At 74.3% G+C, this 46959-nt stretch carries 48 protein-coding genes (1 of these 48 running past the window's edge); 30 read left to right on the forward strand and 18 right to left on the reverse strand.

The annotated features are described in order from the left end of the window. From AB2L27_RS01465 to AB2L27_RS01475, 3 genes are all read left to right on the forward strand, one after another. On the forward strand, positions 1 to 433 hold the 3' end of the coding sequence (locus AB2L27_RS01465) for an EAL and HDOD domain-containing protein (RefSeq protein ID WP_370439675.1). 884 nt of this gene lie to the left of the window's left edge; 433 of the gene's 1317 nt are visible here — the last part of the coding sequence; its start codon lies off the left edge, out of view; the stop codon is at positions 431 to 433. Next, entirely contained in the window at positions 430 to 1908 is a 1479-nt protein-coding gene (locus AB2L27_RS01470) for a GGDEF domain-containing protein (protein WP_370439676.1), read from the forward strand. Before AB2L27_RS01465 ends, AB2L27_RS01470 begins: the two co-directional genes overlap by 4 nt. Positions 1909 to 1970: 62 nt before the next feature. Beyond that, positions 1971 to 2861 carry an HAD family hydrolase gene (locus tag AB2L27_RS01475; protein ID WP_370439677.1) on the forward strand — a complete coding sequence of 297 codons (891 nt, stop codon included), beginning with the start codon at positions 1971 to 1973 and terminating at the stop codon, positions 2859 to 2861. Here AB2L27_RS01475 and AB2L27_RS01480 read toward each other — a convergent pair. From AB2L27_RS01480 to AB2L27_RS01490, 3 genes are all read right to left on the reverse strand, one after another. After that, positions 2842 to 3063: a hypothetical protein gene (locus AB2L27_RS01480; RefSeq protein ID WP_370439678.1), complete on the reverse strand. Its 222-nt coding sequence runs from the start codon at positions 3061 to 3063 to the stop codon at positions 2842 to 2844. The genes AB2L27_RS01475 and AB2L27_RS01480 overlap by 20 nt on opposite strands. Before the next feature lie 56 nt (positions 3064 to 3119). Next, positions 3120 to 4112, reverse strand: a complete 993-nt coding sequence (locus AB2L27_RS01485; RefSeq protein WP_370439679.1) for a chymotrypsin family serine protease — start codon at positions 4110 to 4112, stop codon at positions 3120 to 3122. Between the two features lie 119 nt (positions 4113 to 4231). Continuing rightward, positions 4232 to 5341 carry a S1C family serine protease gene (locus AB2L27_RS01490; protein ID WP_370439680.1) on the reverse strand — a complete coding sequence of 370 codons (1110 nt, stop codon included), beginning with the start codon at positions 5339 to 5341 and terminating at the stop codon, positions 4232 to 4234. 175 nt (positions 5342 to 5516) lie between these two features. On the opposite strand from AB2L27_RS01490, the gene AB2L27_RS01495 reads away from it, so the two are divergent. From AB2L27_RS01495 to AB2L27_RS01510, 4 genes are all read left to right on the forward strand, one after another. After that, entirely contained in the window at positions 5517 to 5975 is a 459-nt protein-coding gene (locus AB2L27_RS01495) for a MarR family transcriptional regulator (protein ID WP_370439681.1), read from the forward strand. Positions 5976 to 6202: 227 nt separating this feature from the next. After that, positions 6203 to 7114 (forward strand): LysR family transcriptional regulator, encoded by a 912-nt coding sequence (locus AB2L27_RS01500; RefSeq protein WP_370439682.1) that lies wholly within the window; start codon positions 6203 to 6205, stop codon positions 7112 to 7114. Between the two features lie 94 nt (positions 7115 to 7208). Continuing rightward, positions 7209 to 8147: an alpha/beta hydrolase fold domain-containing protein gene (locus AB2L27_RS01505; RefSeq protein ID WP_370439683.1), complete on the forward strand. Its 939-nt coding sequence runs from the start codon at positions 7209 to 7211 to the stop codon at positions 8145 to 8147. A 93-nt stretch (positions 8148 to 8240) separates the two neighbouring features. Beyond that, positions 8241 to 9383 carry a quercetin 2,3-dioxygenase gene (locus AB2L27_RS01510; protein ID WP_370439684.1) on the forward strand — a complete coding sequence of 381 codons (1143 nt, stop codon included), beginning with the start codon at positions 8241 to 8243 and terminating at the stop codon, positions 9381 to 9383. A gap of 118 nt (positions 9384 to 9501) precedes the next feature. Here the strand turns inward: AB2L27_RS01510 and AB2L27_RS01515 are convergent, their stop codons facing one another. Further along, entirely contained in the window at positions 9502 to 10287 is a 786-nt protein-coding gene (locus AB2L27_RS01515) for an IclR family transcriptional regulator (protein ID WP_370439685.1), read from the reverse strand. A 267-nt stretch (positions 10288 to 10554) separates the two neighbouring features. Between AB2L27_RS01515 and AB2L27_RS01520 the strand changes: the two genes are divergently transcribed. From AB2L27_RS01520 to AB2L27_RS01555, 8 genes are all read left to right on the forward strand, one after another. Beyond that, positions 10555 to 11916 (forward strand): MFS transporter, encoded by a 1362-nt coding sequence (locus tag AB2L27_RS01520; protein WP_370439686.1) that lies wholly within the window; start codon positions 10555 to 10557, stop codon positions 11914 to 11916. A gap of 64 nt (positions 11917 to 11980) precedes the next feature. Next, positions 11981 to 12844 carry a DODA-type extradiol aromatic ring-opening family dioxygenase gene (locus tag AB2L27_RS01525; protein ID WP_370439687.1) on the forward strand — a complete coding sequence of 288 codons (864 nt, stop codon included), beginning with the start codon at positions 11981 to 11983 and terminating at the stop codon, positions 12842 to 12844. Continuing rightward, positions 12841 to 13215 (forward strand): hypothetical protein, encoded by a 375-nt coding sequence (locus AB2L27_RS01530; RefSeq protein ID WP_370439688.1) that lies wholly within the window; start codon positions 12841 to 12843, stop codon positions 13213 to 13215. Before AB2L27_RS01525 ends, AB2L27_RS01530 begins: the two co-directional genes overlap by 4 nt. 80 nt (positions 13216 to 13295) lie before the next feature. After that, positions 13296 to 14708: a vanillate/3-O-methylgallate O-demethylase gene (gene ligM, locus AB2L27_RS01535; RefSeq protein WP_370439689.1), complete on the forward strand. Its 1413-nt coding sequence runs from the start codon at positions 13296 to 13298 to the stop codon at positions 14706 to 14708. 13 nt (positions 14709 to 14721) lie between these two features. Beyond that, positions 14722 to 15585, forward strand: coding sequence for a methylenetetrahydrofolate reductase (locus tag AB2L27_RS01540; protein ID WP_370439690.1), 864 nt, complete (start codon positions 14722 to 14724; stop codon positions 15583 to 15585). Positions 15586 to 15630: 45 nt separating this feature from the next. After that, on the forward strand, positions 15631 to 16578 hold the full coding sequence (purU, locus tag AB2L27_RS01545) for a formyltetrahydrofolate deformylase (protein WP_370439691.1): 948 nt from the start codon (positions 15631 to 15633) through the stop codon (positions 16576 to 16578). Between the two features lie 153 nt (positions 16579 to 16731). After that, a complete protein-coding gene (locus AB2L27_RS01550; RefSeq protein WP_370439692.1) occupies positions 16732 to 17922 on the forward strand; it encodes a CaiB/BaiF CoA transferase family protein in 1191 nt (396 codons plus the stop codon). After that, a complete protein-coding gene (locus AB2L27_RS01555; RefSeq protein WP_370439693.1) occupies positions 17915 to 18766 on the forward strand; it encodes a citryl-CoA lyase in 852 nt (283 codons plus the stop codon). The genes AB2L27_RS01550 and AB2L27_RS01555 overlap by 8 nt, the downstream gene beginning before the upstream one ends. Before the next feature lie 521 nt (positions 18767 to 19287). Here the strand turns inward: AB2L27_RS01555 and AB2L27_RS01560 are convergent. The 5 genes from AB2L27_RS01560 to AB2L27_RS01580 form a co-directional block, all read right to left on the reverse strand. Next, positions 19288 to 19677 (reverse strand): hypothetical protein, encoded by a 390-nt coding sequence (locus AB2L27_RS01560; RefSeq protein WP_370439694.1) that lies wholly within the window; start codon positions 19675 to 19677, stop codon positions 19288 to 19290. 44 nt (positions 19678 to 19721) lie between these two features. Next, the gene (locus tag AB2L27_RS01565; protein WP_370439695.1) at positions 19722 to 20330 is read right to left on the reverse strand and encodes a bacterial proteasome activator family protein; all 609 of its coding nucleotides are present in this window, start codon (positions 20328 to 20330) and stop codon (positions 19722 to 19724) included. 15 nt (positions 20331 to 20345) lie between these two features. Then, positions 20346 to 21188, reverse strand: a complete 843-nt coding sequence (locus tag AB2L27_RS01570) for a phosphatase PAP2 family protein (protein ID WP_370439696.1) — start codon at positions 21186 to 21188, stop codon at positions 20346 to 20348. A gap of 86 nt (positions 21189 to 21274) precedes the next feature. Then, the gene (locus AB2L27_RS01575; protein WP_370439697.1) at positions 21275 to 22207 is read right to left on the reverse strand and encodes an aldo/keto reductase; all 933 of its coding nucleotides are present in this window, start codon (positions 22205 to 22207) and stop codon (positions 21275 to 21277) included. A gap of 51 nt (positions 22208 to 22258) precedes the next feature. Then, positions 22259 to 23083, reverse strand: coding sequence for an oxidoreductase (locus AB2L27_RS01580; protein ID WP_370439698.1), 825 nt, complete (start codon positions 23081 to 23083; stop codon positions 22259 to 22261). Positions 23084 to 23154: 71 nt separating this feature from the next. Here AB2L27_RS01580 and AB2L27_RS01585 point away from each other — a divergent pair, with 71 nt between their 5' ends. Both AB2L27_RS01585 and AB2L27_RS01590 read left to right on the forward strand, forming a co-directional pair. Beyond that, on the forward strand, positions 23155 to 24393 hold the full coding sequence (locus AB2L27_RS01585) for a VWA domain-containing protein (RefSeq protein ID WP_370439699.1): 1239 nt from the start codon (positions 23155 to 23157) through the stop codon (positions 24391 to 24393). 1 nt (position 24394) lies between these two features. Further along, positions 24395 to 24898, forward strand: a complete 504-nt coding sequence (locus AB2L27_RS01590; protein WP_370439700.1) for a GNAT family N-acetyltransferase — start codon at positions 24395 to 24397, stop codon at positions 24896 to 24898. 6 nt (positions 24899 to 24904) lie between these two features. Here the strand turns inward: AB2L27_RS01590 and AB2L27_RS01595 are convergent, their stop codons facing one another. Next, on the reverse strand, positions 24905 to 25999 hold the full coding sequence (locus AB2L27_RS01595) for a Gfo/Idh/MocA family protein (RefSeq protein ID WP_370439701.1): 1095 nt from the start codon (positions 25997 to 25999) through the stop codon (positions 24905 to 24907). A gap of 64 nt (positions 26000 to 26063) precedes the next feature. Here AB2L27_RS01595 and AB2L27_RS01600 point away from each other — a divergent pair, with 64 nt between their 5' ends. Beyond that, a complete protein-coding gene (locus AB2L27_RS01600) occupies positions 26064 to 26978 on the forward strand; it encodes an NAD-dependent epimerase/dehydratase family protein (protein WP_370439702.1) in 915 nt (304 codons plus the stop codon). Positions 26979 to 27002: 24 nt separating this feature from the next. Here the strand turns inward: AB2L27_RS01600 and AB2L27_RS01605 are convergent, their stop codons facing one another. Then, complete coding sequence (locus tag AB2L27_RS01605; RefSeq protein ID WP_370439703.1) at positions 27003 to 27623, reverse strand: TetR family transcriptional regulator; 621 nt, start codon at positions 27621 to 27623, stop codon at positions 27003 to 27005. 95 nt (positions 27624 to 27718) lie between these two features. Here AB2L27_RS01605 and AB2L27_RS01610 point away from each other — a divergent pair, with 95 nt between their 5' ends. The 3 genes from AB2L27_RS01610 to AB2L27_RS01620 all read left to right on the forward strand — a co-directional run bounded on the left by AB2L27_RS01610 (position 27719) and on the right by AB2L27_RS01620 (position 30445). Next, entirely contained in the window at positions 27719 to 29227 is a 1509-nt protein-coding gene (locus tag AB2L27_RS01610) for an MDR family MFS transporter (RefSeq protein ID WP_370439704.1), read from the forward strand. Between the two features lie 94 nt (positions 29228 to 29321). Then, entirely contained in the window at positions 29322 to 29639 is a 318-nt protein-coding gene (locus AB2L27_RS01615) for a hypothetical protein (protein ID WP_370439705.1), read from the forward strand. 143 nt (positions 29640 to 29782) lie between these two features. Continuing rightward, a complete protein-coding gene (locus tag AB2L27_RS01620) occupies positions 29783 to 30445 on the forward strand; it encodes a DUF998 domain-containing protein (RefSeq protein WP_370439706.1) in 663 nt (220 codons plus the stop codon). Positions 30446 to 30454: 9 nt separating this feature from the next. On the opposite strand, the gene AB2L27_RS01625 is transcribed toward AB2L27_RS01620, so the two are convergent. Then, entirely contained in the window at positions 30455 to 31708 is a 1254-nt protein-coding gene (locus AB2L27_RS01625; RefSeq protein WP_370439707.1) for an MFS transporter, read from the reverse strand. A gap of 271 nt (positions 31709 to 31979) precedes the next feature. Here AB2L27_RS01625 and AB2L27_RS01630 point away from each other — a divergent pair, with 271 nt between their 5' ends. The 3 genes from AB2L27_RS01630 (at position 31980) to AB2L27_RS01640 (ending at position 35721) form a co-directional block, all read left to right on the forward strand. Beyond that, on the forward strand, positions 31980 to 33437 hold the full coding sequence (locus AB2L27_RS01630) for a DUF2079 domain-containing protein (RefSeq protein ID WP_370439708.1): 1458 nt from the start codon (positions 31980 to 31982) through the stop codon (positions 33435 to 33437). A gap of 65 nt (positions 33438 to 33502) precedes the next feature. Then, positions 33503 to 34102 carry a TetR/AcrR family transcriptional regulator gene (locus AB2L27_RS01635; protein ID WP_370439709.1) on the forward strand — a complete coding sequence of 200 codons (600 nt, stop codon included), beginning with the start codon at positions 33503 to 33505 and terminating at the stop codon, positions 34100 to 34102. Further along, a complete protein-coding gene (locus AB2L27_RS01640) occupies positions 34099 to 35721 on the forward strand; it encodes an MDR family MFS transporter (RefSeq protein WP_370439710.1) in 1623 nt (540 codons plus the stop codon). The genes AB2L27_RS01635 and AB2L27_RS01640 overlap by 4 nt, the downstream gene beginning before the upstream one ends. Here AB2L27_RS01640 and AB2L27_RS01645 read toward each other — a convergent pair. The 4 genes from AB2L27_RS01645 to AB2L27_RS01660 are packed head-to-tail and all read right to left on the reverse strand — an operon-like array spanning position 35714 to position 38555. Further along, positions 35714 to 36205 carry a Gfo/Idh/MocA family protein gene (locus AB2L27_RS01645; protein WP_370439711.1) on the reverse strand — a complete coding sequence of 164 codons (492 nt, stop codon included), beginning with the start codon at positions 36203 to 36205 and terminating at the stop codon, positions 35714 to 35716. The two genes, AB2L27_RS01640 and AB2L27_RS01645, sit on opposite strands and share 8 nt — an antisense overlap. Then, positions 36202 to 36558, reverse strand: a complete 357-nt coding sequence (locus AB2L27_RS01650) for a Gfo/Idh/MocA family oxidoreductase (protein WP_370439712.1) — start codon at positions 36556 to 36558, stop codon at positions 36202 to 36204. Before AB2L27_RS01650 ends, AB2L27_RS01645 begins: the two co-directional genes overlap by 4 nt. Positions 36559 to 36598: 40 nt before the next feature. Then, positions 36599 to 37285 (reverse strand): LuxR C-terminal-related transcriptional regulator, encoded by a 687-nt coding sequence (locus AB2L27_RS01655; RefSeq protein WP_370439713.1) that lies wholly within the window; start codon positions 37283 to 37285, stop codon positions 36599 to 36601. A 22-nt stretch (positions 37286 to 37307) separates the two neighbouring features. Beyond that, positions 37308 to 38555: an ATP-binding protein gene (locus AB2L27_RS01660; RefSeq protein ID WP_370439714.1), complete on the reverse strand. Its 1248-nt coding sequence runs from the start codon at positions 38553 to 38555 to the stop codon at positions 37308 to 37310. A 114-nt stretch (positions 38556 to 38669) separates the two neighbouring features. On the opposite strand from AB2L27_RS01660, the gene AB2L27_RS01665 reads away from it, so the two are divergent. The 6 genes from AB2L27_RS01665 (at position 38670) to AB2L27_RS01690 (ending at position 44606) form a co-directional block, all read left to right on the forward strand. Next, positions 38670 to 39110: a PspC domain-containing protein gene (locus AB2L27_RS01665; RefSeq protein ID WP_370439715.1), complete on the forward strand. Its 441-nt coding sequence runs from the start codon at positions 38670 to 38672 to the stop codon at positions 39108 to 39110. A 27-nt stretch (positions 39111 to 39137) separates the two neighbouring features. Next, on the forward strand, positions 39138 to 40688 hold the full coding sequence (locus tag AB2L27_RS01670; RefSeq protein ID WP_370439716.1) for a PspC domain-containing protein: 1551 nt from the start codon (positions 39138 to 39140) through the stop codon (positions 40686 to 40688). Further along, positions 40685 to 40927: a hypothetical protein gene (locus AB2L27_RS01675; RefSeq protein WP_370439717.1), complete on the forward strand. Its 243-nt coding sequence runs from the start codon at positions 40685 to 40687 to the stop codon at positions 40925 to 40927. The genes AB2L27_RS01670 and AB2L27_RS01675 overlap by 4 nt, the downstream gene beginning before the upstream one ends. 10 nt (positions 40928 to 40937) lie before the next feature. Beyond that, positions 40938 to 42020 carry an aldose epimerase family protein gene (locus AB2L27_RS01680; RefSeq protein WP_370439718.1) on the forward strand — a complete coding sequence of 361 codons (1083 nt, stop codon included), beginning with the start codon at positions 40938 to 40940 and terminating at the stop codon, positions 42018 to 42020. A 68-nt stretch (positions 42021 to 42088) separates the two neighbouring features. After that, entirely contained in the window at positions 42089 to 42367 is a 279-nt protein-coding gene (locus AB2L27_RS01685; protein WP_370439719.1) for a DUF1490 family protein, read from the forward strand. Between the two features lie 4 nt (positions 42368 to 42371). Continuing rightward, positions 42372 to 44606 (forward strand): heavy metal translocating P-type ATPase, encoded by a 2235-nt coding sequence (locus tag AB2L27_RS01690; protein WP_370439720.1) that lies wholly within the window; start codon positions 42372 to 42374, stop codon positions 44604 to 44606. Here the strand turns inward: AB2L27_RS01690 and AB2L27_RS01695 are convergent. Next, positions 44524 to 45795, reverse strand: a complete 1272-nt coding sequence (locus AB2L27_RS01695) for a YibE/F family protein (protein ID WP_370439721.1) — start codon at positions 45793 to 45795, stop codon at positions 44524 to 44526. The genes AB2L27_RS01690 and AB2L27_RS01695 overlap by 83 nt on opposite strands. A 36-nt stretch (positions 45796 to 45831) precedes the next feature. Further along, the gene (locus AB2L27_RS01700) at positions 45832 to 46821 is read right to left on the reverse strand and encodes a glycoside hydrolase family 43 protein (RefSeq protein ID WP_370439722.1); all 990 of its coding nucleotides are present in this window, start codon (positions 46819 to 46821) and stop codon (positions 45832 to 45834) included. Between the last annotated feature and the right edge of the window lie 138 nt (positions 46822 to 46959).

The raw sequence follows: 46959 nt of genomic DNA on the forward strand, positions 1-46959 counted from the left end.
GGAGGACACCCTGGCGTGGATCTTCACCCGGGCCGAGGCGTGCCGGTCGCTGCGGCCGGCGGCGGCCGAGGCGGCCCACACCGTCGGCCTGCTGTCCGCGGCGGCCGAGGCGCTGGCCTTCGACCCCGCCGAGCTGACCCGCGGGTGCGCCCTGGGCGCCCCGGTGCGCGACGCGCTGGTGGCCGGTGCGGGACCGCTGGGCGACGTGCTCACGGCCGTCCGCCGCCACGAGGCGCTCGTGCTGGGCGGGACCGGCGGCCCCGGGGAGCCCGGGGACCTCGGGGAGCCCGGGGACCCCGGGGACCCCGGGGACCCCGGGGACCCCGGGGACCCCGGGGACCCCGGGGACGTGGCCGGGGTCTACCTGCGGGCCCAGCTCGCGGCGCAGACCCGGGTGGCGGGCTTCCGCGCCCCGCGCGGGCCGGGCCGGTGACGCGCCCGGCCGCCGCGGCCGGGACCTCCTCGCGCGCCGCGGTCCCGCTCGGGCTGCTCGGCGGTCTCCTCGTGGCGGTCCTCGTGCTGGTGCAGCCGCGGGCCGGGGCCGCCGTGGTCCTCACCCTGCCCGCGCTGGGGCTGCTGCTCGCGCTGCGGCGGGGCCGCCCCGAACGCGACCGCGAGTGGCGGTGGATCGCGGTGGGGGTGTCCCTGCTGCTCGTCGGCGCCCCCGGGACGTGGGACCTGCTCCTGGCCCCACCGGGACCGGTGCCGGCGGCCCCCGCCCTGCCGCTGCTGCTGACGGGGCTGGGCGGTCTGGGCGCGTACGCCGTCCTGTTCGCGGCCAACCTGCGGCTGCTTCTGTACCAGCGCAGCGCGGTGCTGCCCCACGTCAACGCCTGGTTCGACGGGGTCGCCAGCCTGGCCGCGCTGGCCGCGGTCCTCACCGCGACGGCCGTGCCCGCCCTGGCCGCCCGCGGCATCGGCACCACGGCCGCGCTGGCCTGGCCGGCCCGGCCCCTGCTGCTCCTGGTGCTCACGGCCTTCGCGGCCGCGAACTGCGGGCTGGTGAGCGGTGGGCAGCGGCAGCGGCCCGTGCGGGTCCTGGTGCTCTTCCTCGTCCTGCTGACCGCGGAGGTCGCCGACCTGGTGCACCTGGTCGGGATCGGGGACGGGGGACCGGTGGCGTCGCTGACGCCCGCAGTGGCCGCCGGTCTGCGGGTCCTGGCGGCGTCCCTGCTGCTGCGGGCGGTCCGGGCGCGCTCGCCCCACCCCCGGGTGGTGGCCGACCTCGGCTGGCCGACGGTGGCCGCCCCCGTCAGCGTGTTCTGCCTGACGGGGGTGGCGGCGGTGTGGCGCACCGGTCACCCCGGGACCTCGGTGCTGGCGCTCGCGTTCGAGGTGGTGGCCCTGGCGACGGTGGCGGCCAAGCTCGTCCTGCTGACGCGGCTGCTGGTCTCGCTGCTGGGCAGCCACCGGCTGTCCCTGCTGGACGAGCTGACGGGGCTGGCCAACCGGCGCGCGTTCTTCGCCGAGGTCGAGCACGTCCCCGCCGGGGTCCCGCTCGCGGTGCTGCTCATCGACCTCGACGGGTTCAAGGCGGTCAACGACACCCACGGGCACCACACGGGGGACCTGCTGCTGCGGGACACCGCCGCCCGGCTCCAGGACGCCGTCGGCCCGGACGGCCTGGTGGCCCGGCTCGGCGGGGACGAGTTCGTCGTGCTGCTCACCGGCCCGCAGGCCGCGCGCGCCGAGGAGGTCGCCGCCGCGCTGGTGGGGCGGCTGGGGCCGCGGGAGGTCGACGGCCACCACCTGCGGGTCTCGGCCAGCGTCGGGGTGGCCGGGCCGCGGGCCTGCGCGGACGGGGCCGCGGCCACCGGCCGCGATCGCGGCACGGCGCTGCTGCGCGCGGCCGACGCCGCGATGTACCGGGCCAAGGCGGGCGGCGGCGCCGGGCACCGGGCGGCCTGAGCCCGCTCACCCCGGGGTCCGGTCCGCCGCGGTGCCGCCGGGCCGGGTGCGAGGATGGGCCGGTGACTCCCGAGGTGCCCGCGCTGGACGACGTCGACCGCGGACGGGAGGTGCCCTCCCCGGAGGCCGAGCGCGCCTTCGCGCAGGGCTGGGCGCTGGTCGCGACCGACCTGGACGGCACCGTCATCCCCCGGGACCGGCCCGTCAGCGCCCGCACGCTGGCCGCCTTCGCGGCGTGCGCCGCGGCGGGGGTCCCCGTCGTGCCCGTCACGGGCCGCCCGCCGCGCTGGGTGACGCCGCTGGCGGAGGAGGCGGGTCTGGGTGGGCAGGTGGTCTGCGCGAACGGAGCGGTCGTCTACGACCTGGACGCCGGCCGGGTGGTCCTGGAGCACCCCATCGCCCCGGACGTGCTGCGCGAGGTGGTGGCCCGGCTGCGGCCGGTGCTGCCCGGCATCGGCTTCGCCCTGGAGGCCGTCGCCGGTTTCCGCCGCGAGCCGCAGTACGCGACCCGCTTCGACGGCGGTCTGGAGCAGCGCGTCGCCGCCTTCGACGAGCTCGTCGTGGACGCCCCGCCCGTGGTGAAGATCCTCGCCAAGTGCCCCGGGGTGCTCAGCGACGAGATGGTGGCCCTCGCCCGCGGCGAGCTGGACGGGCTGGTCAACGTCACGCACTCCAACGCCGCCGACTCCCTCATCGAGATCATGGCCGCCGGGGTCAGCAAGGCGACGACGCTGGCCGAGGTGGCCGCCGGGCGCGGGGTGGGGGCCGGGCAGGTCGCGGCCTTCGGGGACATGCCCAACGACCTGGAGATGCTGCGCTGGGCCGGCCGGTCCTACGGCATGGCCGACGGCCACCCGGAAGCGCGGGCCGCGGCCGACGACGTCGCGCCCGCGTGCGGGGAGGACGGGGTGGCCCAGGTGCTGGAGCGCCTGCTCAGCTGGCGTGGGCGCTGATCCCGCCGACACCCCGCACGACGACCCGCACCCCCTGGACGCGCTCGGGCAGGTCCGGGTGGTCGCGGTCGTCGAGGACGTTGACCTTCACGGCCCAGTCCGCGCCCACGTGCGTGAGCCCGACGCCGTTGACGCGCGGGTCGGTGCCGATGAGGTCCTGCACGTGCGACTTGGCGGCTCGCGCAGCGTCTCGGTCGCTCACTCCGGGCTCCCTGGTCCGTCCGCCGCGGCCACCGGGGCGTCGGGGACCGCGCGTGCTCAGACCACCAGTGTCGCACCGAGCGCGGTGAGCACAAGGCCGATCGGGTTGCAGAAGGTGAGGCCGGCACCGCCCGGACCCCCGCGCTCGCTGCCGGCGAACAGCAGCCCGACGGCCTGACGGGTGTCGGGCCGGAAGACGAGCGAGCCGGAGTCCCCGCCGGCGGAGAACGCGCCGCGCTCGCCCGTGACCTCGACCTGGCCGTCGAAGCCGACGACCCCGACGGGGTACTGCACCGCGACGTCGTCGAGCTCGATGGCGCTGATCCGTCCCCTCGTCCAGCCGGTGGTGCGCCCGACCTTCTCCACGACGACCTCGTCGTCCGGTTCGGCCCAGCCCCGCAGCCGCCCCCCGGGGTAGGTGAGGTCGACGTCGGCCGGCGAGGCCGCCACGTCGCCGTCCAGGAGGGCGAGCGCCGCGTCGACCGCGTTGCCGCCGCCGGCCTCCAGCGGGACGGCCCGGGCCAGGCGACCCACGCGGTCCCCGGCCCGGCCACCGTCGTGCGGGCCGGGCTGCAGGACCGGGTCGTCCAGGGCCGCCTGGTCGGAGTCGGCCAGGACGTGGTTGTTGGACAGCACGTACAGCCCGTCGGACCCCTCGACGGTGACGAACCCGCCGAGGGTGCCCGCGGTGACGTCCCGCTGGGCGGTGGACAGACCGGGGTGCAGGGGACGCACCTTGCGCTGCAACGCCTCCGGGGCCCAGGTCCCGGGTTCGGTGGGCGCGCTGAGGGCGGTGACGAGGCCGATCTCGCGGATGTCCACCTCGTCCCCGGCCGTGTCCGCGGCGAGCCGGCGGGCGCCCTCGGCCAGGAGTTCCCCGCGCCGGCCGGAGTAGCGCACCGCGAGCCCGTACCGGGGTCCGTCCCCGCTGCCGCGGGGCAGGACGCTGATGCCGACGCTCGCCACGCCCGCCGGCGCCGGGAGCGAGGAGGCCCGCACGGCACCGGAGGTCAGCCGGGCCTTGAGTTCTCGAGCGTTGTCGATGTGCACGGGTCGCTCCCCCTGGTCGTGTCGTCCGCTGCCCTCACCCGGTGGTCCACCGGGATGAGCACACCGTGACACCGAGCTCCGACACGAGACCCCGCGCACCCGCCCCGCCGGCCGCGGGATCAGCCCCCGGTGGTCAGCTCGCCCAGCGCGACCTGCACCGTCTGCTCGCGCCCGCCGCGGGAGTACCCGACCTCGACCGTGTCGCCCACGGACTGCCCGGCGAGGACCGTGGACAACTGCGCGACCGAGACCACGTCCTGGCCGGCCACGGACGTGATGACGTCACCGGGGCGCAGGCCGGCGGTGGCCGCCGGGCCCCCCGCCGCGACGTCGACCACCCCGACGCCCGCGGGCCGCCCGGAGGCGTCGGCGACCGTCGTGACGGTCACCCCGAGCGCGGCGCGGTTGGAGTCGACGACCTGCCCGTCGTTCTCGATGAGCTGGCGGGCGATGTCCGTGGCGTCGTCGGACGGGATCGCGAAGCCGATGCCCGGGGCGGCGCCGCCGAGCTGCTGGTCGGTCGCGGCGAGGGTGGGGATGCCGATGACCTGCCCCTGCAGGTTGACCAGCGCGCCGCCGCTGTTGCCGGGGTTGATGGCCGCCGAGGTCTGGATGGTGCCCGGCAGGGTGGCGGCCGGGACCCCCGGTTGGGCGGGTTCGGTGACGGTGCGCCCGACGGCCGAGACGATGCCGTCGGTGACGCTGCTCGACAGGCCCAGGGGGTTGCCCATGGCCAGGACGATGGTGCCCACCTCCACGGCCCCGGAGTCCCCGAACACCGCCGGGCGCAGGTCCGGCGCCCCGTCGACGTGGATGACCGCGAGGTCGTTGGGCTGGTAGGTGCCCACGAGCGTCGCCGGGTAGGCCGTCGGGGAGTTGGCGAACTGCACCTGGAACTGCGTCGCGTCCCCCACGACGTGGGCGTTGGTGACGATGTGCCCCTCGGCGTCGAGGACGACACCGCTGCCGAGGCCCCCCTCGGTCCGGATCTCCACGACCGAGGGCAGCACCGAGGTGATGACCTGCTGGTAGGCGCCCTCGAGCTGGACGGCCGGCCCCCCGGGGCTGGGCGCGCCGCTACCCCGCGTGGGGGCCGCGCCGCTGGTGCTGCCGGCCCCCTCGGCGGGGGAGTCCTGGCCGGTGCACGAGGTCAGCAGGACCGGGGTGAGCAGCAGGGACGCCAGGAGAGCCCGGGAGGTCTGGCGGCGGCGGGTCGGGGTGGTGGTCATGGGGTCCTCCTGGGGACGGGTGGTCCTGTCGTGCCCGTTCTCGTGTCCGGTCCCGCGCCCGGAGCCGCCGGGAACGGTTGTCGGCCTGCGCACTCTGAACATCGTGCAAGGATCCTCCCAGGTCTTCCACAGGAGGGGACGGTCGGGGGACGGGGACGGGGACGTGGGTGTGGGCGTGAGCGGTGGCGCGCGGTCGACCGTCGAGGCGTCGCAGGCCCTCGTCGGGGTCGCCGTCCGCTCCCTGGCCGAGGCGCTGGAGCAGGTGACGCTGACCCAGTACCGCGCGCTGCTGCTCGTGGTCACCCGCGGTCCCCAGCGCAGCGGCCTGCTGGCCGAGCACCTGGGCGTGCACGCGTCCAGCTTCACCCGGGTCGCCGACCGGCTGGTGCAGGGCGGCTGGGCGGTCCGCCGGGAGAACTCCGAGAACCGCCGGGAGGTCCTCGTCGTCCCCACGGCGGCCGGGCGGGGGCTCGTCGAGGGGGTGGTGCGCCGCCGCGAGGAGGAGATCACCGGGATCCTGGCGGTGCTGCCGCCCGGGCGCCGGCGGACCGTCGAGCGCGGGATGCGGGAGTTCGCGGCCGCGGCCGACGAGTTCTGGGGGTTCGACGCCCCGGCCGCCGGCCCGGCCCTCTGACCCGCCCCGCACGGGGGCCCGCACGGGGGCCGGCGCGTCAGGGCCGGGCGGGCCCCGCCGCCTCGTGCGGAGCCGTGGCCGACGTCCGCGCCCGGCTCCCTGGGTACCCTGCCCGTGGACGCCTGGCCGGTCCCGACGGAGTGGATCGGCGTGGGTACCGCCGTTGTACCGGCCACGTGCGCGGGACGACGTGCGCGGGACGACGTGAGCGGGAGGGCGGTGGATCCGTGGACCTGACGGTCCAGCACCTGCGCAGCTTCCTGGCGGTGGCCGAGGAGCTGCACTTCACCCGTGCGGCAGCACGTCTGCACGTGGCGCCTCCTTCCCTGAGTCAGCAGGTGGCCCTGCTGGAGAAGCGTCTGGGAACCGCGCTCTTCTGGCGCACCTCCCGTCACGTCGAACTCACCGAGGCCGGCCGTGAGCTGCTGCCGCTGGCGCGCCGGGCGGTGGGTGCCCTCGACGAGGTGCAGAGCTGGGCGGTGCGCCGCGCGTCCGGCGACCGGGTGGTCGTGGGGCTCGTCGTCGGTGGTCCCCTGTGCTCGGCCGTCGTGGCGTGCAGCGCCGGGCGCAGCGCCGGCGTGACCTGGGACGTGCGCAGCCTCGGCTTCGCCGAGGGCGAGGCCGCCGTCCGCTCCGGGCGCGTCGACGTCGCCCTGGTCCCGGCGGCGCACGACCCGGCCGTTGCGGGGCTGCGCGCCGTGCCCCTGTGGCGCGAGGACCGCGTGCTCGTCGTGGCCGCGACGCACCGGCTGGCCGGCCGCGACGGCGTCAGCGTCGCGGAGACCTCCGACGAGCGGTTCGTCGGTGTCGCGGGTCGGCCCGTCGCCCTCGACGCCTGGTTCGTCAGCCCGCGCCCGGACGGGCGGCGGCCCACGGTCGACCCGGTGGCCGGCACCCTGGAGGAGGTCCTCAACCTCTGCGCGGCGGGACTGGCCGTCAACATCGCTGGCGCCAGCGTGGCGCGGACGCACCCTCGTCCGGACCTGCGCTTCGTCCCCCTCGTGGACGTCCCGCCCGTCACCGTCCACCTCGTGAGTCGCGACGGCCGCCGCAGCCCGGCGCAGGCCCTGCTGGAGCAGGTGGCCCACGAGCTGGTGGCCGCGCGGGCGCAGGAGTTCGGGGTCCTGCCGGTGCTCTGACCGGGAGGGCCGGTACCGGACCGTGAGGCCTGCCCTCACGGCGGTTGCACGATCCGTCCTGGTGTTCGACCGGTGACCCGGCGAGGCTTCCCCGGTGATCGAGGCCTTCCGACACGACGTCGTGTTCTCCGAGCCGACCACCGGTCCGCTCTCCCTGGACCTGGTCCGGCCCTCCTCCGCCGGCCCTGTCCCCGTGGTCGTGTGGGTGCACGGGGGTGGCTGGTTCACCGGTGACCGGTCCCTGGCGCCGGACCTCACGCGGTGCTTCGCCGCCCGCGGGTTCGCCATGGCGAGCGTGGACTACCGGCTCAGCGGGCAGGCACCGTTCCCGGCCCAGCTGCACGACGTCCGCGCCGCCGTTCGGTTCCTGCGCTCGCACGCGCAGGAGTTCGGGCTCGCCGCGGACCGGATCGGCCTGTGGGGCTCCTCCGCCGGTGGGCACCTGGCCGCCCTGGGCGGCGTCACCGGTCACCTCGACGTCCTGCCCGGTGAGGACGTCGTCCTCGGCGCCCCGTCGGCCGCCGTGCAGGCCGTGTCGCAGGGGTACGGGCCCGTGGACCTCGTCCGCGTCGTCGCCGACGCGTCGCCGGCGACCCCGCCGGCCCTGGCGGGAGCGAACGCGCCGGAGGCCCGGTTGCTCGGGGGGCCCCCCGCCGAACGCCTCGACCTCGCGCGGGCCGCCTCACCCCTGACCCACGTCAGCGCTCTCGCCCCGCCGTTCCAGATCGCCCACGGCACGGCCGACGTCCTCGTGCGACCGGACCAGAGCGTGCTCCTGCACGAAGCCCTCGCGGCGGCCGGCGTCGAGAGCACGCTGTACCTGCTCGACGGTTACCGGCACGGTTTCCTCAACCCCGCCGGCAGCGTGGAGGTGCCCGGTCCGCCCGTCTTCGACGACGGTCGCCTGGAGCGGGAGGGGACGGTCACCGCGTCGCGGCGACAGCACCTCCCCGGCCACGACGAGAGCAGCGGTCCCGCCGAGTTCTCCTTCGACGTCGTGGGCGACTTCTTCGTCCGGACCCTGGACCGCTGAGCGTCGTCGGTCCCTGGAACCACCAGGGATCATCGGACCCATCGAAACCATCGAAACCCATCGAAAACCCGCGACTCCGAGAGGGAGAACGACGTGAGCATCGAGACGAACCGCACGGTGCAGGACAGCTCACTGACTGTCCACCGGTCCCTGGACGTGGAGACCGTGCACGGCCTGCGACCCGTCCGCAACCAGCTGCCGGGCGAGCCCGTGCCCTACGCGATGGCCTCCGGTGAGGGTGCGCGGTACGAGCTGGACGGTCAGCTGTGGACGGTCTTCGCCCGGGCCGCCGACACCGGCGGACTCTTCGACGCGGCCTGGATCAACGGTCCCCGGCACGCCCGCACCCCGCACCACGTGCACCACCACCACCAGCGCTCCTTCACGGTGGTCAAGGGCAGCGCGCAGGTCTGGCTGGGGACCAGCAGTCGGGTCCTGGTCCCCGGCGACTCGTTCAACGTCCCCGCGGGGACGGCGGTGGCGTGGCGCTTCCTCGCGCACGGCACCCGGCTGCTGACGTGGACCGCTCCCGGCGGGGGGTTGGCCTGGGTCGAACGGCTGGGGACCCCGGTCGACGTCCACACCCACCGCGACCGGCCCGCCGCCGACGCCTCCCCGCGGGAGCGTGCGGACATCGGTGCCCAGCTGGGGGTGAGCTTCCCCGCGGGGGAGGAGGTGCTCGCCGCGGAGCAGTGGGACGACCGGTTGCCCGAGGGGGCCGAGCCCTACTTCCTGCGCGCCGGTGAGGGTGACCGGTTGCGCACCCCGGACGCGCTCTACACCTACCTCTCCCGCGGTCGGAACACCGATCACCGCTACTTCGCGATCCACACCGTGGGCGCGCCGAGCCAGTACTTCGGGCGCCACTTCCACCGCCAGCACACGGAGAACTTCGTGTGCCTGTCGGGTCGGGTCTGGTTGTGGGTCAACGGGGTCGAGGTGCTGCTGACCGCGGGCGACTTCGTGCACGCCCCGGCCGGCACGATCCACACCTTCGCCTTCGACGCCCACCAGACGGAACTGCTCGGGATCCTCACCCCCGACGTCTTCGAACCCTTCTTCTCGGTGCTGGGGTCCCCGACGTCGGACCGCTCCTACCCCGAACCGGGGACGGTGAGCGGTGAGAGCACCGACCTCGTGGGACCGTCGTTCGAGGCTCTGCAGAAGCTGCAGGACGAACTCGACCTCGTGATCGTGGGGCCGCCGCCGGAACGTGGCGCCGGACTCGACCTCTGACCTCGCCGCGGGAACGGACCGGAGCGTGAGGGGGTCGTCGCCTCCGGCGTTCCCGCGACCCGGTGCGGTGTCAGGACCCGTCCGCGGCCGGTGTCCCCGCCCCTCTCCCCGGCCCGGTTCACCCGTGGTCGTCGAGCACGCGGGAGATGCCTCTCGCGGCGGTCGTCACGGCCCCGCCGAGGCGGCGGGTGTCGACCGTCGGCTCGGGGACCACGACGGACAGGGCGGCGACGACGTCACCTCCGCGTTCCACCACGGGAGCCGCGACGGTGACCAGGGGAACGGGGTGGGTTCGTCGCAGCACCGCGACGCGCTCCCTGCGGATGGCGGCCAGGGTGCGGCGCAACGCCGTCGCGGACAGCGGGATCCGTTCCGGTTCCTGCAGCAGGTCCCCCGCCAGCACCGCGCGCTGGAACTGCTCCGGCGCGTGGGCCAGCAGGACCAGGCCGGCTCCGGTGGAGTGCAGCGGTAGCCGATCACCGGGGTTGTACAGGGGGGCGAGGGCCCGGTGGGAGGAGATGCGGTCGATCAGCAGGCCGACGTCGCCGTCACGGACCACGAGCAGGACGTGTTGGTGGATGGCGGCGGCGAGGTCGCTCATGAAGGGGAGAGCCAGCTCCCGCAGGCCTTGACCCCGAGGTGCGAGAGCGGCGACTTCCAGCAGGCGCAGGCCGATGCTGTACCGGCCGCGCTCGTCGCGTTCGAGGGCCCCCCAGTGGTGCAGACGATCAGCCAGCCGTGCCGCCGAGCTCTTCGGCAAACCTGCGCGGCGGCTGAGATCGAGCAACCCGAGCTGTCGATGGTCCCGGTCGAAGGCCGCCAGCAGGGCGAGCGCACGGTCGACGACGGGTTCCCCCTTCGGCGGTCGCTTCCCGCGGGTCACCGGTGCGCCGGGCTCTGCCACCTCGTCCTCCCCGTCCCCGCCGACGCGCCGGCGCCCGATCAGCGAGGACCTGATCGGCGGCCCGTTCAATGGGATTCTACCTGACGGGGGTCGGCGTGCCCGAAGCATGCTGCGGGCACCGGCAGCGGAGCCGGACCGACGAGGGAGGCCGACGATGATTTCCCCCCCGCACCACAGGAACGGATGCCCCTCCGGTGAGGAGGGCTCGACAGGTCGACGCGGGTTCACGTCGAGCGCGACCCCTCCCGTCGGGCAGACGGTGGCGTCGTGACCCGGACATCGCACCCGCAGGCCACCGCGCCCGCGGTCGGCCGTTCCGGGTCGACCCTGGTGGCCGCCCTCTGCGGCACGCTCATCCTGTTCGACGGGTACGACCTCGTCGTCTACGGCAACGTCGTCCCCGCTCTGCTCGCCGAACCCGGGTGGGGCCTGACCCCTGCCAGAGCCGGTCAGATCGCCTCGCTGACCTTGATCGGCATGGCGGTCGGCGCTCTGCTCGCCGGGACCGTCGCGGACCGGGTCGGACGTCGCTCACTGGTCCTCGTCAGCCTGGCCTGGTTCTCGGTGAGCATGGCGGTCTGCGCGGTGGCGCCGAACGTCCTCGTCTTCGAGGTCTCCCGGGCGGTCGGAGGGCTCGGGCTCGGGGCGATGTTCCCGCTCGCCACCGCACTGGTCATCGAGTTCACCGCCCCCCGACGGCGGGCGAGGGTGTACGTGCTGACGACCTTCGGCTACCTCGTGGGCGGGGTGGTGGCCGCCGGTCTCGGGCTGCTGCTCATCCAGTCCGTCGGCTGGCGCGTCATGTTCTGGATCGGTGCCGCCCCGATCCTGCTGTTGCCCCTGTTGTTCAAGATGCTGCCCGAGAGCACGGCCTGGCTGGTGGCTCGAGGACGGCACGGGGATGCCGTGGCCCAGGCCGAGCTGCACGGCGTGGAGGCTCCGCCGGCCGTCGTGGCCGAGGAGACGCGTGGCCGACGGCGGCGCGGCACGGCCGTCCTGTTCGGCGACGGCTACGCAGTGGCCACGGTGATGCTCTGGGGCGTGCAGTTCTGCAGCCTCCTGCTGGTCTTCGGCATGGTCACGTGGTTGCCGACCATCATGACCCGCCTCGACTACACGCTCGGCTTCGCCCTGGCGTTCGTCCTGGTGCTGAACGTGGGAGCCGCGATCGGTGCCTTCGCCGCGGCTCGGTTCGCCGATCGCATCGGCCCCAGACCGGCTGTCGTCACGTTGTTCGTCCTCGGCGCCGTCGCCGTGGCGGCGCTGGCCCTCCGGCCGGGCACCACCCTGGTCTTCCTCCTCATCGGGGTGGCCGGCGCGGGAACGCTGGGAACCCAGATCCTGGTGAACGTGTTCGCCTCCTCGCTGTACCCGACCGCTGCGCGGACGACGGGACTCGGTTGGGCTCTGGGCGTGGGGCGCCTGGGCGGCATCGTGGGTCCCAGCGTCGGGGGTGCGCTACTGGCTGCCGGACTGGGGGCGCAGTGGAACTTCTACGTCTTCGCCATCGTCGCCGCTGCCGGTGGCCTGTTGGCCCTGCTCCTGCCCTTGACCCCCGTCGCGCGCGTGACGCAGTCGGCCGATCCCGCGGAACCGGCCACCGGCGACGGTCGGGCGCTGCCCGCCTGATCCCCGGCGTGTCGCGGGAGCGACACCCCGCACCCTGAACCCGACCCGTGAGGAGGAGAGACGGATGGCGAACGTCTGCGCCGTTCTGGCCACCACGCACCACCCGTTCTACTACCGTGAGACCGAACTGACGCCGCCTGAATCGCGGCGGCCCTCGTCCGTCGTCTGGAAGCAGAAGGTCGAGTCCTACCGGGAAACACTGACCGCGGCGCGTCCCGACGTCCTGGTCATGGTGGGAGCAGACCACTTCCACCAGTTGTTCTACGACAACTACCCCACCTTCCTGATCGGCAAGGCCCCGAAGTACGACACGACGTTCTACAACGAGGAACGGCACTTCGGGATGCCCAGGTTCGTGTTGGAGGGGGACGAGTCCCTCTCCGGCCACCTGCACCGTGGTCTCATCGAGCGCGACTTCGACTTCGCGGTCAGTCACGAACTGAAGATCGATCACTCCATCACGTGCGCCATCGTGACGTCCCGGCCGGAGGCCGACCTGCCCGTCGTCCCCATCTACACGAACATCTTCGCGCCCCCGCTGGCCCGTCCCGCGCGGTTCCACGCGCTCGGTCGGGCCATCCGCGAGATCGTGGAGGAGTACCCCGGCGATCAGCGCGTCGCCATCATCGGGACGGGCCACCTGTCGCTGGAGGTGGGCGGTCCGCGTCAGTTCCAGGAGACGGCCCCCGATCTCGACTTCGACCGCAGAGCGGTGCAGTGGCTGGCCGACGGTGACATCGAGTCGATCCTGCGCGAGGTCACCCCGGAGACGTTGAGGGCCGCGGGCAACGCCACCGACGGCTTCCTGGACCTCATCCTCATGCTGGGAGTGGCCGGGCCCAACAAGGCCGACTACGCCGATCACCTCGAGCTCTTCCAGACCACTGAGGCGTTCTTCACGTGGTACCCGCAGGGGGATCCCCGATGAGCAGGTACTACGTCAACAAGTTCTTGTTCCAGGTCGACCGTTCCCCCGAACTGCTCGCCGCCTACAAGGCCGCGCCGGCCGCCACCCTGGAAGACTGGGAATGCACGCAGGGTGACCGGTTGGACCAGAACGGTGGGCACGAGCGGACCACCTGGCTCCACTTCACCCCCGAGGAACGACAGGCCCTCCAGAGCCAGGACCACGTCAAGCTCTTCGAGTTGGGTGCCCACTGGTTCCCCACCCTGCAGGTCTTCGTCGGGATGTTCGAGAAGGACCGGGAGGCCGTAGGAGGGCCGCTGGCCTACCAGAAGGAGTTCGCCGCCGACCTGTCCCACTGGCTGGGGCGTTCCCACCCCTCGGTCGAGCTCTGAGCCGAGACCGACCCCCGCACCCCACCCGCCCGCCGATCCGCGGCATCACCGGATCGGATCCACGTGAACCGGAGGAAGACATGACCGCCAGAACCCTGCAGGACAAGATCGACCAGCACCGCGATGTCCCGACCATGCTGCGCAACTCCACGGCACTGCCGTACGTTTCGCACCCGGTGGTCCAGCCCGAGTTCCACAACTGGCGTGACGAGAGCCTCGCATGGCGCCAGAGCGTCGTCCTGTTCGACCAGACGCACCACATGGACGCCCTCTACCTCCGCGGCAGGGATGCGCACCGGTTGATCAGCGAGACCTCGGTCACCACGCCGACCTTCCCCGTCGACTCCGCCAAGCAGTACGTGGCGGTCAACCATCAGGGGTTCCTCATCGGGGATGGCATCATCCACCGTGAAGGTGAGGACGAGTTCATGTACGTGGGTCGCTCACCCGCGGCCAACTGGCTCCTGTACAACTCCGAGAAGGGCGGCTACGACGTCGACGTGGAGGTCGACCGTCGGTCCTTCGAGTACCCGCTCGGGCGGGGGATCGAGCGGAAGTTCTGGCGCATGCAGATCCAGGGGCCTCGTGCGTGGGAGGTCATCGAGAAGATCAACGGTGGGCCCGTCGAGCAGATCAAGTTCTTCCGCGAGGCGTGGATCGACATCGCAGGTGTGCGTGCGCGGTCGCTGCGGCACGGCATGGCGGGTGCGCCGGGTCTGGAGATCTGGGGCCCGTACGCCAGCTACCTGCAGGTGCGCGAGGCCATCCTCGAGGCGGGTCGGGAGTTCGGCATCGTGCCCGTGGGGGCCCGGGCCTACCCCGTGTCGGCGGTCGAATCCGGGTGGATCCCTTCGCCTCTCCCCGCGGTCTACAGCAGCGAGGAACTGCGTGGGTACCGTGAGTGGCTACCGGCTGACGGTTACGAGGGCCGTCTTCCGCTGGCCGGTTCCTTCGACCCCGGCTCCATCGAGGACTACTACCTCACTCCGTGGGACCTGCGCTACGGCTCGTTCGTGAAGTTCGACCACGACTTCGTGGGACGGGACGCACTGGCCGCCCACGACCCGGAATCGTTCCGTCGCAAGGTGACCTTCGAGTGGAACGCTCAGGACGTGACCCGCATCCTCGGCTCCGTCGTCGACGTCGGGGGGCCGCAGTACAAGTACCTGGAACTTCCGTTGGGCGGGTACGGGCAATCGCAGTACGACGCCGTCCTCGACGGAGCAGGCGACCTCGTGGGGTTGTCGATGCTGAATGTCGCCTTGTCGTACAACGAGCGCAAGGTCCTCTCGACCGGGGTCGTCGGACGAGACGTCCCCGAGGGGGCCGAACTGTCCCTCGTGTGGGGTGAGCCCAACGGGGGGACGGCCAAGCTCAACGTCGAGCACCACGAGCAGACCCGCGTCCGGGTGATCGTCAGTCCGTCCCCGTACTCGGCGGTGGTGCGCAGCGACTACCAGGGCGGCTGGCGCAGTTCCAGCGCCGTCATCTGAGGAGGTCGACGGAGTGAACCAGCCGATGAAGGCACGACGGGGCGGTCCTCGCGTCGATCTGTCCCGCGCGGTGCGTGACGTCGGGTACGAGGTCATCCCGTTCAAGAAGACGGCGGACGCCGTGCGGGCCCACGTCCCCAGGGACGTCTCCCTCACGGTGACGGCCTCGCCCGCGAAGGGGCAGGACGCCACGATCGACCTCGCCGAGCGGCTCGCCGCCGATGGTTACACCGTGACCCCGCACCTGTCGGCCCAGCTGGTCCGGGACAGGGTCCACCTGCAGGACGTCGTCGCTCGGTGCCGGGCGGCCGGCGTCCGGTCGGTGTTCGTCGTCGGTGGTGATCGCACCGAGACACCCGGACCGTTCCCCGACGCGCTGGCCCTGCTGCGCGAGGTGCACGACGTGGGGCACGGGTTCACCCGGATCGGCGTCGGGGGGCACCCTGAGGGGCACCCGTCGGTGGGCCCGGACGTCCTCCTGCAGGCGTTGCGGGCCAAGGCTGCCCTGGCCACGCACATCACGACGCAGATCGTCTTCGACCATGAGGTCATCCTGCGGTGGGCTCGGGACGTGAAGCGTCAGGGCATCGACCTCCCGGTGCACGTCGGGGTGCCGGGGGCGGTGACGAGGCAGAAGCTCCTCCGCGTCTGCGGGGGCCTCGGCATCGGGGAATCGGCGAAGTTCTTGGCCAAGCAGCAGAAGATGTTCTGGCGCTTCTTCGTCCCCGGCGGCTACCACCCCGGGCGCATCATCAAGGGCCTGGTGCCCCACCTGGGCAGGGACGACAACAACCTCGCAGGATTCCACGTCTTCACGTTCAACGACCTCGAACCCACCGAGCAGTGGCGGCAGCGCGTCGGATCTCTCGGCGGCTGACCAGACCGACCACGGTGGACGCACACCCGTGTCCTTGGAGGAACCATGGCCATCGTCACCACCCAGACCCCGACTCCGGCCGGCGGCCCGCTGCCGGGTGAGCACGTCCGCCCGGCCGCCGGCAGGACCCGTGCGGGTTCCGCCGACCTCGGGCGGCTGCTGTTCACGTGCGAGGACCAACCGGGCATCGTCGCGGCGACGAGCGCCTTCCTGAGCGACCACGGAGCGAACATCGTCAGTCTGGACCAGTTCTCCACCGCCCCCGAAGGTGGCTCCTTCTTCCAGCGGACGGTCTTCCACCTCCCGGGTCTGCGCGCGGCACGGGACGAGCTCGAACAGGCGTTCTCCGCGCAGGTCGCCTCCAGGTTCGGCATGGACTTCACTCTCACCCAGGTCGCCGAGACCAAGCGGGTGGCCATCCTGGTGTCGAAGACCGATCACTGCGTCCTGGACCTGCTGTGGCGCAATCGACGGGGGGAGCTCGACATGACGGTGGTGATGGTCGTCAGCAACCACCCCGATCTGGCCGACCGGGTCCGCCCCTTCGGTGTCCCGTTCTTCCACGTGCCGGCCAACCGGGACAACCGCGAGGAGGCTGAGGATCGGATGCTCGAGCTGCTGCGCGGCAACGTCGACCTCGTCGTCCTGGCCCGGTACATGCAGATCGTCACTCCGCGGTTCCTCGAGTCGGTGGGGGCGCCTCTGATCAACATCCACCACTCGTTCCTGCCGGCCTTCGTCGGTGCAGGTCCCTACGCCAAGGCCAAGGAGCGCGGAGTGAAGCTGATCGGTGCGACGGCTCACTACGTCACCGCCGATCTGGACGAAGGTCCCATCATCGAACAGGACGTGGTGCGGGTGGACCACCGGCAGGACACCGCCGACCTCGTGCGGCTGGGGGCCGACGTGGAACGCGGCGTGCTGTCCCGAGCCGTGGAGTGGCACCTGCAGGACCGGGTCCTGCGCAACGGCACCACGACCGTCGTCTTCTGAGGCGACGGGGAACAGGGGAGTGATCATGCTGCGATCCGCTGTCGAGGAGACGGGGACGGCGGGGCCCGGCGACAGGAGGACCCGCGCTCGTCCACCAGGTACCCGAGCCGGGCGATCCCGGTGCTCCGCAGACGCGACCGGAAAGGGCCTCTCGTGACCACCTCGAACACCACCTCGGCCCCGGGGAACCCCGGGCCGTTGGACGGCATCGTCGTCGCCGACTTCTCCCGCGTCCTGGCCGGGCCCTACGCCACGATGCTGCTGGCGGACCTGGGCGCCGAGGTCATCAAGGTCGAGGGTCCCGGCGGGGACGACACCCGGGCCTGGGTCCCGCCCGAACGCGACGGTGTCGGCACGTACTACCTGTCGGTGAACCGGAACAAGCGGTCCGTCACCCTGGACCTGCGCCAGGAGTCCGACCGCGCCCTCGCCCACGAGCTGTCCCGCCGCGCCGACGTCTTCATCCACAACTTCAAGCCGGGGGGCCTGGCTCGCTTCGGACTGGAGTACGAGGACGTGCGGGCCCGCAACGACACCGTCGTCTACTGCTCGATCAGTGGTTTCGGCACGGCCGGCGGCGCTTCGCTGCCGGGGTACGACCTGCTGGTGCAGGCGATGTCCGGGCTGATGAGCCTCACCGGGGACCCGGACGGGCGCCCTTTCCGCGCCGGGATCTCGGTGTTCGACGTCATGACGGGCCTGCACTCGGCGATCGGCGTCCTGGCTGCGCTGCACCACCGGGACAGGACGGGCCAGGGCCAGCACGTCGAGACGAACCTCCTGTCGACCGCGCTGTCGGCCCTGGTGAACCAGACGTCCGCCTACGTGGCCGGAGGCGTCGTGCCCACCCGCATGGGCAACGCGCACCTGAGCCTGTTCCCCTACGAACCCCTCGCGACCGGTGACGGAGAGCTCATCGTGGTCGCGGGAAACGACGCGCAGTTCCGCCGGCTCGTGCGCGCCCTGGGGCGGCCCGAACTCGCAGATGACGAGCGGTTCGACAGCGTCGCCAAGCGCAATGTGAACCGGGAGGAGCTCAGACCCCACCTCGTGCACGCGCTGGCGGCGAAGAGCGCCCAGGACTGGTTCGCGGTCCTGACGGCCGAAGGTCTGCCGTGCGGTCCCATCAACACCGTCGCCGGGGGCGTGGGTCTGGCCGAGGACCTCGGTCTGGAGCCCGTGGTGACGGTGGGGGAGGGGACTGCGGCTGTTCCCTCGGTCCGCAACCCGATCCGGTTCTCCGCGACCCCGGCGAGCTACCGGACACCACCACCGGCGCTCGGCCAGCACGACGCCGAGGTGCGGGCGTGGTTGACCACTGCGTGGGAGGGCGACCGTGGGTGAACCACGCCCGGTCCCCGTGCCCGAGTCCGCGTCGGTCTACGAGACCGCCCTCGGGGCCTCCACCCGGGAGACGATCACCCTGCTCGGGCGCGACCTGGCCGGTGAGGTCATGGGCGAGGTGGGTTTCGGCGAACTCGCGTTCTGGCTGGCCACCCAGCGCCGTCCGACGCCGGGTGAGACGCGGTTGTTCGAGGCGGTCCTGGCGGCTCTGGCCGACCACGGGTTCACCCCGACGGCGATCGCGGCGAGGTTGACCTGGCTGTCCGCGCCGGACTCGGTCCAAGGTGCACTCGCCGCCGGCCTGCTGGGAGGTGGCAGCCGCTTCCTGGGGGTGACCGAGGATTGCGGGCGTTTCCTGCACGAGGCGCTGTCGGCACCCGGTCGTGACATCCCCACCACCGACGAGGGGTGGGACGCGCTGGCGGTGGACACGGTCCAGCGGGCGAAGGCCGCTGGACGACGCGTCCCTGGGCTCGGGCACCACGTGCACAAGGAGCGTGACCCGCGTACCCCCCGGTTGTTCCAGATCGCGGCCGAGGAGGGGGTGCGGGGACCGCACCTGGACCTGCTGGCCGCAGTGGGCAGGGTGCACACGGAGGTCCTGGGACGCAGATTGCCCCTGAACGGGGCAGGTGTGTGCGGCGCGGCGCTCGCCGACCTGGGGTTGCCGCTGGAACTCCTGCGGGGCTTCGCGCTGCTGGCCCGGACGGCGGGACTGATCGGCCAGCTCGCGGAGGAGCTGCGCACTCCGGTGGCGAACGAGATCTTCCTGTCGGTGGACCTGCACAACCGACCGGTGCCGCCGGTGCCGAGTGCGACGAGGTGGACCTCGGGCGGGCGCTGATCCGCAGCGTCCACCCCGTGCCTGGAGGTGCCCGGAGGTGTCTGGCGGGCCCGGGCCTCGACCTCCCGGCCCGGAACCCCGTCTCGGGCGTGCTCACCCCCCGTTCGCCTCCCGAGCCTGGAACGGCGGGGCGCGCGGGGCTGGTCGTCGCGGGCCGCAGGTCTTCGACGTCGCCTCGATCGCCCGCCGGGCGCAGGAGGCGGGCCGCGTGGTGGGGGCTGCTCGCCACTCGCACGTCGAGCAGCTGGGACACGCCGCCCTGCACGAGCGCCGACGGACCGGCTGAGCCGCCGCGGGGCAACCGAAGCGCCGGCGCGTGCGGCCGCCACCGCCCGCGGGAGGGGACGAGTTCGTCGTGCTGGGGGCGGTGCGCCGTGTCGACGACGCGGAGGCGGTGGCCGTCGCGCAGGCGCCCGCCACGGGTGAGGAGGTGCTGGCCCGCGTGGACGCCGCCACGTACTCGGCGAAGAACCGGTGCGGGTGCGCGCGGGTCGACGTCCCGATCGATCCGTCCCTGCGCCTCAGCGCGGGTCGGCCAACGTCTCGGCCTTGACCACGGCGCGTTCCACCGCGGCCAGCAGAGCCGGGTCGACGGGACCACCGTCCGCTCCCGCGACCCGGACCATCGCGGACGCCTCCGCGACCTGCGCGCACGCGGTGGCGGTCCGGGTCAGCCGGCGGTGGACTTCGGGGTGCTCCCCGTCCGGCCCGCCGGGCACGAGGAGGTCACCCGCGGAGGGGGCCACCTCCTGGGCCCGCAGGCACTGCGCGCGCACGGCGCGGGCGATGAGGTCCACGCGGGGCAGGAACTCCTCCAGCGCCGCGCGGGCCGGGCCGGGTGGGGTGCCGTCCACGACCATCTCCACGCGGCGCACGGCGCGGTCGGCGGTGTGCGCGGCACGCGCCCACACCCCCTCACCGAGGGGGTCGGGTGGGCGGCGCCAGAACGCGAGCTTCAGAGGTACTGCCCCGTCCCGCCAGGCTGGACCCGCGGCATCCCGTCACCACCGGGACGGGCGGCCGGGCCCGTCGTGGGCAGGCCGCCGGGCAGGGCGCGCCGCATCTCCTGCAACTGCGCCTGCGCCGCCATCTGCTGGGCGACCAGAGCGGTCTGGATGCCGTGGAACAGGCCTTCGAGCCAGCCGACGAGCTGGGCCTGGGCGATGCGCAGCTCGCTCTCGGAGGGGGTCTGGCCCTCGGCGAACGGCAGCGCGATCCGCCGCAGTTCCTCGACGAGGTCGGCGGACAGGCCGTCCTCGAGCTCGCTGAGGGAGCGTTCGTGGATCTCGGCGAGCCGGTTGCGTCCCGCCTCGTCCAGCGGCGCGGACCGCACTTCCTCCAGCAGCTGCTTGACCATGCTGCCGATCCGCATGACCTTCGCCGGCTGGGAGACCATGTCCGCCGGACCGGGTTCGCCGTCCTCGGGCGGTTCGGCGATGCCCATGCCCTGCGGCGTCACGACGACGACTCGGGGGTCCGCGCCCTCGGCGGTCTCGCGGGGGGCGTCGGGCGGGGTGGGGTCCTCGGTCAGGTCGCGGTGGGGCTCGGAGGTGTGATCGGGCATGCCCCCATCCTGCCCTCAGCCCCGCGAGCGCACCTCTCGCGGCAGGGCCAGGGCCGCGGTGAGCACCGTCAGGGCCACGACGGCCCCCGCGAGGAGGTAGGACGTGGTCAGGTCGGCCCCGCCGGCGTAGACCACGACGAGCGCGGCGGCCGCCGCACCGGGCACCAGGAGCGAGAGCCGGACCAGGGCTCCCCGCCGCCGCTGGTCGCGGGTCGGCAGCACGTGCACGAGGCACAGGACGATCGAGCCGACCAGCGCCGAGGCCAGGACGTCGCTGACCCGGTGCCAGCCGTCGGCGATGACGAAGGCCCCCATCGCCCCGGCGGCGGCCGCCCCCGCCAGCGCCAGGGGCGCCCGCAGCCAGCGCGGCCCGGCGACGAGCAGGCCCAGGGCCAGCCCCAGCACCGCGGACGTGTGCCCGCTGGGCAGGCTGTTCGCCGCCGAGCCGTGCTCCAGCAGGGCGGGCCGTTCGAGCAGGACGAGCTTGAGCAGCTCGGTCACCGCGAGCGTCCCGCCGGCCACGACGACACCGCGGGCGGCCGCGCCGAGGCGGCCCCGCACGAGCCCGACGAGCCCCACCACCCCGACCCCGAGGACGAGGTGGTGCGGCTGGAGCCGGTCGACGAGGTCGAACGCGGTGCGCAGCCACCCCGTCTCCGAGCCGCGGTTCTCCAGGGCGACGTCGTGCAGGCGGTTCTCGTGCCGCTGGCCCGCCGCCGTCCGCACGCACACCACGTACAGGACGCCGAGAGCCACGAGCTGCCACCACCCGGCCCCCAGCGCCACCAGGGACCAGGTGCGCCGGGAGGACACCGGTCGCGGGGGGCTCCAGGGCTGGGGTGCGGCTGTCGTGCTCACCCCTCCACTGTGCGGCACGCGGCGCGGCGGCGCGCACCCGGCGCGTGCAGGGTCGGTGTCGTTCCTGTGACCCGCGGGCCACCGGCTCAGCGGGAGGCGTGCTCCAGCGCGTCGAGCTCGTCGGCCGTCAGCTCCAGCTCCATCGAGGCCAGCAGCGCGGGGAGCTGCTCGACGGTGCGGGCGCTGGCGATGGGGGCCACGACCGTCGGCCGGGAGCGCAACCACGCCAGGGCGACCGTGGCGACGTCCACGTCGTGCGCGGCGGCGGCCTCGTCCAGCGCCTCCAGGACCCGCGGCCCGCGCGGGGAGTCGAGGTAGGCCGCGGCCGAGGCCTGCCGCTGGGACTCGGCGAGCTGACCGGGGCGGTACTTGCCGGTGAGGAACCCCGAGGCGAGGGAGTAGTAGGGCAGCGAGGCCAGCCCGTTGGCCTGCGCGACGGGCAGCGCGTCGCGCTCGTACTCCTCGCGCTCGACGAGGTTGTAGTGGTTCTGCACGGCCACGTAGCCGGCGAAGCCCTCGCGCCGGGAGGTCTCCAGGGCCTCGGTGAGCCGGGAGCCGGTGTAGTTCGACGCGCCGATCGCGCGGACCTTCCCGGCGGTGACGAGCTCGTCGAAGGCGCCGAGCGTCTCGGCCAGCGGGGTGTCACGGTCGTCCTCGTGGGCCCAGTACAGGTCGATGCGGTCGGTCTGCAGGCGCTGCAGCGACTCGTCGACGGCCCTGCGGATGTTCTGCGCGCCCAGACCGGCGCGGTCGGCCTTCTTGGCGACCTTGGTGGCGATGACGACCTGGTCGCGCTTGCCGGACTTCGCCAGCCAGGTGCCGATGATGGTCTCGGAGATCCCGGCGCCGCCGTCGGACCAGGCCGAGTACACGTCGGCGGTGTCGATGAAGTCCCCACCGCCCTCGACGAAGGCGTCGAGGACGGCGTGCGAGGTGGCTTCGTCCGTGGTCCAGCCGAAGACGTTGCCGCCCAGGTTCAGCGGCCGGACGTCGAGGTCAGAGGTTCCGATGCGTGTCATGGCGCCAGGCAACCACAGGCCGCCGCCGACGACACCCCGACGGTGCGCGGCTCAGAAATCGGTGCTGGCGCTCAGCTCGCGCCAGACGTTGACCTCCGAACGCCGCTGCTCCAGCACGCCCTCGATCGCCGACAGCGCGTCGGAGCCGAGGAACACCGCCGACGGCGGGTTCTCCGCCTCGGCCAGCGCGATCATCGCCTCGGCGGCCTTGGCCGGGTCGCCCGGCTGGGTGCCGTGGGCGGTGTCGTTCTCGATGCGCCGCGGACCGGCCGTCTCGGCGTAGTCGGCGATGGGGTCGGGCGACTGCGTCAGCGAGCGGCCCGCGAAGTCGGTGCGGAACCCGCCGGGGGCGACGATCGTCACGCGGATCCCCAGCGGGGCGAGTTCGGTGCGCAACGAGCGGGACACCGCCTCCAGCGCCGCCTTGGCCGCCGCGTAGTAGCCCGACCCGGGCGGGCAGACGTGCGCACCGATCGAGGAGACGTTGAGGACCGTCCCGCTGCGGCGTTCCCGCATCCCGGGCAGGACGGCCTTGAGGACGGAGGCCGCCCCGAAGACGTGGGTGGCGAACAGCCGCTCGACGTCCGCGTCCACCCCCTCCTCGACGGCGGCGCGGTAGCCGTAGCCGGCGTTGTTCACGACGACGTCGACGCCGCCGAAGCGTTCCTCGGCCCGGCGCACGGCCTCGGTGACCTGCTCGGGGGAGGTGACGTCCAGGGACAGCGCGAGGGCGGTGTCGGGGTGAGCGGCCGCGATGTCCTCGACCCGGGAGGCGTCGCGGGCGGTGACGACGGCGCGGTGGCCGCGGGCGAGGACGGCTTCGGCCAGCGAGCGACCCAGGCCGGTCGAGCAGCCGGTGATGAACCAGGTGGACATGCCCGCACCCTGTCACCTGACGCCTCCCCTGTCTGCCCGGGCCGACCCCGACGTCGGGTAGAACTGGGTGGGTGACCACGCTCACCGAGGGCGGCAACGCCCCGCTCACCGGTTCGTCCCCGCGGGTCCGCGTCGAGGGGCCGGTGGACGTCACGGCCCTCGTGGTGAACCCCGACGGCAAGGTCGCCGGTGACGCCGACATGGTGTTCTTCAACCAGCCGTCCGCGCCCGGGGTGCGCCTGGACGGGCGGGCGCTCGCGCTCGACCTCGGGTCGTTGCGCCCGGGGGCCGACCGGGTCGTCGTCGTGGCCAGCCCCGAGGCCGAGGGGGCGACGTTCGCCGGCACCACCGTGCGGCTCGTCGTGGAGGACGGCGCGTCGACGACGGAGTTCACCCCGTCCCGGCTGGGGGCCGAGACCGTCGTCGTGCTCGCGGAGGTGTACCAGCGCGGCGGGGCGTGGAAGGTCCGTGCCGTGGGGCAGGGCTACGACAACGGCCTCGCCGGCCTGGCCACCGACTTCGGGGTCGACGTCGACGAACCCGCCGAACCCGCAGCCGCGCCGGTCGCCCCCGCACCCCCCGCGGTGAACTTCACCAAGGGCGAGGAGAAGCTGCCCGTCGACATGCGCACGGCGCTGAACCTGCGCAAGCAGCAGGTTGCGCTCGTGCTCACCAAGCACCGCATGACGGGCCTGCGGTGCCGGGTCGTCGTCGTGCTCGACGTCTCCGGCAGCACCAGCTCCCTCTACCGCAAGGGCGTGTTCTCCCGCGCCGTGGAACGGGTCGCGCCGGTGGCCGCGCAGGTCGACGACGGCGCCGAGATGCAGGCGTGGGCGATGGGCGGGCGAGCGCAGCGGCTGGAGAACATCACCGTCGGCGACCTCCCGCAGTGGCTGCAGACGTACACCGCCAAGAGGTACACCGAGGCCGAGGGCTGGAACAACGAGAAGGCCGTCATCGAGGACGTCGCGCGCTACGTCGCCCGCGAACCCCTCGACATCCCCACCCTCGTGCTGTTCTTCCACGACGGCGGGGTCACCGACAACAAGGGCACGGAGAAGGCGCTGCGGGCCGTCGAGCGCGAGCCGGTGTTCTGGCAGTTCATCGGCATCGGCCGCAGCAACTACGGCATCCTGGAGAAGCTCGACACCCTCGCCGGCCGCCAGGTCGACAACACCGGGTTCTTCGCCCTCGACGACCTCGACGCGGTGAGCGACGAGGAGCTGTACGACCGGATCCTGCAGGAGTTCCCGAGCTGGATGCGCTCGTACTACCCGGCCGGATCGCCCGCGCTGCAGGGCCTGTCCTGACGTGCCCGACCTCGTCGCCCCGCGTTCGTCCGTGGCCGCGTCGGTGCGGCGGGCCGCGCGGGCGGGGGAGTGGGACGACCACCCCACCTACGCCGGGGTCGCCGGGATGGACGACGCGCAGTTCGACACCTGGACCGACCGCCTCGTCGCCGACGCCCGCGAGGGCACCCCGCGGCCGGAAGGTTTCGTCCCCTCCACGAACCTGTGGTGGGTCGAGGGTGCGGAGTTCCTGGGGCGGGTGCAGGTGCGGCACCGCCTGACCCCGCGGTTGCGCGACCTCGGCGGCCACGTCGGGTACTGGGTCGTACCGTCCGCGCGGCGTCGTGGGCACGCGACGGCGATGCTCGCAGCCGCGCTGCCGGTCGCGAACGCGCTGGGTCTGGAGTGCGTGCTCGTCACCTGCGACGTCGGCAACACCGCCTCGCGCCGGGTCATCGAAGCGAACGGCGGGCTGTTCGAGGGGCGGCGCGGGGCGAAGCTGCGGTTCTGGGTGCCGACGGGCTGACCGGCGTCAGCCGTCGAGCGCGCTCGCCCACGCCTCCCGCGTCGTCGTGACCGCCCCACCGGTGCGCACGGACTCGCCGATCGCCAGGCCCAGCAGGTGGTCCTGGGCGGCCCCGGCCAGCGGGTACGGCCCCGGCCCCTCGCCACGGGCCCAGGCCGCCGCCCGCCGGAACATCGTGGCCAGCGCAATCTCCTCGTCCGAGAGCCGGGACCCGCCGAAGGGGTTGCGGAACACCACCCGCCCCTCGACCGCGATCTGGTCCAGGTCCAACCCCTGCACGTCCTGCTGGTGACCGGTCTGGCGGCGTTCCAACGACGACGTGAGGACGGTCGTCGCGTCCGCCAGCCGCACCACCCGGTCGTCGACGAGTTCACCCAGGCTGCCGCGCACGATCAACCGCCGGGTGCGCAGCGGGTTCCGCGTCTGCGTCTGCGTGAAGTCGTACAGCGCGCTGCGGCCGTCCCCGACGTCGAACGTCGCCACGGTCGTGGTCTGCGGCCGCGGGGCGGGATCGCCCGTCCAGCCCGGGCGGGCGATCGGGTCGGCCAGGGGAGAGGTGGTGGCGCTGCCGACCACGCGCACCGGTTCCGCCCCCAGGCCGAGGAAACCGCGGACCATCGAGGTCGCGTGGTAGGTCTGCGTCGAGGACACCTGCACCGACGTCGGTTCCCCCAGCAGCCCGTCCCGCACGACCCGCAACCGGGCGGCGGTGTGGGGGAACAGCAGGTACTGCTCGGCGACCTGGACGCGGCCGCTGGCGCCCACCGCGTCCCACAACGCGCGGAGCCCGTCGAGGTCCGGGGCCGGGGGAGTCTCGGTGAGGACCCGCGCGCCGTGGGCCACGAGGTCGATGACGACCGCGGGTGCCGCGGCGACGGGCACCGCGACGAAGACGAGTTCCGGCGCGGTTCCCAGCAGACCGGTGAGGTCGTCGGCGACGGGCAGGCCCCGACCGGCCACCACGGCCTCGGTGGACGCGCGGCTGCGGCCCAGGACGCCCGTCACCTCGACGAGGTGTGGCACCCGGGCCACGAGGTCCAGGAACAGTCCGGCCCGGAATCCCGTGCCGACGACGCCGAGGCGGAGAGGGGCTGCGTCCACGTCGGCGACCGTAGACCCCGTTCTCTGGCCTGGCGAGTTCCCGAGGGGGTGGTTGGGTGGGCGCATGCGCATCTTCTTCACGGGCGGCAGCGGCAAGGCCGGGCACCACGTCGCACCGTACCTGGCCTCCCAGGGGCACCACGTGACGAACGCCGACCTCACCCCCCTCGCCCACCCCGACGTCACCGACCTGCGCGTCGACCTCACCGACGCCGGTCAGGTGTACTCCGCGATGGCGGGGATGCCGACGACGGCCGACCTCGACGGCCCCGGCCGGGCACCCGGCGGTTCGGCCTACGACGCCGTCGTCCACTTCGCCGCGATCCCCACCATCCTGCGGGCCCCGGACGCGACGACGTTCGCGACGAACGTCCTCGCCCACTACAACGTGCTGGAGGCCGCGACGCGGCTCGGCATCCGCAAGGTCGTGTTCGCGTCCTCGGAAACGACCTACGGGATCTGCTTCGCGCAGGGGGAGCGCACACCGCTCTACGTGCCCGTCGACGAGGAGCACCCCGTCGTCCCGGAGGACTCCTACGCCATGTCGAAGGTCGCCGGCGAGGTGGTCTCGCGGTCCTTCCAGGCCCGCACCGGGGCGGACGTCTACGGGTTCCGCATCAACAACGTCATCGAACCCCACGAGTACGCCGAGAAGTTCCCGCCGTTCCTGACCGACCCCGCGCTGCGGCGGCGCAACGTCTTCGCCTACATCGACACCCGCGACCTCGGCCAGGCGACGCTCAAGGCGTTGCTGACCGACGGGTTGGGGTTCGAGGTGTTCAACGTCGCCAACGCCGACATGTCCGTGGCCGCCACGACGCAGGAGGTCATCGCGGAGTTCTACGGGGGCGTCGAGGTGCGGCGGGAGATGGGCCGGGACGAGACGTTCTACAGCATCGACAAGGCCCGCGAGCTGCTCGGGTACGAACCGCAGCACTCCTGGCGGGACGTGCTGGAGGACCCCCGCGCGGGGAACTGACGCGGGGCGGGGAACCGGGGCTGTTCAGCCCCCGGTGACCGCGCGCAGCTCCCGGCGGGTCCGGCGGTAGGTGGCGACCAGGTCGGCGTCCTCGCCGCGGGCCCGCCGCCCGGCCCAGTCGTCGAAGGCCGCGCGCAGCCCGGCGCCCAGCGTCTCGGCCAGGACGCGGGTGCGCAGGTCGACGATGGCGGACCCCGTGGCCGCGGCGACCCGGGCGTAGAACGCCGCGGTCTGCTCGGCGTCCAGGCGCAGCAGGGCCCCGCGCACGCCTGCGTCCTCCAAGGCCAGGCACCGCACGCGCCGCATCCGCTCGATCGACCCCGTCTCGGCGGACGCCGCTGCCAGGGCGTCGGCGAGGCAGTCCTCCAGGTCGGTCAGGGACGTCGAGGACCCGATCCGGTCCTCCAGTCGCCGGGCGAGGTCGGCGTCGAAGGCCCGGTTGGCCCCGAGGGCGGCGTCCTCCTTGGTGGCGAAGTAGCGGAAGAAGGTGCGCGGGGAGATCCCCGCCGCGGCGGCGATGTCGTCGACCGTCGTCCGTTCGGACCCCTTGCGGGCGAACAGGTCGAGCGCGACCTGCTCGATCTCGGCCTGAGTGGCCAGGCGACGGCGCTCGCGCAGGTCCGGGGTGGGCGTCGCGGTAGGCACGGGACGAGGGTACGGCAACCGGGTCAACGGCTGACGAGTTGGCAGTGACTGCCACTAGGCTGGGGGCCGTCACCACCACGAGGAGTCCCCACCCCATGTCCACGAACGAGGACGCGGCCCCGCAGACCGTCGCGTCCGCACCACCGGCCGCCCCCGCACCCCCGACCGGCGAGCGCGACCGCCTCGCCCCCGGTGACGCCACCGTCATCGGGCTCCTGCTCGTCTCCGCCTTCGTCGTCATCCTCAACGAGACGATCATGGGCGTGGCGCTGCCGCGGCTCATGGCCGACCTCGGCATCACGGCCGCCACCGGTCAGTGGCTGACGACGGGCTTCATGCTCACCATGGCCGTCGTCATCCCCGCCACGGGTTTCATCATGGAGCGGTTCCGGCTGCGCCAGATCTTCGTCGCGGCCATGGGGCTGTTCAGCCTCGGCACCGCGATCGCCGCCGTCGCCCCCGGTTTCGGGGTGCTGCTGCTCGGGCGCGTCGTGCAGGCCGGTGGGACGGCCGTCATGATGCCGCTGCTCATGACGACCGCCCTCACGCTCGTCCCCGCCGCCAGCCGCGGCCGGACCATGGGGATGATCTCCGTCGTCATCTCCGTGGCCCCGGCCATCGGCCCGACGATCTCCGGGATCATCCTGAACTCGCTGTCGTGGCGGTGGATGTTCATCATCGTCCTGCCCATCGCGCTGATCGCCCTGGGCGCCGGTGCCTGGAAGGTGCGCAACGTCACGACCCCGCGCCCGGCGCGCCTGGACGTCCTGTCCCTGGCGTTGTCCGCCGTCGGTTTCGGCGGGCTGATCTACGGGTTGTCGAGCATCGGGGAGTCGGCCTCCGGGCACGCGCCCGTCGCGCCGTGGATCCCCGTCGTCGTCGGGGTCGCGTCCCTGGCCGCGTTCGTCGTCCGTCAGCTCCGCCTGACCCGGACGTCCGCGCCGCTGATGGACCTGCGGGTGTTCGCGAACCGCTCGTTCACCGTCTCGACGGTCGTGCTCGTCACGAGCTTCATGGGCCTGTTCGGCACCCTCATCGTGCTGCCGATCTTCCTGCAGAACGTCCTGGGGCTCGGCGCGCTGGAGACGGGTCTGCTGCTCCTGCCCGGCGGCGCCACCATGGGTGTCCTGTCGCCGGTCGTCGGCCGGTTGTTCGACCGCTTCGGCCCCCGGCCGCTCGTGACCCCGGGCGCGGTCGCGGTCACCGGGGCCCTGTGGCTGCTGACGACGCTGCACCCGGGCACCCCCGCGGGGATGGTCGTCGTCGTGCACACGCTGCTCAGCGCCGGGCTGGCGTTCATGTTCACACCCCTGTTCACCTCGGCGCTGGGGTCCCTGCGCGCCGAGCTGTACCCGCACGGGTCGGCCACCGTCGGCACGGTGCAGCAGCTCGCCGGCGCGGCCGGGACGGCGCTGTTCGTCACGGTCCTGTCGACCCGCTCGGCCGACAGCCTGGCCGCCGGGTCCGACCAGCTGCACGCCGTCGCCGACGGCGTCCAGGGCGCCTTCGTGTGGGGCGGGGTCATCTCGCTCGTGGCGCTGGGGCTGTCCCTGCTCGTCCGGCGTCCCCCGGCCGTCCCCGGGCCCCGCACGCCCGTGCACTGACGCGGTCCCCGACGGCCGGTCCCCGCCCGGGGGCCGGCCGTCGTGCTGCCCGGCCCGGGGTGCGGGCCGGTCGCGGCCGCCGGAGGATCGAGCGGTGGCCGAACCCCTCGTGACCCCCGACGGGCGCTACCTGGTGGTCCGGGGACGGTTGTGGCGGTGCTCGGACCCCGCCCTGCCGGCGGACCGGCGCCAGGAACTCGTCGAGGAGCTCATGGCCGCCCGCCGCGCGAAGCGGGACGCCGGGGACGAGGGGGCGCGCGAGGCCGCGCGGGCGCGGGTGGACGCGGCCAAGCGCGGTCTGGGCGAGCGCGGCCCGGTCTGGTGGGACGACGGCGCCCCCGACCTGACCCGGCACCTGGCCCGGACGACCGGCTACGCCGAGTGGTTCGAGCAGCAACCCGACGGCCGGTAGGGCCCACCGCGCGACGCCGTCGCGTCAGGTCGTGCCGCTCGCCCGGCGGCCGGCGCGGGGAGACGGTGACGCGCGCGGTGAGCCGGCCCCGTGCCTCGACCGTGCTCTCGACCGGGGCCGGTGACCGTCCCTAGGGTGCCGGTGTGCGACTGCGCCTGGGACTGCTGCTGTGGATCGTCCAGGTGCTGTACCTGCCGGTGGAGCTCACCGCCGCCGCGCTCGTGCAGGCGCCGTACAGCCTGCTGGACAACACCATCAGCGACCTGGGTGCGGTGGGCTGCACCACGGTGGCGTACCCCGCGGGCCCGGTGCCGGTCTGCTCCCCGGCGCACGACGTGGTCAACGGGGCGTTCGTGGTGTTCGGCGCGGCGCTGGCCGCGGGGGCGGTGCTGCTGCGCCCGTTCCTGTTCACGGGCCGCGCGGGCCGGGCCGCCACCGTCGCGTGGGTCGTGGCCGGGGCGGGGCAGGCCGGGGCGGGTCTGGTGCCCCTGGACGTCGACCTGGCCGTGCACACCGCGGTCTCGACCCCGGGGATCGTCGCCACGGGACTGGCCACCGTGCTCACGGCCCGGTCCACCGCGGTGCGGCGGTGGCCGCGGTGGCGGGCGGTCCTGCTGGTGGCGGGGACGGTGAGCCTGGTGAGCGGGCTCGTCGTCGTCGTCCGCCTGGACACCTCGTGGGGTGGTCTGCTCGAACGGGTGTCCCTGTGGCCGTCCTTCGTCCTGCTGCCGGTGGTGGCCCGTCTGGTGGGCACCACCGCCCGGGCGGGCAGATCCACCCCGGGCAGGACGTCCCCGGTGACGTGACGCCGGGGCTCACCGGCCCCGGTGCCCGTACGCCCACGCTCCGGCCCCCGCCACCGCGGTGACGGCGGCCCCGGCCCAGAACGCCCCGGCGGTGCCGTGGACGTCGATGAGCGCACCGGCCGCGGCCGTGCCCAGGGAGGCGCCGAGGTTGGTGGCGGTGGTGACCCACGACGTCGCCTCCGATCCACCGTCGGTGGCACCGAACCGGTCAGCCGCGGTGTAGACCACCACCGCCAGGGGCGCGCTGGCGGCGCCCACCACGACCAGCGCCGCCGCCAACCACACCAGCCCCGGAGCCACCGCGGCGACGGCGGCGGCCAGGGAGGTCACCGCGGCCAGGGCGGCGAGCACGGTCCAGGGCGGGACGTCACGGAGACGGCGCCCGTGGTCCGTCCCGGCCAGGCGCCCCCAGCCCAGCCCACCCGCGGCCGCCGACAGCGCCAGGACCGCGAGCAGCAGCCCGGAGGCCACCGCCGGGCCCGCCCGTTCGCCGCGGGCCACGACGGCGACCTCCAGGGGGTCGTTGCCGAGCCCGACGGCGGCGGCGAACAGCAGCAGGGCCGGGTACCCGGGGCGCGTCAGGGGACCCAGCACCCGCCGACGCCGTGACGACCCGGCCGGGGGCTCGGCGTCGGGCTGGTCCGGAGCGCGTCCGGCGGGCCGGGTCAGCAGGGGGGAGGTCGCCATCACCGAGGAACCCAGCAGGTGCGCAGCGGCCGTGCAGACCAGCGCCGTGGCGGGGGTGGCCGCCTGGACCAGGACCGCGGCCAGGACCGGGCCGACGGCGAACACCCCGGACTCCACGACCGCGTCCAGGCTGTAGGCGCGCTGGCGGGCGGCGGGGTCGGGGGTCAGGCGCGCCCACACCGCCCGCATCGTCGGCCCCACCGGCGGGGCCACCAGCCCGGCGACGGCCGCGCCGGTGACGTGGACCGCCGCGACGCCGACCCCGCTGCGGGCGGCCAGGGCCAGGGCCAGCAGGGCGAGGGCGAACAGCGTGCTGAGCAGGGGCAGGACCCGGCGCGGTCCGCGGGTGTCGAGGAGCCGGGCCTTGGCGGGCATGGTGGAGCCGGCGATGCCGTAGGCGCCCAGGGCGGTGCCGGCCACGGCGTAGGAGCCGGTGGCCGCCTGCACGGTGAGCAGGAGGGACAGGACGAGGGTCGCGAAGGACAGGCGGGCGAGGGTGGCGGCGGTGAACACCAGGCGCAGTCCGGGCAGGGCCCGGAGCGCGCGGGGGTCCACCACCTGGTCGGGGTGGGACACGGGTGGATCTCCATCAGGGCAGGCCGGGACCGGCCGGCGCCCCGGTGCCGGTGGCACGCGCGGGTCGCCCGGCCGGTTCGGCGGGGGTCGGGTGGCTCATCCGCGTGCTGGGCACGCAGCGCCGCGACCTATCCCTGGAACTCGATCACGGCGTCACCGTAGCGAAGGCCCGAGGCTGGTGCCGGGTCGGCGGGACGACGTGCGGTGTCGGCGCCGGGACCACGAGCACGGCGGTGCGGGGCCGGTCCGGGCCCGCGCCTAGGGTGCCGAGGTGCCCGGCAGCCACCCCCTCGTCCCACCCGCGCCCACCGGTCCCCGCACCCGCCGGCTGCTGCCGCCCGCGGCGGGGGTGGTCGCGTTCCTCGCGTTCGCGGCGATCGGCCTGGCGCGCTGGACCGCCGGTCTCGCCGGCTCCTACGACCTGGGGATCTTCGCGCAGGCCGCGAAGGGGTGGGCGAGCGGTCGCGGCCCCGTCTCGGACGTGCGGGCGCCGGACTACCTGCTGCTGCGGGAGCACTTCAGCCCGGTCACCGCGCTGTTCGCGCCGGCGTGGTGGGTGTGGCCGGACGCCCGCGCGCTCGTCGTCGTGCAGGCGCTGCTGCTGGCCGTGGCGGTCGCCGTCGTCGCGCGGGCCGCGGTGCGACGGCTGGCGGGGGTGCCGGCCACCGCGCTGACGGTGGGGTTCGCGGGGTCGTTCGGCGTCCTCAGCGCCGTGCGCTTCGACGTCCACGAGGTCGCGTTCGCGGTGCCGCTGCTGGCGCTGACGTGCCGGGCCCTGCTGGACGAGCGGCCCCGGGCCGCGCTCGCGTGGGCGGCACCGCTGGTGCTCGTCAAGGAGGACCTCGGTGCGACGGTGTGCGCGGTCGCGGTGGTGCTGTGGTGGCGCGGGCACCGGCGCCCCGCGGTGGCCGCCGCCGCCGTCGGGGTCGTGGGTGCGGTCGTGGCGATGGCGACGATCGCGCACTTCAACACCGAGGGCACCAGCCCCTTCCTCGCCTCCTTCACGGGTGGTTCCAGCACCCCGGCGGTCCCCGCCGGGACGCGGCTGGCCTCGGTGGCGGTGCTGCTGCTCGTCCTGCTGCTCACGGGCGGGGTGGTGTGGGTGCGCTCCCCGCTGGCGCTGCTCGTGGTGCCGACGCTGCTGTGGCGCCTGGCCTCGGGCAACCCGCTGTTCTGGATGGGGTGGGTCCACTACGACCTGGTCCTCATGCCGGTCGTCGCGTTCGCGCTGCTGGACGTGCTGTCCCGCCGCCGCGCCCCGCGCGGTGCGCCGCGGTGGGTGCGGGCGGGGGCGCTGTCGTGCGCGGTGGGCACCGCGGTCGTCCTGGCCGTCGTCCACCCGCCGCTGGCCGGGGTCGGTGCGGCACGCGGGGCCGACGTGCCCGCGCAGGCGCGCGCGGCGACCGCGGACGTCCCCGAGGGGGCGAGCCTGGCGGCCGACAACGGCACCGGCCCGGCCCTGGTCGGGCGCTTCGACGTCCGGTTCTGGTCCGAGGACGTGTCGACCCGGGCGCAGTGGCTGGTGCTCGACACCGCGCGCAGCTCCTTCCGCGCCCCGGTGGAGGGCAAGCTCGCCACCCTCGCGGCGCTGCGCGCGACGCCGGGGGTGCAGGTTCGCCGGGACGGCCGGTTCGTCGTCGTCCGCCTGCCCTGCGAGCAGACCGTGCGCCAGCTCGCGCCCGCCGGTCCGGGACGGCCCGCGCCGGTGTGGGAGGGCCGCTGCGGGTAGGCCCTCCGGGGGACCACTCCCGCGTGCACTTGACGCAAAGTCTGCACTGAGTGCAAGCTTGAAGCGTGAACGACACTCCCCCCTCCCTGCGCGACCGGCGGCGGGCCGAGACCACGGCCGCGGTCGCGGCGGCGGCCCTGGACCTGGCCGTCGAGCGCGGCTGGGACCAGGTCACGGTCGACGAGGTCGCCGAACGGGCCGGCATCTCCCGCCGCACCTTCTTCAACTACTTCGCCACCAAGGACGAGGCCCTCTTCCACGACGCGATGGCCTGGCGGCCCGGTGCGCTGGAGGCGTTCACCGCCTCGCCCGCCCCGCTGCTGGACGCCCTGGAGGACCTCTTCGTCGCCCAGGCCGACCGCGAGGCCCCCGACCGCGACCGCGCCGTGCAGGTCATGCGCCTGGTCGACGGGGCCCCCGAGCTCCTGCCCGGGCTGCTGGCCCGGATCGCCGCGAGCGAGGAGGCCCTGGCCGCGGCCGTCACCGCCCGCGGTGACGTCGACGAGTTCACGGCGCGGACCGTCGCGGCCGTCGCCGGCGCCCTGGCCCGCGTCAGCGGCACCAGCTGGCTGGCCGGCTCGCAACCGGACCCCCTCAGTTCCACGCGGGCGGCCTGGGCCGCGCTGCGCACCCTCGTCACCACCACTGACCGGAGGACCCCGTGAGCACGACCGCGGAACCCGTCGCGGCCAGGCCCCGCATCGGCTGGATCTTCGCCAGCCTCATGCTCGTCATGCTGCTGGCCTCGCTGGACCAGACGATCGTCGGCACCGCGCTGCCCACCATCGTCGGCGAGCTCGACGGCCTGCAGCACATGAGCTGGGCCATCACGGCCTACACCCTGGCCATCACCGTCGCCATGCCCGTCTACGGCAAGCTCGGCGACCTCGTCGGCCGCAAACGGCTGTTCCTCCTGGCCATCGCGCTGTTCCTGCTCGGCTCGGCGCTGGCGGGTTTCTCCCGGAGCATGCTGGAGTTCGTCGGGTTCCGGTTCCTGCAGGGCCTCGGCGGGTCCGGCCTGATGATCATGTCCCAGACGATCATCGCCGACGTCGTCCCCGCCCGGGACCGCGCGAAGTTCATGGCCCCCATCGGTGCCGTGTTCGGCGTCTCGGCCGTCGCCGGCCCGCTGCTGGGGGGCTGGCTCACCGACTCCGTCGACTGGCGCTGGGTGTTCTGGATCAACCTGCCGCTGGGGGTCCTGGCCCTGGCCGTGGCCGCGCTGACGATCCACCTGCCGCGCCGGCGCAACACCGCGGCCATCGACTACGCGGGCATGGGGCTGCTCGCCCTGGCCAGCACCGGTCTCGTCCTCGTGACGAGCTGGGGCGGGACCCAGTACGCGTGGGGTTCGGCGACCGTCGTCGGGCTGATCGCCGGGACCGTCGTCGCCGCGGTCGCGTTCGTGCTCGTGGAGCTGCGCGCGTCCGAACCGGTCATCCCGATGCGGTTCTTCCGCAACCGCACCTTCGTCGTGACGACCCTGCTCGGCCTGGTCGTCGGCGCGGGGATGATGGGGGCGCTGGCCTACCTGCCGACGTACCTGCAGATGGTCTACGGCGTCGACGCGACGCAGTCCGGTCTGCTGCTGCTGCCGATGGTCGCCGGGCTGCTCGTGACGAGCCTGGCCTCCGGTGCGGCGGTGACGAGGACGGGCCGCTACAAGGTCCTGCCGATCGCCGGGACGTTCACCGCCGCCGTCGCGATGTTCCTGCTCTCCACGCTGACGGTCACGACGTCGCTGGTGCTCGTCGGTCTCTACGTCGGGATCCTCGGCGCCGGCCTCGGCCTGTTCATGCAGATCATCGTCCTGGCCGTGCAGAACGCGGTCGGCCCCCGCGAGGTCGGGACGGCGACCAGCTCGAACAACCTGTTCCGCGAACTCGGCGTGACGGTCGGGACGGCCGTGCTCGGCACGGTGTTCTCCAGCCGGCTCACCGACCGGCTCGGCGGGGCCCTGGGCGGGGCGGCCGAGAACGCCTCCGGCCTCACGCCCTCGCTCGTGGCGTCCCTGCCCGGTGACGTCGCCGACCGGGTGGTGAACGCCTACGCCGACTCGCTCGTGCCGATCTTCGTCTGGCTGGTGCCGATGTTCCTGCTCGGCACGGTCATCGCGTTCTTCCTGCCCGAGGTTCCGCTGTCGGGCAGCACCCCGGTCGAGGCGCAGGACCAGGCGCAGGACGAGGCGCAGGGGGAGGCGCAGGACCGGGCGGGGGTTCCCGCCCAGCCCGTCCGCGACGAGACGCCCAGGGCCGACCGCCCGGTCAGCCCCGGCCTCAGCTGAGGTCGACGGCGACCGTGCGGCCCTCGCGGGCCGACGTCTCCGCGGCGTCGGCCAGGACGAGGGCCGCCCGGCCGTCCTCGAACCCCGGGACCTCCGGGGCGAGGTCGTCGCGCGCGGCCGCGACGAACGCGGCCAGTTCCAGCTCGTACGCCTCGCGGTAGCGCTCCAGGAAGAACCGCCGGTAGGGCTCCCCGGCCGAACTGGTCGTCGCGGTGGACGAGCGGACGAGGGTCGGGGTGACGTTGCCGACCTCCAGCACCCCCTCGGCGCCGAACGCCTCCAGGCGCTGGTCGTAACCGCAGGCGCTGTGGCGGGAGTTCGTGAGGGTGATCGACTCCCCGCCCGCGCCGACGAGGGTCGTCACCGCGGCGTCGAAGTCGCCCGCGGCGGCGATCCCGGCGTCGAACTGCCGCAGGCCCACCGCCGTCACCGACACCACGTCCGGGACGAAGGAGCGGGCGGTGTCGAAGTCGTGGATCGTCATGTCGCGGAAGATCCCGCCGGAGACCCGCACGTAGTCCGCCCGCGGCGCAGCTCGGCGAAGTGCGGGTCGAAGCGGCGGTTGAACCCCAGGACGACCGGCGTCGAAGCGGCGCGGGCGCACTCGCGGACGGCGTCGACGCGGGTGAGGTCGAGGTCGATCGGCTTCTCGCACGGGACGGCCTTGCCGGTCTCCAGTGCCGCCGCGAGCAGGTCGACGTGCGTCGGGGTGGGAGAGGCGATGACGACCGCGTCGACGTCGGCGGCGGCGATGGCCTCGAACGCGTCGATCGTGGCCCGAACGCACACCCCCGGTGCCGCGCGGAAAACACTCTTTCCGCCCTCGAAAGCGCTCACGAGGGGCGGAAAGAGTGTTTTCCGCGCGGGGGGAGGGGCGTCAGAGGAGGCGGCGGGCGGCGGCCCAACGGGTCAGCTCGTTGCGGTTGGACAGCTGCAGCTTGCGCAGCACCGCCGACACGTGGGTCTCCACGGTCTTGACCGAGATGAACAGCTCCTTGGCGACCTCCTTGTAGGCGTAGCCGCGGGCGATGAGGCGCATGACCTCCCGCTCGCGCGCCGAGAGCCGGTCCAGCTCGTCGTCGGCGGCGGCGACCTCACCGGCACCGGCGCCGAAGGCGTCCAGGACGAAACCGGCCAGGCGGGGGGAGAAGACGGCGTCGCCGTCGGCGACCCGGCGCACGGCCGCGGCCAGGTCGTCCCCACTGATGGTCTTCGTGACGTACCCGCGCGCGCCGCGGCGGATGACGGCGATGACGTCGTCGGCGGCGTCGGAGACCGACAGGGCCAGGAACCGCACCGGCGGGTCGGCCGCCAGCAGGTCGGCGCACCGCGTGAGCACCTGCGCCCCACCCGATCCCGCACCGGGGGCGGGGTTCTCCTCCGGTCCGGTGGGCAGGTGCACGTCCAGCAGCACCACGTCGGGGCGCAACCGCCCGACCGCCTCGACCGCCCCGGCGACGTCGGCGGCCTCGCCCACGACCTCCAGGTCGGCGGCGGTGGACAGCTCGGCCCGCACCCCGCTGCGGACCATCCGGTGGTCGTCGACGACGAGGACCTTGATCACGACGAAACCGCCTCCCGCTCGCTCACGTGGCACCGCCCGGGAGCCGCAGGGCCACCTCGGTGCCCCCGTCGGCGGGACGGCGGATGGTCGCCGCCCCCCCGGCGCGCTGCATGCGCCCGACGATCGACTCCCGCACGCCGAGGCGGTCCGCGGGGATCGCGTCGAGGTCGAACCCGGCGCCGCGGTCGCGGACGAACACCTCGACCCCACCCCCGCTGACCGGTTCGGCGTACAGCGACACCGTCCCACCCGCGTGCCGGCCCGCGTTCAGCAGGGCCTCGCGCGCGGCCTGGGCCAGCGCGGTCGTCGCCCGCTCCAGCGGCGCGGTGTCCAGGTCCCCGACGAGGACGACCTCGACGACGGCGCCGGAGACGTCCTCGACCTCGCTGGCCGCCGCCCGCAGCGCGGCGCCGAGGGTTCCGGCCGACGTCCCGTGGTCGCCGTACAACCACTGCCGCAGTTCGCGTTCCTGCCGCCGGGCCAGCCGCGCGACCTCCCCGGCGTCGCCGGACCGCTTCTGGATGAGGGCCAGCGTCTGCAGCACCGAGTCGTGGACGTGGGCGGCGAACTCCGCGCGCTGCTGCTCGCGGGCCAGGGCCGCGCGCTCGGCGCCGAGGTCCTGCCACAACCGGACCACCCAGGGCGCGGCGACGAGCCCGACCCCGCCCAGCACGACGACCCCGGCCACGGCCGAGCGCCAGAACTGCCCCACGTCCCCCACGAGCACCGGGAACAGGACCGCGCCCAGCACGACGAGCGAGGCCCCGGCCACCACGCGCACGACGGCCCCGCGCCCGTCCCCGGCCTCGTCGACGAACCGCCGCCGCCGGGTCGCGTCGAGCTGGCTCCACGCCAGCACGATCCCGGAACCGCCCACCAGGACCGGGACCACGTACCGGGCCGAACCGTCGACGAGGTTCACGGCCGGGACGAGCCCGAACCCGACGACCACGGCGACCCCGACGAGGGCGTTGCGGTGGGCGAGGACCCAGCCCGACGGGTCCGGGCGCCGGTCGGCGGGCAGTTCACGCTGCCGGTCGTCGAGCACCAGCAGCCACAGCACGACGTACAGGACGAGACCGAAACCCCCGAGGAACGCCGAGGCGGCGAACACCGTGCGCACCTTCGGCAACGGGACCCCGGTGTGCTCGGCGATCCCGGCGGCCACCCCCGCGACCCGGCGGTGGGCGGTGCTGCGCACCAGGGGCGGGCGGGCGCGGGACGGTCCGTCCACCGGCCCGCCCGCGGGGTCCGTCGTCGCCGTCAGCACCCGCCGATCGTGACACGGGCTCCCGTCCCGGGGATCCCCCCGACGCCGGAGTTCAGGGTCGGGTCAGGGTCTCACCCGATGTGGCCGGGGGTCCGGCGCGAGCACCCTCGAACCATGACCTCGAACGAGCACCTCAGCTTCGGCAAGGCCCACCAGACCCCCGGACAGGAGACCCCCGTGAGCGAGCACGGCGACCAGCCCGCCAGGCCCACCGCCGCCGACCGGTTCTTCGGCTCGATCCGACGCACCGGCCTGGTCCGCTCCCGCGACCGCTGGGTCGCCGGGGTGGCCGGGGTGGCCGGGGGCATCGCGCAGCGCACCGGTGTCCACGTCAACGCCGTCCGCGCCGGTTTCGTCGTCCTGGCCCTGCTCGGCGGGATCGGGTTCGGCCTCTACGGCCTGGCGTGGGCGCTGCTGCCCGACGTCACCGGTCGCATCGAGGCGCAGGCCGCCCAGCGCGGGGACGTCTCCGCGGCCCTCGTCCTGGCCGTCGGCCTCGTCGTCCTCGACCTCGTCCTGGGCAACGGGCTGCTCGGCCTCGGCTGGGTGCTCTGACCCCCGCGGACCTGGGAGGGTCGGACCGTGAGCACCGCCACCAGCACCACGCGCGGGGTCGCGAGGTTCTTCGCGACCGTCCGGTCCAGCGGCGTCGAGCGGACCCCGGACCGGTGGTTCGCGGGCGTCTGCGGTGGCGTGGCGCAGCGGCTCGGCGTCGACCCCCTCCTCGTGCGGGGCGTCCTCGTCGCCCTGACCGTCGTCGGGGGTCTCGGGCTCGCCGCCTACGGCGTCTGCTGGTTGCTGCTGCCCGACGGCCGGTCCGCGAGCGCCGTCGGGGACGCCCCGGAGGACCGGCCCGACGCGCCGCGCACCCCCGGCCGCATCGAGGCCGAGGCCGTCCTGCGCGGCGACGTGTCCGGGGCCGCGTGGCTGGCCGGTGCCCTCGTCCTGGCCGACCTCGTGCTGCCCCGCGCGCTGCTGGGCCTCCTCGACCAGAACCTCGACGGGCCCGGGTGGGGTTTTCTCACCACCGGGTTGCTCGCCCTCCTCGGCTGGTGGTTCCTGCGCGACTTCCGCGTCCCGCCGCTGGACCCCGCGCGCCGGGCTGAACTCGACGCCCTCGCCGCCCGCGACGCCACTGACCGCGACGCCACCGCCACCCGGCCGTTGTCGCTCGTCAAGGAGCCGCCACCGGCCCCGGCCGGGCCCGCCGCGGGGTTCGGCTCGCCCGTCGAGCGCCGCGCTGCCGCCCGCCTCGCCCGCGAGCAGGCCCGCGTGGCCGCCGTGCACGAGCGGACCCAGCAGAAGGTGCGCGAGGCCCAGGAGAAGGCCGCCCGCGCCCGCGCCGCCCGTCGGCCGGGCTCCCCGCTGCTGACCACCGCGACCCTCGGCCTCGCGCTGCTCGCCGTCGGTCTCGTCGTCGCCGCGTCCCTGCTCACGGCCGCGGGCCCGTGGAGCGACGCACCGCTCGCCCGGCCCCTGCAGGACCGCACGCTGACCCTGGCCGCCGCCGCGGGCACCGTCGTCCTCGGCCTGGGGGCCGTCCTGGCCGGGCTGCGCGGCCGCCGGAGCGCCCTCGTCGGTCTCGCCTGGCCCGCCGCGCTCGTGGCCGTCGCCACGGCCCTGGCCCCGCCCGCCGGGAACTGGACCGGGGACGTGGACCGCACCTGGACCCCCACCGGCACCGCCGCCCTCAGTTCCGTCGTCGGCCACCTGACGGTCGACCCGAGCGCCCTGGACGACGGCACCGCCACCGCGACCGTCGCCGCGGGCCGGCTCGACGTCGTCGCCCCCACCGACCGGACCGTGCTGGTCGACGTCACCGTCCTGACCGGTTCGCTGCGCTGGCGGCCCGGCGCCGATCTCGTCGAGGTGACCGACGACCCGTTGCGGGACCTCCAGATCGGCGGCGGCACCGAGCGGGAGGGGGACGACGCGGTCGCCGGCGGGGTGAACCTGCGGCGCGTCTTCGTCGCCGGACCCGGCGCCGCGGACCTGGCCGCCGCCGTCACCGTCCGCGGGGACGACCCCGCCGACTGGACCGTCCCGGCCGGGACCGCACGGGTCCGGGCGACCGGCTGGACCGGTGAGGTCCGCATCGGCCCGGCCGGGTCGAGCACCCTGGAGGGGTCGTGAGCACCCCCGACCCCGTGCCCCCGCGCGGCCCCGACCTCGGCACCGTCCTCGGCGGCACCGTCCTCGTCGCGGTCGGGGCGGCCGTGGCCGCGCACGTCCTGTTCGGCCTGAGCTGGGACTGGAAGGTCTGGGCCGCGGGCGTCCTGCTCGTCGCCGGGTTCGGCGTCCTGCTCGCCACGGCCGTCGCCGCCGTGCGCCGCCCCTGCGACCGGCGGGACGACGGGCCCCACCGCCGGTAGCGTCCAGACCGTGACGAATGCGAACGCAGCCGACGCGCCGGTCGAGCACGAGGCGGACTGGGGCCGGCTGGAGGACGGGACCCCCGTCGGCCGCTGGGTCCTGCGGGACGGGACCCTCGAGGTGGGCCTGGTCGAGCACGGCGCCCGGATCCAGTCCGTGCTGGCCCCCGACCGCGACGGGAACCGCGCCGACGTCGTCCTGGGGTTCCCCGACGCGGCCCCCTACGCGGGCAAGGGCCGGTCGTTCGGCGCCACGATCGGTCGGTTCGCCAACCGCATCGCCGGCGGCACGTTCGAGCTCGACGGGCAGCGGTCCTCCGTCCCGACGACGGATCGCGGGAACGCCATCCACGGTGGGCCGCACCCGTTCTCGGAGAAGCTGTGGACCGCGCACCCCGTCGACGGGGTCTGCGGGGTGCGGTTCTCCCTGTTCAGCCCCGACGGCGACAACGGGTTCCCCGGGGGGTTGTCCGTGCACGTCACGTACGCCCTGCACGAGGGGACGCTGACCATCACGTACTCCGCGACGACGGACGCGCCGACCGTCCTGAACCTCACGAACCACGCGTACGTCGACCTGGCCGGGGAGGGGTCCGGGACGATCGACGCCCACCTCGTGCAGGTCCACGCCGACCGGTTCCTCCCCGTCGACGAGACGGCTCTGCCGACAGGGGAGTTCCGCCCCGTGGCGGACACCCCGTTCGACCTGCGCGAGGCCGTCCCCGTCGGCTACCGCGTCGAGCTCGACGACGAGCAGCTGCACCGGGGGAAGGGCTTCGACCACTGCTACGTCCTGGCCGACGTCCCCGGTGGTGCCCGGCCGCCGGCGCTCGCCGCGGTCGTCACCGAACCGGTGTCCGGTCGGGTCCTGGAGGTCCGCACCGATCAGCCGGGGATCCAGTTCTTCACCGGGGGGTCGCTGGCCGGGACCCTCGTCGGCAAGGCCGGCAGCGCCTACGGGCCGCGCACGGGGTTGGCCCTGGAGACCCAGGCGTTCCCCGACGCCCCGAACCACCCGGAGTTCCCCACGACGGTCCTGCTGCCGGGGGAGGAGTTCCGTTCCGTCACGGAGCTGCGGTTCCTCGTCGCCTAGCATCGTCCCTGGTTCGCGTCCCTCCGGGGGGTGTGATCCACTGGAGACCGACCCCACCTGGAGGAACCGTGTTGCCGATCGCCGCCCCCCTCGGACGTCTCGTCCTCACCGCCGCCGCCTCGGCCGGGCTCGTCAAGGCCGTCAGCGACGGCCGGGGGACCGCCGCCCTGCGCCGCCTGGCCGTCAACGGGACCAAGGCCGGCATCCGCACCTCCCGCGCCGCCGAGACGAGCGTGGAGCGCCTGCGCCTGGGCGCCGGGGACGTGGTCGCCCAGGCCTACGACGAGATGGGGGAGCAGCCGCCCGTCCCGTCCACCCCGCAGGCCGGTCACGACCACCAGCACTGAACCCGTGGCGACGGCGACGACCGAGCTCAGCCCGCTGAACGTCCTCGCGGACGTCCCTGGGCGTGCACGCCTGCAGGCGGACTGGTTGCGGCGCAGCCCGGGCCGTGCGGTCGCCGCCGAGGAGGCCCTGGACCGCCTGCCCGGGACGCGGCTGGCCCGCGCCTACCCGGTGACGGGCAGCGTCGTCGTGCACTACGACCCCGAGAGCCTCACGCTGACCGACCTGCTGACGGCCGTCGCCTCCGTGGCGCTGGTCCCGGCCGACGCCGAACCCGCCCGCACCCCGCGCTCGGCCGACGTCGGCAACGGCGAGGTCGCCCGCATCGTCGTCGGCGGCGCCGCCCTGGCCCTGCTCGGGCTGCGTCGCTTCGCCTTCGGCCGCCCGCCGCTGCTCGGCCCCACGTCCCGCCTCGTGGCCACGGGCGTCACGATCTTCTCCGGCTACCCCTTCCTCAAGGGTGCTGTGGGGGCTCTCGTCGGTCGTCGCAGCGCCGGTACCGACGCGCTCGTCTCGGCCGCGACCGTCGCGAGCCTGCTGCTGCGTGAGAACGTCGTGGCCCTCACGGTGCTGTGGCTGCTGAACATCGGCGAGTACCTGCAGGACCTCACCCTGCGCCGCACCCGACGGGCCATCGCGGACCTGCTGCAGGGCAGCGAGACGACCGCCTGGGTGCAACGCACCAGCGGTGACGGCCAGGTCGTCGAGCAGCGCGTGGACCTGTCCGAGCTGCAGGTGGGGGACCTGGTCGTCGTGCACGACCAGTCCACGGTGCCCGTCGACGGCGAGGTCGTCGAGGGCGAGGCCGTCGTGGACCAGGCGGCGCTCACCGGGGAGAACCTGCCCGTCCAGCGGACCGTCGGGCACCCCGTGCTGGCCGGCAGCGTCGCCCTGCGCGGGCGCCTGGTCGTGCGGGCCACCGCCATCGGCCAGGACACCGCCGTGGGCCGGATCGTGGCCCGCGTCGAGGACGCCCAGGCCGACCGCGCCCCCGTGCAGACGGTCGGGGACCGGTTCAGCAAGAAGTTCGTCCCCGCCTCCTTCGGGCTGGCCCTGATCACGCTCGTCCTGACCCGCGACGTGCGCCGCGCCATGACGATGCTGCTCATCGCCTGCCCGTGCGCGGTCGGGCTGGCGACCCCGACCGCCATCAGCGCGGCCATCGGCAACGGAGCCCGGCGCGGGATCCTCGTCAAGGGCGGTTCGCACCTCGAAGCCGCCGGCCGCGTCGACGCGTTCGTGTTCGACAAGACCGGGACCCTGACCGTGGGGCGTCCCGTCGTGACGAACGTGCTGAGCTTCCGCGACGACTGGACGCCCGAGCAGGTGCTGTCGGAGGCCGCGAACTCCGAGGTGCACTCCAAGCACCCGCTGGCCCAGGCCGTCATCCGCTCCACCGAGGAGCGCCACCTCCTCATCCCCACCCACGAGGAGTGCGAGGTCATCCTCGGTCTGGGGATGCGCGTGCAGGCCAACGGTCGCGTCCTGCTCGTCGGCTCCCCCGGGCTCATGCGCCGCGAGGGCGTGGCCGTGGACGCGAAGGCCCAGGACTGGGTCGACCGGTTGCAGGCGGCGGCCGAGACCCCGCTGCTGCTGGCCGTCGACGGGGTCCTGACGGGCCTGGTCAGCCTGCGCGACGAGGTGCGCCCGGAGTCGCGCGAGGTCCTGGCCGAACTGCGCCGCACCGGGGTCCGGCGGATCGTCATGCTCACCGGCGACAACGAGCACACCGCGGCCGCCGTCGCCGCCGAGCTCGGGGTCACCGAGTGGCGCGCGGAGGTCATGCCCGAGGACAAGCAGGACGTCGTGCGTGAGCTGCAGGCCGAGGGCTACTCCGTCGCGGTGGTCGGGGACGGCACCAACGACGCCCCCGCCCTCGCCCTGGCCGACCTCGGCATCGCGATGGGCCTGTCCGGCACCGACGTCGCCGTCGAGACCGCCGACGTCGCCCTCGTCGGTGACGACCTGAGCCGGCTCCTGCAGCTGCGCGACCTCGGCGACCGGACGCTGGGGTTGATCCGGCAGAACTACGGCGCCTCCATCGCCGTCAACGGCGTCGGGCTCGCCCTGGGCGCCGCCGGGGCTCTGTCGCCGGTCCTGGCCGCCATCGCCCACAACGCCTCGTCGGTGTTCGTGGCGGTGAACTCCGCCCGTCTCATCAGGTACCGGATCCCCGCGCCGGCGCGGGCTGGGACCGCAGCGCGAGGGCAGCGGCCAGCGCCGTCGTCACCGGCACCGTGAGGGCCAGGGCGATCCCGCCGACGGCCGAGCGCACGAGTTCCTCGGCGATGGCCGAGGAGTTCACGAGCTGACCGGCGGGCTGGTCGAACAGCTCGATGAGCAGCAGCGAGGGCATCGCCGCCCCGGCGTAGGCGAACGTCACCGTGTAGACGGTCGAGGCGAGGTGGTCCCGTCCCACCCGCATCCCGGCCGCGAACAGGTCGCGGAAACCCCCGCCGCGGGCGGCGCGCACCTCCCACACGGCCGCCGCCTGCGTGATGGTCACGTCGTTCAGCAGCCCCAGCGCGGCGACGAGCGTGCCCGCCAGGACGACCCCGCGCAGGTCCACCGCCCCGGTCACGACCGTCACCGTGTAGGCGTTCTCCTCGCTCAGCCCCGTCAGGTGGGCCGCGTCGACCGCCAGCACCGCCGCCCCCGCGGTCACGAGCAGACCCGCCACGGTGCCGAGGTAGGCGACCGTCGTGCGGGCCGAGAACCCGTGCGTCAGGTACAGCACCACCCCCATCACGGCCACGGCCGAACTCAGGCCGACGACGACCGCGTTCTCCTGCGCCAGCAGCGCCGGGACCACGTGGAACGCGATCGCCGACCCGCCCACGGCCAGGCCCGCGAGCGCCGCCAGCCCCCGGCGGCGGCCGACCGCGACGGTGAGGACCACGAAGACCGTCAGCACCACGGCCAGCGGCAGCCGGCGGTCGACGTCCTCCCAGGTGTAGGCCGGTTCGCCCCCGGCCTCCCCCGGGTAGCGGGTCAGCACGACGCGGTCACCGGCACCCAGGCCGCCGTGGAACACCGCGGCGGGGACGGTGACGGTGACCTCCCGGGTGGCCTCGTCCCGGCCCTGCGCGTCGTCCGGGACCCGCACGTCGTCCGGGACCCGCACGTCGGCCTCGGGGCACTCGACCGTGTCCGGCATCGTCCCGTCCGGCAGCCGTTCCTCGGCCAGCTCGGCCCGGCACGTCTGCATCCGGGTGCCGGTGACCTCCCCGCGCACCGTCTGCGCACCGACGTAGGTCGTGGAGGCCGAGGGGACCTCCCCGGGCCACGTGGCCAGGACACCGGCCAGGGCCGCCGCCAGCACCACCAGGACGACCACCGTCAGGGCCCGCCGGGTCCGGCGCGACAGCGGTTCCAGCTCCTCCCCGGTGCCCGCGTGCCCGTGCCCGTGACCGTGACCGTGTGCTCCCACCCGACCATCCTGACCGACGGGGCCCGGTGGGGCGGCTCAGCCCAGGCCGTGCTCACGCAACCGGTCCCACTCCCGGCGGACCAGCGGCAGTACCGTGCCGTGCTTCGTCGAGGGCGGAATGGACACCTCGTGAGCGGGCACCGGTTCCCAGCGGCCGGAGTCCAGGTCGTCGCACTGCAGGGCGAAGTACCCCTGCGGCCACTGCGCGTACTGGTCCAGGAACAGGTACCAGCGCTCGCGGTCGCGGGCGCGCACGACGAGCGGGGCCTCCACGCCGCCGGGGTGGCGGTCGGCGGCGATGCCCGTCGTCACGACCTCGAAGTCGTCGGCGAACAAGGCCGACCCGCGTTCGAGGAAGATCCCCCAGCCGTCGCGACCCTCGTCCTTGGAGAACCGGTACACGCGGCCGTGCTCGTGCAGGACGGCGGTGTCGATGATGTCGCGCCCGCCGGTGTCGACCATGACCTCGACCGGGCCGAACGTGGCGAAGTCGCGCGTGCGGGCGGCCAGGATCCGGCTGTAGCTCTCGCCGGCGTGCTCGACGTCGTCCTCGGGGTAGAGCCGGGAGGACCAGAACACGACGTGCTCACCGGTGGCGGGGTCCGTCGTGACCTCCGGGGCCCAGGCCATGCCCGCCGTCGGGGGCGCGACCTCGACCAGGCGCGGTCCCTGCCACGTCAGCAGGTCCTCGGAGTCCCACAGGACCAGCGACCGGCTGCCGTGGCGGCGCCACTCCTCCCAGCGCAGGCCCCCGCCGTCCCACACGCGCAGGTCGGTGGCCAGGACGTGGAACCGGCCGTCGCCACCGCGCACGATCGCCGGGTCGCGCACCCCCGTCGTGCCGATCCGGGACTCCAGGACGGGTTCCCCGCCCCACAGCGGGTCCCAGCGCAGCGGGGAGTCGTCCCGGCTGAGGGAGAAGTGGATCTTCTCGGCGTGCCCGTCCGGGTCCTCCCGGAAGTGCGCCAGGAGCCAGCCGTACTGCGCGCCGGGGTCGTCCCCGGGCCTGTCCTGGAGGTGTTCCACGGGCCCACCCTCTCAGAGGTTGTCCTCAAAGGGGGTGATGTGTGCACGGTAGGACCATGAGCGTCCCCACCAGGACTCCCTACCCCTCCGACCTCACCGACGCCGAGTGGGACATCGCCCAAGCCCACCTACCCCACG

It is taken from the genome of Kineococcus halophytocola (assembly GCF_041276425.1).
In the GTDB taxonomy this organism is placed as follows: domain Bacteria; phylum Actinomycetota; class Actinomycetes; order Actinomycetales; family Kineococcaceae; genus Kineococcus; species Kineococcus halophytocola.

Excerpts from the sequence above, each read along its gene's own strand:
- purU (WP_370439691.1), top strand. The coding sequence starts at position 15,631 with ATGGCCATCGTCACCACCCAGACCCCGACTCCGGCCGGCGGCCCGCTG.
- AB2L27_RS01665 (WP_370439715.1), top strand. The coding sequence starts at position 38,670 with ATGACCTCGAACGAGCACCTCAGCTTCGGCAAGGCCCACCAGACCCCC.
- AB2L27_RS01580 (WP_370439698.1), bottom strand. The coding sequence starts at position 23,083 with ATGTCCACCTGGTTCATCACCGGCTGCTCGACCGGCCTGGGTCGCTCG.
- AB2L27_RS01525 (WP_370439687.1), top strand. The coding sequence starts at position 11,981 with ATGGCGAACGTCTGCGCCGTTCTGGCCACCACGCACCACCCGTTCTAC.
- AB2L27_RS01490 (WP_370439680.1), bottom strand. The coding sequence starts at position 5,341 with ATGACCACCACCCCGACCCGCCGCCGCCAGACCTCCCGGGCTCTCCTG.
- AB2L27_RS01530 (WP_370439688.1), top strand. The coding sequence starts at position 12,841 with ATGAGCAGGTACTACGTCAACAAGTTCTTGTTCCAGGTCGACCGTTCC.
- AB2L27_RS01600 (WP_370439702.1), top strand. The coding sequence starts at position 26,064 with ATGCGCATCTTCTTCACGGGCGGCAGCGGCAAGGCCGGGCACCACGTC.
- AB2L27_RS01565 (WP_370439695.1), bottom strand. The coding sequence starts at position 20,330 with ATGCCCGATCACACCTCCGAGCCCCACCGCGACCTGACCGAGGACCCC.
- AB2L27_RS01575 (WP_370439697.1), bottom strand. The coding sequence starts at position 22,207 with ATGACACGCATCGGAACCTCTGACCTCGACGTCCGGCCGCTGAACCTG.
- ligM (WP_370439689.1), top strand. The coding sequence starts at position 13,296 with ATGACCGCCAGAACCCTGCAGGACAAGATCGACCAGCACCGCGATGTC.
- AB2L27_RS01610 (WP_370439704.1), top strand. The coding sequence starts at position 27,719 with ATGTCCACGAACGAGGACGCGGCCCCGCAGACCGTCGCGTCCGCACCA.
- AB2L27_RS01645 (WP_370439711.1), bottom strand. The coding sequence starts at position 36,205 with ATGACGATCCACGACTTCGACACCGCCCGCTCCTTCGTCCCGGACGTG.